45 protein-coding genes, 1 tRNA gene and 1 pseudogene (1 of these 47 running past the window's edge) are annotated in these 57,671 nt (G+C 38.2%); 9 read left to right on the top strand and 38 right to left on the bottom strand.

Annotated elements, in window-relative coordinates:
* The 3 genes and pseudogenes from H515_RS0103835 to H515_RS0103845 form a co-directional block, all read left to right on the top strand.
* On the top strand, nucleotides 1-304 hold a 304-nt coding region (locus H515_RS0103835; protein WP_028901607.1), incomplete at its 5' end, for a transposase.
* A 14-nt stretch (nucleotides 305-318) separates the two neighbouring features.
* Nucleotides 319-627 (top strand): annotated as a pseudogene (locus tag H515_RS12910) (outer membrane beta-barrel protein); the annotation flags it as partial.
* A 157-nt stretch (nucleotides 628-784) separates the two neighbouring features.
* Nucleotides 785-857 (top strand) — tRNA-Lys (locus H515_RS0103845).
* Between the two features lie 45 nt (nucleotides 858-902).
* On the opposite strand, the gene H515_RS0103850 is transcribed toward H515_RS0103845, so the two are convergent.
* The 36 genes from H515_RS0103850 to glf all read right to left on the bottom strand — a co-directional run bounded on the left by H515_RS0103850 (nucleotide 903) and on the right by glf (nucleotide 40,509).
* Entirely contained in the window at nucleotides 903-2,012 is a 1,110-nt protein-coding gene (locus tag H515_RS0103850) for a nucleotidyltransferase family protein (RefSeq protein ID WP_025875778.1), read from the bottom strand.
* A gap of 6 nt (nucleotides 2,013-2,018) precedes the next feature.
* On the bottom strand, nucleotides 2,019-3,389 hold the full coding sequence (locus H515_RS0103855) for a DegT/DnrJ/EryC1/StrS family aminotransferase (RefSeq protein ID WP_025875776.1): 1,371 nt from the start codon (nucleotides 3,387-3,389) through the stop codon (nucleotides 2,019-2,021).
* A gap of 884 nt (nucleotides 3,390-4,273) precedes the next feature.
* A complete protein-coding gene (locus H515_RS13710; RefSeq protein WP_025875774.1) occupies nucleotides 4,274-5,467 on the bottom strand; it encodes a CapA family protein in 1,194 nt (397 codons plus the stop codon).
* A 1-nt stretch (nucleotide 5,468) separates the two neighbouring features.
* Nucleotides 5,469-6,323 (bottom strand): aldo/keto reductase family protein, encoded by an 855-nt coding sequence (locus H515_RS0103865; RefSeq protein WP_025875772.1) that lies wholly within the window; start codon nucleotides 6,321-6,323, stop codon nucleotides 5,469-5,471.
* Between the two features lie 4 nt (nucleotides 6,324-6,327).
* Nucleotides 6,328-7,416 (bottom strand): sugar-transfer associated ATP-grasp domain-containing protein, encoded by a 1,089-nt coding sequence (locus H515_RS0103870; RefSeq protein ID WP_025875770.1) that lies wholly within the window; start codon nucleotides 7,414-7,416, stop codon nucleotides 6,328-6,330.
* A 593-nt stretch (nucleotides 7,417-8,009) separates the two neighbouring features.
* Nucleotides 8,010-8,885: a sugar-transfer associated ATP-grasp domain-containing protein gene (locus tag H515_RS12920; protein WP_244870058.1), complete on the bottom strand. Its 876-nt coding sequence runs from the start codon at nucleotides 8,883-8,885 to the stop codon at nucleotides 8,010-8,012.
* Nucleotides 8,886-8,972: 87 nt separating this feature from the next.
* A complete protein-coding gene (locus H515_RS0103880; RefSeq protein WP_025875768.1) occupies nucleotides 8,973-9,965 on the bottom strand; it encodes an ATP-grasp domain-containing protein in 993 nt (330 codons plus the stop codon).
* A 5-nt stretch (nucleotides 9,966-9,970) separates the two neighbouring features.
* Nucleotides 9,971-11,173: a type III PLP-dependent enzyme domain-containing protein gene (locus tag H515_RS0103885; protein ID WP_028901608.1), complete on the bottom strand. Its 1,203-nt coding sequence runs from the start codon at nucleotides 11,171-11,173 to the stop codon at nucleotides 9,971-9,973.
* The gene (locus H515_RS0103890; protein ID WP_025875766.1) at nucleotides 11,160-11,777 is read right to left on the bottom strand and encodes a sugar transferase; all 618 of its coding nucleotides are present in this window, start codon (nucleotides 11,775-11,777) and stop codon (nucleotides 11,160-11,162) included. Before H515_RS0103890 ends, H515_RS0103885 begins: the two co-directional genes overlap by 14 nt.
* Nucleotides 11,777-12,793 (bottom strand): NAD-dependent epimerase/dehydratase family protein, encoded by a 1,017-nt coding sequence (locus H515_RS0103895; protein ID WP_025875764.1) that lies wholly within the window; start codon nucleotides 12,791-12,793, stop codon nucleotides 11,777-11,779. Before H515_RS0103895 ends, H515_RS0103890 begins: the two co-directional genes overlap by 1 nt.
* 560 nt (nucleotides 12,794-13,353) lie before the next feature.
* A complete protein-coding gene (locus tag H515_RS0103900) occupies nucleotides 13,354-14,628 on the bottom strand; it encodes a glycosyltransferase family 4 protein (RefSeq protein ID WP_036891488.1) in 1,275 nt (424 codons plus the stop codon).
* Nucleotides 14,629-14,647: 19 nt separating this feature from the next.
* Nucleotides 14,648-15,619: an O-fucosyltransferase family protein gene (locus H515_RS0103905; RefSeq protein ID WP_025875762.1), complete on the bottom strand. Its 972-nt coding sequence runs from the start codon at nucleotides 15,617-15,619 to the stop codon at nucleotides 14,648-14,650.
* A complete protein-coding gene (locus H515_RS0103910) occupies nucleotides 15,616-16,659 on the bottom strand; it encodes a glycosyltransferase family 4 protein (RefSeq protein WP_238300102.1) in 1,044 nt (347 codons plus the stop codon). Before H515_RS0103910 ends, H515_RS0103905 begins: the two co-directional genes overlap by 4 nt.
* Before the next feature lie 26 nt (nucleotides 16,660-16,685).
* Entirely contained in the window at nucleotides 16,686-17,657 is a 972-nt protein-coding gene (locus tag H515_RS0103915; protein ID WP_025875758.1) for a glycosyltransferase family protein, read from the bottom strand.
* 3 nt (nucleotides 17,658-17,660) lie between these two features.
* On the bottom strand, nucleotides 17,661-18,542 hold the full coding sequence (locus tag H515_RS0103920; RefSeq protein ID WP_025875756.1) for a glycosyltransferase family 2 protein: 882 nt from the start codon (nucleotides 18,540-18,542) through the stop codon (nucleotides 17,661-17,663).
* On the bottom strand, nucleotides 18,527-19,561 hold the full coding sequence (locus H515_RS0103925) for a glycosyltransferase (RefSeq protein ID WP_028901610.1): 1,035 nt from the start codon (nucleotides 19,559-19,561) through the stop codon (nucleotides 18,527-18,529). Before H515_RS0103925 ends, H515_RS0103920 begins: the two co-directional genes overlap by 16 nt.
* A gap of 5 nt (nucleotides 19,562-19,566) precedes the next feature.
* Complete coding sequence (locus H515_RS0103930) at nucleotides 19,567-20,739, bottom strand: EpsG family protein (RefSeq protein WP_025875755.1); 1,173 nt, start codon at nucleotides 20,737-20,739, stop codon at nucleotides 19,567-19,569.
* Complete coding sequence (locus tag H515_RS0103935; RefSeq protein WP_025875753.1) at nucleotides 20,736-21,764, bottom strand: acyltransferase family protein; 1,029 nt, start codon at nucleotides 21,762-21,764, stop codon at nucleotides 20,736-20,738. The genes H515_RS0103930 and H515_RS0103935 overlap by 4 nt, the downstream gene beginning before the upstream one ends.
* Nucleotides 21,746-22,732: a glycosyltransferase family 2 protein gene (locus tag H515_RS13715; RefSeq protein WP_025875751.1), complete on the bottom strand. Its 987-nt coding sequence runs from the start codon at nucleotides 22,730-22,732 to the stop codon at nucleotides 21,746-21,748. The genes H515_RS0103935 and H515_RS13715 overlap by 19 nt, the downstream gene beginning before the upstream one ends.
* On the bottom strand, nucleotides 22,732-23,679 hold the full coding sequence (locus H515_RS0103945) for a glycosyltransferase family 2 protein (RefSeq protein WP_025875749.1): 948 nt from the start codon (nucleotides 23,677-23,679) through the stop codon (nucleotides 22,732-22,734). The genes H515_RS13715 and H515_RS0103945 overlap by 1 nt, the downstream gene beginning before the upstream one ends.
* The gene (locus H515_RS0103950; RefSeq protein ID WP_025875747.1) at nucleotides 23,663-24,325 is read right to left on the bottom strand and encodes a DUF1919 domain-containing protein; all 663 of its coding nucleotides are present in this window, start codon (nucleotides 24,323-24,325) and stop codon (nucleotides 23,663-23,665) included. Before H515_RS0103950 ends, H515_RS0103945 begins: the two co-directional genes overlap by 17 nt.
* A gap of 14 nt (nucleotides 24,326-24,339) precedes the next feature.
* Nucleotides 24,340-24,585 carry a hypothetical protein gene (locus H515_RS0103955; protein WP_154653635.1) on the bottom strand — a complete coding sequence of 82 codons (246 nt, stop codon included), beginning with the start codon at nucleotides 24,583-24,585 and terminating at the stop codon, nucleotides 24,340-24,342.
* 55 nt (nucleotides 24,586-24,640) lie between these two features.
* Nucleotides 24,641-25,765, bottom strand: coding sequence for an acyltransferase (locus tag H515_RS0103960; RefSeq protein ID WP_028901612.1), 1,125 nt, complete (start codon nucleotides 25,763-25,765; stop codon nucleotides 24,641-24,643).
* Nucleotides 25,766-25,799: 34 nt separating this feature from the next.
* Nucleotides 25,800-26,918: a polysaccharide pyruvyl transferase family protein gene (locus tag H515_RS12930; RefSeq protein WP_025875739.1), complete on the bottom strand. Its 1,119-nt coding sequence runs from the start codon at nucleotides 26,916-26,918 to the stop codon at nucleotides 25,800-25,802.
* Nucleotides 26,915-28,057: a Coenzyme F420 hydrogenase/dehydrogenase, beta subunit C-terminal domain gene (locus H515_RS12935; RefSeq protein ID WP_025875737.1), complete on the bottom strand. Its 1,143-nt coding sequence runs from the start codon at nucleotides 28,055-28,057 to the stop codon at nucleotides 26,915-26,917. The genes H515_RS12930 and H515_RS12935 overlap by 4 nt, the downstream gene beginning before the upstream one ends.
* The gene (locus tag H515_RS0103975; RefSeq protein ID WP_036890656.1) at nucleotides 28,054-29,586 is read right to left on the bottom strand and encodes an MATE family efflux transporter; all 1,533 of its coding nucleotides are present in this window, start codon (nucleotides 29,584-29,586) and stop codon (nucleotides 28,054-28,056) included. The genes H515_RS12935 and H515_RS0103975 overlap by 4 nt, the downstream gene beginning before the upstream one ends.
* A gap of 303 nt (nucleotides 29,587-29,889) precedes the next feature.
* Nucleotides 29,890-30,786 (bottom strand): hypothetical protein, encoded by an 897-nt coding sequence (locus tag H515_RS0103985; RefSeq protein WP_025875733.1) that lies wholly within the window; start codon nucleotides 30,784-30,786, stop codon nucleotides 29,890-29,892.
* 6 nt (nucleotides 30,787-30,792) lie between these two features.
* The gene (locus H515_RS12940; RefSeq protein WP_161625396.1) at nucleotides 30,793-32,085 is read right to left on the bottom strand and encodes an MBOAT family O-acyltransferase; all 1,293 of its coding nucleotides are present in this window, start codon (nucleotides 32,083-32,085) and stop codon (nucleotides 30,793-30,795) included.
* A 219-nt stretch (nucleotides 32,086-32,304) separates the two neighbouring features.
* Nucleotides 32,305-33,273, bottom strand: coding sequence for an acyltransferase family protein (locus H515_RS0103995; protein WP_028901614.1), 969 nt, complete (start codon nucleotides 33,271-33,273; stop codon nucleotides 32,305-32,307).
* 126 nt (nucleotides 33,274-33,399) lie between these two features.
* Nucleotides 33,400-34,071 carry a hypothetical protein gene (locus tag H515_RS0104000; protein ID WP_025875727.1) on the bottom strand — a complete coding sequence of 224 codons (672 nt, stop codon included), beginning with the start codon at nucleotides 34,069-34,071 and terminating at the stop codon, nucleotides 33,400-33,402.
* 8 nt (nucleotides 34,072-34,079) lie between these two features.
* A complete protein-coding gene (locus tag H515_RS0104005; RefSeq protein ID WP_028901615.1) occupies nucleotides 34,080-35,342 on the bottom strand; it encodes an AAA family ATPase in 1,263 nt (420 codons plus the stop codon).
* A 577-nt stretch (nucleotides 35,343-35,919) separates the two neighbouring features.
* A complete protein-coding gene (locus tag H515_RS13720) occupies nucleotides 35,920-36,627 on the bottom strand; it encodes a plasmid pRiA4b ORF-3 family protein (RefSeq protein ID WP_025875725.1) in 708 nt (235 codons plus the stop codon).
* Between the two features lie 6 nt (nucleotides 36,628-36,633).
* Nucleotides 36,634-36,906: a hypothetical protein gene (locus tag H515_RS0104015; protein WP_154653636.1), complete on the bottom strand. Its 273-nt coding sequence runs from the start codon at nucleotides 36,904-36,906 to the stop codon at nucleotides 36,634-36,636.
* Nucleotides 36,907-37,062: 156 nt separating this feature from the next.
* Entirely contained in the window at nucleotides 37,063-38,274 is a 1,212-nt protein-coding gene (locus H515_RS0104020; RefSeq protein WP_025875724.1) for a GDP-L-fucose synthase family protein, read from the bottom strand.
* 25 nt (nucleotides 38,275-38,299) lie between these two features.
* Nucleotides 38,300-39,382, bottom strand: a complete 1,083-nt coding sequence (gmd, locus tag H515_RS0104025) for a GDP-mannose 4,6-dehydratase (RefSeq protein ID WP_025875722.1) — start codon at nucleotides 39,380-39,382, stop codon at nucleotides 38,300-38,302.
* The gene (gene glf / locus H515_RS0104030; protein ID WP_025875720.1) at nucleotides 39,379-40,509 is read right to left on the bottom strand and encodes a UDP-galactopyranose mutase; all 1,131 of its coding nucleotides are present in this window, start codon (nucleotides 40,507-40,509) and stop codon (nucleotides 39,379-39,381) included. Before glf ends, gmd begins: the two co-directional genes overlap by 4 nt.
* 442 nt (nucleotides 40,510-40,951) lie before the next feature.
* Here glf and mtgA point away from each other — a divergent pair, with 442 nt between their 5' ends.
* Together mtgA and H515_RS0104040 are read left to right on the top strand one after the other, a co-directional pair.
* Nucleotides 40,952-41,641: a monofunctional biosynthetic peptidoglycan transglycosylase gene (mtgA, locus tag H515_RS0104035; protein ID WP_025875718.1), complete on the top strand. Its 690-nt coding sequence runs from the start codon at nucleotides 40,952-40,954 to the stop codon at nucleotides 41,639-41,641.
* Between the two features lie 51 nt (nucleotides 41,642-41,692).
* Nucleotides 41,693-44,212, top strand: a complete 2,520-nt coding sequence (locus H515_RS0104040; protein WP_154653637.1) for an ATP-dependent helicase — start codon at nucleotides 41,693-41,695, stop codon at nucleotides 44,210-44,212.
* Between the two features lie 408 nt (nucleotides 44,213-44,620).
* Here the strand turns inward: H515_RS0104040 and H515_RS0104045 are convergent, their stop codons facing one another.
* The gene (locus tag H515_RS0104045; RefSeq protein WP_025875714.1) at nucleotides 44,621-47,497 is read right to left on the bottom strand and encodes a PD-(D/E)XK nuclease family protein; all 2,877 of its coding nucleotides are present in this window, start codon (nucleotides 47,495-47,497) and stop codon (nucleotides 44,621-44,623) included.
* A 25-nt stretch (nucleotides 47,498-47,522) separates the two neighbouring features.
* Nucleotides 47,523-50,882 (bottom strand): UvrD-helicase domain-containing protein, encoded by a 3,360-nt coding sequence (locus H515_RS0104050; protein WP_025875712.1) that lies wholly within the window; start codon nucleotides 50,880-50,882, stop codon nucleotides 47,523-47,525.
* Between the two features lie 1,429 nt (nucleotides 50,883-52,311).
* Here H515_RS0104050 and ileS point away from each other — a divergent pair.
* From ileS to H515_RS12950, 4 genes are all read left to right on the top strand, one after another.
* Complete coding sequence (gene ileS, locus H515_RS0104055; RefSeq protein ID WP_028901618.1) at nucleotides 52,312-55,989, top strand: isoleucine--tRNA ligase; 3,678 nt, start codon at nucleotides 52,312-52,314, stop codon at nucleotides 55,987-55,989.
* A 109-nt stretch (nucleotides 55,990-56,098) separates the two neighbouring features.
* Nucleotides 56,099-56,482, top strand: coding sequence for a TraR/DksA family transcriptional regulator (locus tag H515_RS0104060; protein WP_025875710.1), 384 nt, complete (start codon nucleotides 56,099-56,101; stop codon nucleotides 56,480-56,482).
* A 51-nt stretch (nucleotides 56,483-56,533) separates the two neighbouring features.
* Nucleotides 56,534-57,202 (top strand): lipoprotein signal peptidase, encoded by a 669-nt coding sequence (locus H515_RS0104065; RefSeq protein ID WP_025875708.1) that lies wholly within the window; start codon nucleotides 56,534-56,536, stop codon nucleotides 57,200-57,202.
* A gap of 6 nt (nucleotides 57,203-57,208) precedes the next feature.
* Nucleotides 57,209-57,671: the beginning of a DUF4296 domain-containing protein gene (locus H515_RS12950; protein ID WP_036891490.1), read on the top strand. It continues 482 nt past the right edge of the window; only the first 463 of its 945 coding nucleotides appear in the window; its start codon is at nucleotides 57,209-57,211; the stop codon falls past the right edge of the window.

The following is a 57,671-nucleotide window of genomic DNA, read 5'->3' on the forward strand; positions in this document are numbered from 1 at the left end:
CGGACTGTGCCACTCACTGCGCATAATCTTCGCCAAGAACACCATCAAGGATGCAGCCAGGCTCTCCATGGCACGGTGGTACAATAAAGTTGAAGAGGCAGACTTCCATTCATTCAATGTGATTGCTGCCACATTCTACGAGCATTATGATGAGATATTGAACTTCTATAACAACAGATCTTCGAATGCCATGGCAGAATCGTTCAATGCCAAAATTAAACTTTTCCGAGCCAATCTAAGAGGAGTGGCAGACAAGAAGTTCTTTTTATTCAGAATTGCAAAACTATATGCCTATCCCCATTGATTTTCTACTGAGCCATTAATATTCCAATTATGGCAAACGTTTACGTAGTTAAAGGACTTGCTGTTAAGTTGGGTATTCAGCCTGGTTTCAAGGTGAATAGCGAAATAAAGGCAGATGTAAAAACACCCGTTGGTGATGGTGCAAAATCTCGTGAAATTGAAGCAAAGTCGTTCGATTTTTCTCTTCCTGTAGGTATTTCTTACGAGTATGCAAATTTCCAGCTTGACGCAAGATATAACTTTGGCTTGACAAAGGTTTTTGATAATGGCGATTCTAAGAACAGCGTATTCCAGATTACTTTGGGTTATAAATTTGACCTGTAATAACAAGCATTCAATAAATAATTTAATGGGAACTTCCTCTTTGGCAGTTCCCATTTTTATTTAGTAATGAGCACGTAAATTATTTTTCAAAAAAATGTGGAAAGCTTTGGCTTTTCCGTAAAAAAACCTTACCTTTGCATTCGCAAAATCGAAATGAGCACCCTTAGCTCAGTTGGTAGAGCAACTGACTCTTAATCAGTGGGTCTAGGGTTCGAATCCCTAAGGGTGTACAAAAGTAATGAGGATATATCGAATTGATATATCCTCTTATTTTTTTAATCTATACTTCTTCTAAGCTTTGCTTTGTATATCATATGCCACCACCTGGACAAAGGTCTCCCCCAAATGGTTTCTGCTGGAAATTCAAAAGCAAAATGTAAATTTCTATATATCTCAACAAAGTATTGCTCATACACAGACTTGCCACTAAACGAGAAGCGTTTGTCATGAAAACCGAAATTGCCACTGAGGATAATTTCTTTTTCAAGTAACTTTCCTATCTTCTTATTTGGTTCCATGAGTAGATATTTATCCTCGAGTCCCAAATCTTCTTTCATGATATACATGACAGCAGATGCGAACTTAAACATATTAAAGCGTTTCAGATTGGCTATTGTCTCAGCTTTCTCATCGGTAGTGGTTCCTTGTTTTAGAAGATAGTAATAGTCTATCATTTGTCTCAGACCGATTCCTTCAAAGAAAAAATGATGCATGAGATGTGACATCTGGAATATCCTGTCAAAGTCTGGTGTTAGCGTATTGATAATGCCAATTTTTTCAGGAAGTTGCTTTTTGTTTTGAAACTGTTCTTTTTTATGCAGGTTAAAATACTTCCTCATTCTGTACTCATAGAAAAGGTTTCCCATGAATGATGGAAAGAAATGTAGCTCCACAGGAGTTTTAGAGTATCTTACTTGGATATGATGGTATCCTATTTCAGACTTTGCGTCTAATCGTCTTGCTATTTTTATGATTTCATCGGCAGCCGCATCTACCCACAAGTCAATATCCCCAGGGGTTCTCATAAATGGATCTGGATACATCAAAGCATTTGCTTGACCTTTCATCACACAGGTGTCTAAATCAAATTTTTCCTTAAAATCCTTTGTAATCTTTACAGCATCTTTATAAACTTGTCTATTTACCCTTTCTATATTGATATAATAATGGTAAAACATCATTATATATTTTGCATCGGGTTTAAATTGACTTTTCTCAAGTTTCTTTATTCCTTGGAATAGTATGCCCATGATGGTTTGTTCTCTACCAAATTGATACAAACCATCCCAATCCATTTTCATTATTGACTCCGGTTCTTTATAATTGTCGTTTAGACAGAACCTTACAAATTCAAAATAGTCATTGACTTTCTCGTTATATTCCATCTATAATTATAAAATATTATCTTTAATGGAATTAATAATAAATTGTACATCATCATCAGAAACCATCGGACCAGAGGGTAAACATAATCCAATTTTAAAAAGTTCCTCACTTACTCCATTTACATAGGCGGGACTATTTTTATATACCGGCTGTAAATGCATCGGCTTCCATAATGGACGACTTTCGATATTTACTTTGTCTAATGCATTACGCATAGCCTCTACGTTAGCATTCGGTTCGCATGAAGTATGTGCTTCACCTGTCGCGTGCACGACACCAGCAGCGCCTCCGACGGCATCTTTCACTGCTGTTGCATAGGCTTTTTCCATTCCCTTGACTTTCAGTGACGGGTCTAAGGTGATTGTATTCAACCAGAAATTAGAATCAAACTCCTTGCCTGGATTCTTATGGAAAGTTATACCATCAAAATTTTTGAAAGCTTCTTCATATATCTTTGCAACATGTTTGTGATGGGCTATATGTTCGTCCAGAACAGTCATTTGTCCTCGTCCTATGCCCGCACAAATATTGCTGAGGCGATAGTTATAACCAATTTCCTCATGTTGATAATAAGGGAATGCCTCTCGGGCTTGTGTTGCAAAAAACATGATTCGATTCTTTGTTTCCTCATCAGGACAAATCAGGGCACCACCGCCACTGGTCGTAATCATCTTATTCCCGTTAAAACTTAGCACGCCGTATTTCCCAAAAGTTCCAACTACTTGACCATTATAGCGCGAGCCAAGTCCTTCTGCTGCATCTTCAATTACTGGTATATCATATTTCTCAGCAATCCCCATGATTTCCTTAATCTTTGCAGGCATTCCATAGAGATAAACCACAATGATAGCCTTGGGTTTCTTACCAGTCTTCTCTATTCTGTCTTTGATTGCCGACTCCAAGAGGATTGGGTCCATATTCCAGCTATCTCGCTCTGAATCTACAAATACTGGTGTTGCACCAAGATAAGTTACAGGGTGTGAACTGGCACAGAATGTGAAGCTCTGACAAATCACCTCGTCACCCGCCTTAACACCTAAGGCTATCAATGAGAGATGAATAGCTGAGGTTCCTGAAGCCAAAGCTACTACTTGTTTATCCTCCAAGCTTTTATATCCTTTCAGCCAAAGTTTGTCAGGGTTATTTTCATGTGGCTCAATCCTTTGATGATAGCACTCATCAAAGATTGTTCTCTGCTTATCCTGTTTTTTTTCTATAGGAGCGTTTGACGATGCGATGAATCTTTTTAATTCGTCTTCAAATGCATTTACATTCGGTCCCAATGGTACAACCCAATTGGTGTCAAAAGCTTCCTGTATATACTTCATCTCATTGCCACTCATGTGGGCAAGACACAAATAAATTCTCTTATTCATATATCTCTTTCAATTTTTATAATGTGACACAACAACAGCTATCATACAAGTCATTAGCTGTTACAAGTCTAAAATATCACAATATCCCGTAGTTACATCTAGTAGCGTTTTCTATTTTATCATTGCAAAAATACAATAATAAATTGAATAGGTCTGAAAATAATCATTTGATTTTTCAACAACAAGCTACCACACGTGGCACTATCGTCGAAGGGCGATGTTGTTCAACAACGAATGACGCGAATTGAAAGCGAATGACGTTAACAAGACAATGAACCCAACCGGTCTCAATCCGTTTATTCCGCTTTCAATCGTTGTTGAAACAACCGAACATATCGAATCCGTGTTATTCGCAGTATGCTGGCGTTAATTGACTTATTCTGTTTATTGTCTTTCTTTTACTTCATTCGTTGTTGAAACAATCGAATTTGTGTCATTCGAGCGATTCGTTGTCGAAACGAAATCAAATGGTTGATTTCGCCAACAGCACCCTTTGGTTAAAATCTTTTACAACAACTGCTTTATAATTCGCGTATGTACAAACAAACTAATCCTTGCTTGCAAATACGCAAATTATGAGCGATATTTTATATCGCTCTATTACACAATGCATTATAAAGAAAGCACCAATAAAGGATGCTATTTTTCCGCCTTTTCTAACATTAACCCATTGCTTTAATCAAGCAATCTGTATGCATTAATACCCTTAACCCATGTTTATTGCATCACTAATCACACCAAATAGCAGCATTATTTCCGAGGTTTTACATAAGAAAGTGATTTTTCATGCCAAATAACCCCAGTAATACCTACTCTTTGCCTATTAAATTTTCCTATTGCACCTCTTTGCGACACCCTGTTTTATTGTTATTTTTTAAGACATTTCATGATTTCCTCCATGATAATACTTCATATTTCTCTTCCACCGTTGTATACCGTTTATATTTGAAAACTCTATTTATAACTTCTATAACATCTTCTAAAAGAACATCCTGTTCTTGTTTTTCACTTTTTATATATTCATCATATACTGGAACTACTTTAGATATACCATCTGCTCCGATAATATTTTTAATGACAGAAAAAGAACTCTTGAAACAATCGTCAATTATATCTATATATAAAATAATGGAATAGTCAGCATACACTCCATCGATATAATAGCCCTCTTTAGGCGTAAAAGAAAAATTTCCCAATGACCATGCAACTAATTTTCCATTAACAAGTTCTATGGGTAGAACATCATGAGTATGATTACAAATTACTATATCAGCACCTTCCTTAGTAATAACGTCTACTAAATATTTGGTATATTTTCCAACTTCATTATTAAATTGTCCACCTGAATGAAGACAAAATATTACAACATCAGAATTATTTTTTGCATCCTTAATTGTTTGCTTCATTTTATCAATATAAAACCGATTATGTTCTAAAGATATTTCTCTCTCATCTACACAATCAACTAAAGAAGATAAATAAAATCGTTGGTAAAAGCGATCTTGAATATTCCGTGGCATTAATGTCTTAAATATTTTTAAAAGACTACTTTTAAAAAAAGATCTATTTGGAATATGGTCTTGTTGCCTTGTAAGATTAACCATATAAGTTTCATCTTTGTCTAATATAACTTCATTTGTGGATGAATTTGTTCCATATGTATATGAAATAAAGGAAATTTTCTTATTTTTTATTTCTTTAACAAGAAAATTATTTTCCTTATATGTCATTTGGATGCCAGTAAAATCTAAATTATTTTTTCTTAAATTTATTATTGTCTGCCTCAAACCCTCAAGTCCTCTGTCTAAACAATGATTGTTAGCAGTTGTAAGAAGAGAGAAACCTGAGTCTCTTAGTGCTTTTAAAAAACATTCTGGAGTATTAAATTCAACGTGGCTTTTTGTATACTTTAATTCTTTATTCGCTATTGGAGTTTCTAAGCTGCCGCATACATAATCAGAATGAGCAAATAATGATTTGATGCCTTTAAAAACTACATCATAACCTATTTTTTTCTTTCGTATAATCTTATTTTGTCTCTTGTAACTTAATATGTCACCTGTAAACGCTAATCTCATATTATTCAATTCTTAAAAAGCCTCCTCCGGTGTGAAGGTTTTTATTTAGACCATCTATACAATTCATCTGTTTTTTATTAAGTTCAAAATCAAATATATTAATATTTTGTTTTAACTTAAATAATTTATTAGATCTCGGGATTGAAATAACATGCATTTGATACAGCCATCTCAAAATAACTTGAGCCACACTTCGATCAACCTCCTTTGCAATATCAACAAGAACTGGATCTGAAAGAATTTGCTTAGTTAACATACCCCTTCCAAATGGAGAATAAGCCTCAACTGTTATGTTACGTTGATTGCAATACTCTATAATATCTTTTCTTGTATTATATGGGCTTATTTCTATTTGATTTACCGCTGGTAGTATATCTGAAACTTCCGATAACTTTTTTAAATGTTCAGGCTTAAAAGATGACACACCAATTGCTCGAACTTTTCTTTCATTGTACAATTGTATTAATTCTTCCCACATCCATTCAAAACCATCAAATGGAAAATGAATCAAGTAAAGGTCAAGATAATCAGTTCCAAGACGTTGGCAGGTCTTTTCAAATGCTTTTTTTACAGATTTTGAGCGAAGTCTAATATTAAACCGAGGATGAAATGAGTAATAAAGATCATTAATATGTAACTTAGAAGTTAAAAACAATTCATCTCTATTAATATTATTTTGATTGATACCTATAGATATATCTCTCTCATTTTTATATAACCAAGCAGTATCGTACAGAGTATAACCCAAATCAAAAGTTTGCATTATTAATTCCTGAAGTGGTTTCCCTTTTAATGGAAATGTACCCAATCCTACCATCGGCATTTTAACTCCATTATTTAATAATGTATATTCCATAAAATTATTTATAATGTTTCATTATATAATCTAACACCTCGGGGGTCATGTTTCCAAACACTGGTCCGCCAGCAATTTGTACCGAACCTCCCCAATATAAATTGGTTTCTATTAAAAGAGGGTCTCCTTTATCATTGATCGTCAAATCCCAACTTATTAGTTTAGACACATGTATAAATCTTGGAGCTAATTTTTTAACCAAGTCTACGCATTTATTATAATTGGGAATAAAACATTCTGAAAAAACAACTCCATTAGGATGTTTTCTGTATTCATTAAGTTTGCTGTCAAAAGCAGTATCCATAAGTTGGCCGCTGGATTTAATACCACAAACCAAACCTCCACTATGTAAGTGATTAGTAATTGCATCTTTACCACCCATGATTATAACAGACGTGCACAAATAAAATTTTCCATCAAGCAACAAAGTAACCATTCTTAATGTATTTACACAAGTACTATTAAACTTGTTCAAAACATCATGCTGTTTTACAACGTCTTGTATTATCAGAAACTCTCCTTTATTAAGTATCTGACGTAATGTTTCATTTGAAGAACTTGAATCCCATTTCACGATACCACTCCCTGCGCATGCGTCAACAGAAGGCTTAATGATAATTTGCCCATTTGCTTTACATAAACTTATTGCATGATTTTCTGAAATAACATTATAATTTTTATCTAAGTAAACCCCATTCTCTTTCCTGCAAATTGTAGTCGGCTGAAGCACATCATAGAAATATAAATCATATAAATTTTTATCATCTAAAATTTTAGCCTTTTCCCCGTTAGAAAAGAAATTATCTACAATACAATAATAATAACTATCAGGTATATAATATTTTAAAGGGTAATTATAAATATTTGTTTTTTTATAAATATTAAACCACCGAATATCAAAAGACTTCTTTGTTCGGTAATCTATTAAATACGATTTCCAAAAATTTAATATGTCATCTTTTTCTGTTTTTAAAATTGGTTTACCATTTAATACTCCTTTTTTTAAATCATTATAACCATCTTTATACCTTGAATAAAAATTAGCTTGTTCATGGAATAGCTCTTTTATTTTTGACTTTAATTTAGCAATCATAATATTACTTATTTTACTATTTATAGATAATAAATGTCCGCCTCACTATATTAACGAAATTGTAAGCATTAGTTTTAGCTGACCATACATCAATAAATTTGGTTCTTTATCGTTTCGTGTGGGTATCCAGTTTTATATCTCTCGCCATAAGTATCTCATAGGCAAGAGGGCTTCTGCAGCCGTTTATATCCTTATCTCTGTTCTGTCTGTGAAGGCCATAGAATTTTGTCTCTTCGTAATACCATTACCAATGCCATGAATAATGGATTTAAATTTTCTCATCTTACCTACAAGAAATGTCATAGAGCCATAAATTTTATTCTATAATTTGCACTTCTAATTAGAATTAGCGAAACAATTAAAAGTCACAAGAAAATAAAAATGTTCAATTTATGTTTATTGGCAAGATTAAAAGCAATTTATATATTATCTCAAAATATAAAACACTCAAAACTTTTATACAACGTATTCTTTATCAATTTTATATTAGTACATATATGGCCTCACTTTTTCCCAGTAGCGATATGTGCCCTTGAATTCTAAGAACTCATAATCAGGATTATGATTCCCTTCAATCAGTTCACACTCCCCGTTCACTGAGATAGCCACGTCCCAACCAACAAAACGCACATGCGCAGCTTTTCCTGTGCCGAGTTACATACCTTTACAACCTTGTCCCAACATGGTATCTGAAAGCCAAGCATGAAAGTATTTGTGCCAGGATGGAAGAGTACATTTGGGTTAACCTTTGAAAGTGCCGATGAAATAATGCGACCTGTCGCCAAGTCCACTTCGTAGACACAGCCTCCCTGCGCATAGTTGTCTATGTCTGTATGCCCAACCCCAGCCCTGAACAAAGCCTTCACGATATGCGACTTGTTATTTTTTCTATCCAAAAGAGTTTCCACTCGCAACGTATTCACACTCGTGCTACCGAGACAAAGTGACGGGTCTTGAGTAATACATTCCTCTATCATATATTTACCCGTATTGAGTTTGCGGTAAAGAGGCGATATTCCTGCATCACTAATTTTGTCGAAATAGATCTTATGCACGCCCTCACCCTCACATGTATTATAAGGTTTTACGATAAGTACTTTTTTATCTTTCAATAATTTCTCAAAATCTGTCAATGACATTTCTGGCGAATAGAGCCAACTACGATGCACATATTCCGAAAAGAAACGATTAAACTCATGTTTGTTCTCTAGCACATGTATATCCTTTTTATAATTAAAATAATTTTGCGCTTTAAGATAACGTCGATAGGTCATGATTCGCTTTCTCTCAAACTCTCTACGCTTGTAAAAATTGCCTAGGACGTAATGCCTTATCAAGCATCCATGCCTTAATAGACACCAAGTGTAATCAACAAGAAGAAAGGGCATCGGGATGCGCTCTTCCCGGTGCAATTGCCAGAGCATTTTCCAGCACTTCTTGAAATAATCTGTGTAAAATGAAACTTTCATTTTTTTGAATTTGAACTGTACTTTCTTGTTCGATGATATTAACATATATAATGGTATGAACGATAGCATTTCGCTATTCATCATTAGCTAAATCTTTTCTTTCACCAAGTCTTTTTTGTCCACTATTACAACCCCGTCATACATCAGCATCAACACGTCTTCATTGTATTGTCTTATCATACTTTTGTTTTGAATGCCATTGATATTATTCATAATTAGTTTGAAGAAGTCCACCCCAGCGCCATAGGCATGTAGATAAGCTCCGCCAAAGCGAGGGTTAACCTCCGAGAGATAATACTCGCCATCCTTGTACCAAAAGTCCATGTCAACAGGACCATTAAACTCCAACACCTTGCAAATCTCCCGAACAAAGTCGAACAACCGCTCATCCTTAAAAGATATCGTCTTGCTTGCCCCTCCAATCTTCGTCTCAAGTTTATGTTTGGAAAAAACGGCCACGGGCTCATGAGAAATCGTGTCGATATATACATCCGCGTCACAGTCGTCGCAATCCATAAATTCTTGAATGATATAGGTGTACGCTCCCTCGTCAAAATATTCCCGAAGCTCCTCCAATGACTGCACCTTGTGGATTCCCACGCTGCCACTACCCGATATGGGTTTGATGAATACAGGGAAACTAATGTCTCCTTTCTTCAGTCCTTCTTCAAAAGAGGTTACGCTATCATAGGATAGAACCGTGCGTATACCTTTACCGGTAAGATATTTATAAAATTCAAATTTGTCAAAACAACGTGCTGCTGTTTTGCGCTCAGGACAAAGTGGCAAGATGCCATGTTGCAAAAACAGATCTCGGTTTTTGGACAGCAATTCTATCTCTGGATCTATCAATGTTGTAATGGCCTGAACACTATTTTCCTTGCATATCTGCAAGATTGTATCTATATAATGTTCATCTGTGATACGGGGTACCACATAATGTTTGTCAGCCACGTACAACGCGGGTGCTATGGGTGAGTTGTCCGCACAAATAATCCTGCAATCGTCGCCCAATGATTGTTTCAAGAATTTGAGCAATTGAACCCTGCGGCCGCAACTGCAAAAAAGAATCGTATTCATGTTTCTTAAGAAATTGATTTTCTAATAAATTCGTCTACTCCCCACTCTTTCCTGATGATAGTATAATCTCCATCGTTTCCTTTTAGATAGACCGTGGGCAGATAATGTATGAAGAGCGGCGTCAAAGCCATGGTGTACGCTCCCACTCTGTCAAAAATAATGCGGTCGCCCACGCTCAACGTGCCTTCTCCCTTAGGCAAAGTGAAAAGCCGGTCATATTCCAGGCACGTCAAACCGCCAACCACTTGCGGCTGACGGCAAAGCTGCGGAGTGTCTGCATGAACAAACCGCTTGAAATAATCTTCCTTGTGAAAAAACGGGTCCACGTCGTTTCGCGTACCATCTGTCGTTACGAATCGTTTGCCATCATGCTGCTTCACGTCAATGACGCTGCATACATAGCTGAAAGCCGATGAAAGCAATGCGTTGCCAGGTTCAACTACAAGGCGGACATTCGCGTATGGCGAGCCATCGAGAGCTGTGCGAAAACATCGCACATAATCATCAAACGTGGGTTTACTGGGCATCGGACCGAAGAAGCCTCCGCCAACGTCCCAATATTCAAGTTGCATGCGAAGGCCGGTCAGTATAGGCAACACGTACGCTATCACCCGTTGATAAAACCGCACACTACGTGTCTTGGGTTCTTTGTGCGTGTGTATGCCCACCAACCGCACATGCCGCTTCGCTCTTATCAGCTCCACGGCTTTTTGAAAATCACCCGACTCATAGGAAAAACCAAAGCGACTGTCGTCATTCTCACCAAAAGCATCCTCCTTAGAAATGGCCGTGGTGTTGATGTTCAACCTGATGCCTATCTCATATTTCTGATTCTTAGGAAAGTCGTCCAACCATTCTATCTCCCGCCACGTCTCAATGTTTACAATAGCACCATACTGTATAGCATCAAGGAATGTTTGTTTTGATTTTAAAGGCCCATTATAAATAATATGTCTTTTGTCAAAACCTATCTCCAAAGCCAATTCATACTCCTGAAAAGACACTACCTCGGCAAAACAGCCACTGTCTTTAGCCACCTTTAAACAATATGACAATGCGTTCGTTTTGACGGAATATCCTATTATACTATCATCAAACCGAGTGTCTAAAGCCTTTTGGAAGTCATTAATACATTTTGTCAACTCGTCTTTATCCAGGACAAAACATGGAGTTTTGAGATGCTGAACATCATTTTTAGTTATTACCATTAAACTCCTCCATTGTAGCTTTTACATTAGTATTATTGGTTGTTATCCCCTGTCTCGTCAGTACCGACTTGATTGAAATTAGAATTACTCGTATATCTGTCCATATAGACAGATGATCGACATACCAAACATCATATTTGAATCTTTCCGTCCATGACAAGTTATTACGTCCGTGACATTGCGCCCACCCCGTAATTCCGGGTCTGACCTCATGTCTGCGCATTTGTTCTTCAGAATAAAGTGGAAGATATTTCACCAACAATGGGCGAGGTCCTATAAATGACATATCTCCCTTTAAAACATTAAACAACTGTGGCAACTCGTCCAATGACGTGTTGCGCACAAATCGTCCCACTTTAGTTATGCGAAGTGTATCTAATAATAATTTTCCATCAGGGCCTCGCTTATCATTCATCGTTTTAAATTTGATGACCTTAAATATTTTGCCATATCTACCCGGGCGCTCTTGCAAAAAGATAGCACCCGCTCCCTCATTAGCAATGAGTAGCAAAAGATATACTAACAAGAGTATCGGACAGAGACAAATGATGGCTAATAAAGCGAGAATAAAATCAAATGTCCTTTTAAAAAAGTTCCTGTACATTATTCGTGATAATCGTCTTTCGTTCCCCACAATTTTGCAAAAGGCTCCGTTTCCATCTCGTGCTTGAAATCTCGAAGTTGGTCAATGTAAGAATATTTAGGCTTCCAGTTCAACTCGTTAAAAGTCTTGCTCGCATCAAACGCATTTTCAAGCGGATCTGGCTTTTCTGGTACATAAGTTATCTCTGATGGATGATCTTTTGGAGAAAAAACTTCTACGATTCCTCTAATTTGTTCCTCCAATGATACTTGCCAACCATTGCCTACATTGTAGATTCCACCCTCGATTTCAGATTTTACACAGTTTGAAACGAGTTCAACAAAATCTTTGATATAAACCATCTCTTTCTCCTTAGAAGCATCTCCCCATATCTCTATAGGCAGACTGTGAGCTGCTCTGTCCATAAGCATCCTGTATGGCATCATCCTACGTTTATAATTTGCATAGTGATAAGCATTGGGATGATATTGGTAGATGGTAAAGAATCGAAGAACAAAACGTGAAAAACCATACGTGCTATGAAAATATTCTATCAAGTCTACAGCAGCATTTTTTGCTATGACATACACTGCATGATCTCCTGTCTTTGGGAAGCCACGCTGTAAATCAGCTGCTAACTTACCACCGTTCTTCATCATTTCAAAATGTTCTGCGAGATCGTAAGGTGTTTGTGGAAATATCATCTTCTTACAATTATGTTCCCTCATAAACATGAGAACATGAAGCGTACCGATTGTTATTGAATCCAATAAATCTCTCGGATCATACTCATAGCGAGATGGCAGGCTACCTGCAAAATGACATACAGCATGCACGTCTCCAATCTCCTTAAGCACGTCAAAAGAAGCTTTTTCCTTGATATTAACAGAATAATAGCTCATTCCATGCTCAGCGAAAAAGCCATTATCGCTTTTCCTTCCTCCTACCGCAACGACATTATATCCATCGTCTTTTAATTTCATGCTTACGTATGCTCCCAAATTGCCTGTTGCACCAAAAACAACTACTGTCTTCATTACTATTTTGATTTAAACGTTTCGATTGCTTACTAAATATTATACATTCTCTGTTGGAAAGAGCATGTTATAGGCAGATTTTTCCGTCACTAACATTTCAATTAAGGGCGGTTCTATAAATTAGCTTTGACAGATTGTGAGGCTATTTTTGAGGTCAATTTGTTTGTGAGTGAAGGAGTATAGCGGGCTATACGACTGAACGAACAAGCAAATTGAACCAAAAAGGGTCCACAAGACGACAAGACGTAAAAAGACTGACATAAAAAAATTACGGTGGTAATTTATAGAACCGCCCTTAATAGTTCATGCCAAAATACCACAGCGGTATCTCGATGCCATGTCCAGTCTCGATATCGTCTTTTACGATAAATGCTTCTCTGTGCTATATCAAAGCATCTCATCCATGTATTGATATAGTATGGTGTCTATCATCGTTTGATGTCTTGATTGCCCACAAAGTTAGCAAAAATCCCTCACACAGTGACCATTTGTGCAAAAACAATCCCTGTATGAGGGATGGTTTTGTACAACTTCGTCCCTCATACAGGGATTTTTCTTAATCACAGCTCAGCATACCTTTGCCTCATCGCCTCCCACACATCACGCTGCTCATAGCGTTCTTGGATTAACCTCCTGCTGTTGGCAGCCATCATGTTGGTGTTGTCGGCGTTCTTGATCAAATCGCACATCGAATGGTAGAGCGCTTTGGGCATGGGCGAGGAGAAACCGTCTGCTTGAGGGTCGTCCGATGCAAACTGTATGAGATGGCCGTGACTATCAACCGGCGCTGGGATGATGACCCCATTCTCACCATCGATAATGATCTCGTTGCAACCATTGATGTTGGTGACGATGCAAGGCAACTCCATCGCCCCCGCCTCCATGGGCACATTGGGAAAACCCTCTCTGTAACTCGGAAACACCAACGCGTCGGCCGCAATCAGGTAGGGGCGTACGTCTTTTTGGAGTCCTGCATAGAACACGGCAGCGGAGTCACTCAAAAAACGTTGTGCCTCCGGAGTGATATTGCCACCGCTCTGCACCTCCTTTTCTCCCACAATCAGGAGTTTGGGTTGCTGCGACAGGTCAGCGGAATGCCCCACCAATCGACTCATCACCTCCGCCAACTCATTAATGCCCTTGTCTCTCACCATACGAGCTATAAGGATAAAAACGAAATCATTGTCTGTATATCCCAACTTTTGGCGCATATACCGGCGCCCGTCAAAGGGCGTGGCATCCGCCATCAACCGCGTTTCCTTGTTCTCCGCTCGCAGCAACTCGCTCGTGGCCTCGCGTGACAGATATGAGGTGTCCTTCCCATTGATGTTGCCATGATGTACCACTTGCAGTTGCTTCCCTGTGATTCTGTCCTCCCTCAACGCTCGTTTCACACCCTCGCCTTCGGGTATGACATGGTTGGCGCAGCAGCATGTCACGCGTTCCATCGTCTTCAATATAGTGCGCAGCATGCCGGTCGTGGCTTGATAGCGCAGACCCGTCACAGTGTATATACGATTCGGCACGCGCGCGGCCCATGCAGCCACCATAGCCAACAACGACCCTTTGGGCGTGTTGGCATGTACGCACCACGGCTTTTCTCGCCTAAAAAGTCGCCACAAAAACCACAAGGCCTTAATATCCTTGCCTATGCTGATAGGTCGTTCCAGAGGAGCATCAATAACACGTATGCCCTCGCGCGCGGCCACCTCGTCAAGCACGCCGGTGTCCTTGGCTACTCCCACCACCTCATAATATTGATTGAGATATTTGAGTTGCCCCCTTAGCAGCGAGTTCAAGCTGATGTCGGCCGTTGTTACACGAATTAGTTTCATATTATATATCGTTCTACTATCAAAATTCTATACGTTCAAAATGAACATCACCTATCCGTGCCGCATATTCGGGAAAGGCACTCTTCCACATGCCCTCATGCCACAAACTGTAAACCTTCTGTGCCTGTGCCATGAGATAGTAGTCCGTAAACATTTTGATATTCTCACCATCATTTGTCTGACCCGCTGTATCGATGTGCTTCGCCGTACCGGGTACGATATAAACATCCGGAATTTCCTTTTGAACGTAATGAATAAAGTGCATACTATCAGATGCTATCATCACTCTGAAATGTCGTCCATACGTCGATTCTTCCCTCATTATAATTTTCCTGATAGCACTAATTGCATTCTCTTTTAAACTTTCCTGGGCCTTCAAAGGCAACTCAGGATTTACATCTGTTTCCGTCTTGTCTCCAAGAAGATTCATAAACCGCGTATGAATTGCTATATAATCATTTCCTATTTCTGACTGATACAAATCCAAATACTGTTGTAAATATGATGTTGGTTTAAACAACTCACGATATAATTTGCCCCATTCGAAATTACAGTTATAGTTTTTGTTCACCTCTTTCAGAGAGTCGTAGCCATAATAGAAATGCGTCTCCTGTTTCCTATTTTTGAAAAGACGTACAGGACTTTTGTATTCTCCATAAGCAATAACCGTCTGATGTGTAAATAAGTTAAAGTTCATTGACTTTTCATCTATAGTCCAATCCACGTCTACAGGTTCAAGATATTTACGTAAATCAAACGGATATGTCCAATTTATCTTGAAATCTTTTTTCTGTGCTTTAGCAACAGCATAGACGGTTATAGCCCCTTTCAGACGATCAAACATCCCCCCATGATGAATTCGCCCATCCACCATGAATATATAGTTACCCGATTTTCTTGTCCGACCCCATAATCCAGAGCGACTGCGGAATTTCAGTTTAGGTTCTCGCCAACAAACATCCAATAGTTTAATTAAGATACCCCTAATCATTTTTGTTCGTATACATTTTTGTAACCTTCTATCATCTTGCTAATATCATAATTGAAGGCGCGTTTTCTACATTGCATTGCCGTCTGCTCATAAAAGGAAGCATCTTTGCTCAGGTGCATTATTAAAGACGCCAGCTCACCGACATCCCCGGGGTGGAACAAAAGTCCGGCATCTTTTACGACCTCTCTCAGTCCATCAACATCTGAAGCTATTACCGGTTTCCCAGCTGCCATTCCTTCAACGGCAGCCAATCCAAATCCTTCCCAATGAGAAGAAAGCACCACAATATTCGAGGCTTTCAACATTTGAGGGATATCGGCTCTATTTCCCCAAAATATTATATCTTTCTTCTGTAAAGTCCGATTTGCATAGTCCTGCATTTTGTCTCTTAAGTCACCATCACCAATCAACCATAATTGGAACTTATCCCGAGGCAAGCGATTCATGGCATCTATTAGCGTTTTATGGTCCTTCTGTGCTCTGAAAGCTCCCACCATAGTGATGACTATTTTATCTGCAGGACATATGTCGTATGCCACCTGGGCTTTTTGGAAAGAAGCGACGTCTATACCATTGCTAATCGTAATCAATCTAAATGAGGATTTGTTATTATTCAGATAAATTCTAAGACGCTCCTCTGTTTTTGGACTTATACATATAATTTTCTCATATCTTTCGTACATCCATCTATCTATCACTCTCAACAACGGATTCTTTCGTTTTCTGTTATCCGTATTGTGTTCCGTTGTGACCAATCGTTTTCTCAAACCAATATTAGCAATAGCAGCAAACAATTGAGGAGATGAATTGTGTGTGTGGATTACATCATATCCTTTCATAATACGTCTAAGCTTTAGAATATATCCTGGATTATAAAAACATCGTTTTCTTGATAACGAATAGATTACACATCCAGATGATCCAAGCTCTCTATAAAGGGCTGTTTCTTCTCCATCTAAAAGACAAACATCTACTTCATAACCTTGATTGCGCAACATCTGTGTTATTTGCACAACAAGATGTTCTGCACCCCCGATCATTAGTGATGTTATGATTTGGAGTACTCTCATGACAAAATAAAATTGGGAATAGTCCTAAATATTTTCTTAGCTTCTTTATATCCGTCCATATTACCTTTTATAAAATCTGTAACAACCCGAAAGTTTGCAGATAAGATAGCAAAAACAAGATGAACAAGTAATTGCTCTATTTGCTTAACCGAAAAACTGACGAGAATCCTTTTCTTTTGCCATCCATTTAAATTATTTAAATCATAACAACTTCTATACCATAGAAGAAACATGGCTTTTGCTCGCCGGTAATACTTGTCATTGGACTCCTGAAACAGACTGCTTGAACTTTTTGCATCCATGTGAACAGCTCCGCTATCATAAGAAACCAATAACCGAAAGCCGTTTTTATATAGTTTTTGAAACATAAGTTGGTCATCACCAAAAGCAAAGCCCATCCGGTCTAACCACAACTCATCAGGATAATGAATCCTCAATAAAGCGCCTTTTCTCCATAATGATATTGGCCCCGCAGCACTTTGAGAATGGTAAGCGCTCTTAGAGGGGTTACCATTATACGAAAAGCTTGCATTATCCAATACTTTAAACGCCCATTCGTCATCTTTACGTGGATAACTAAAATTAGTGATATAATTATATATTTTTGTTTTCAAATTATCCTCATGAGGCCTGAAAACATCCGCTGCTATACAATCACCCTGTTGTTCGTTTAATTCTTTATACAATGTTTCAACACAGTTCTCCGCCATAAAGACATCATCATCAAGAAGCAAAATCCATTCTGTTTGTATTTCCTTATAATCTATTGCTCTTTGAGCAACCATACCCTTCTTGACATAAACATATTCTTCGTCTTCAATCCTAAAATCAGGCAATTTGTATCCTTCTGCGATATAAAGTAAGACTTTTTTAGGCCTTATCGTCTGTTTATAGATGGAACACAATTCTTTTTTTAATCTATCTCCTGATTTTCCAAGCGTTCGTATGGCAACACTGTACTCTACCATGTCTTACTTATTATACTTATAATTCCAATACAAATACACCAAATAGCCTATAGGGTAACAAATGAGCAGCAAGGACTTATATGGAATATCAAACGTTTCCTTGAAATTCTTATGCGAGAAAAAGGAATATACAGAATATAATATTCCACTTTTAATCCTATCCCTCATAGGATATGTTTTATCCATTAATATCAAATTAAATGCCATTCCGCCTTTCGGACATTTTATTCGAAGCCTTCGCCCGGATTTAGTTAACCCACCTTCCAAATATTCTGTTAGATATATTATTTTATTTATAAACAACATATCAGCTATTTTAGAAATTTGGAGCCAAAGATAACTTTCAACGAGAAATTTTTCACCTTTATAAACTGGGAATCTGTAACGCTTCAAGTATTTTGTTGCCCACACCTCGGCCTTATCCCCATACACTTTTTTATTCACTCTGACATCAGCAAAACTATCTATGAGCTTGTCTTTCGGGAATATATCGCCGATTGGAACTTCTTGGGAATATCCTCTGAGATAAGATATACCACATAAATCCTTACCCTTGACTTTTCTCCAATCCTCTTCTATTGTTTCAATAGCATTATTAGTCAAGGTGTCGTCACTATCTACAATAAAAAAAAGCTCCGTTTCAACGATGTCAATAGCAAGATTCAGTGCAGTATGCTTCCCTCCGTTCTCTTTTCTTTGATATTCTATATTAAAAATATCAGATTTCATTCCGTTTACAACATCTGTTGTATTATCGGTCGAACCATCGTCTATAATCAGCCAAGTGAATCCCCCCACAGTTTGACTACACAAGCTCCTGTAAAGGGTTTGCAAATGAGTGGCTCTATTATAAGTTGGTGTTACCACTGTCACTCCGTTTTCCATACTTTTTTCTTTATTCTATTGATATAATAAGGGACTATGATATAATCAAAGATACCACTACAAAATCTGTATATAAAAAAATTATATAGTGATAAATTCATCAGGAAACATTGTATCTTTACCCTTGGAGATTGATTCCATACCATAAAAGGATAGAATTTATTTTTGACGATACGCTTCTTTAATAGCTTGAACTCAGACCTCTTATAGTCAGACGTGAACATACGTGTCCAAGTGGACTGCTTTTTAAAGTTAATAGATGAGAGACAGGCAGACAAAGCTTCTTCATCTTCACGAATAATAGAAGTCATAAGTTCTCTCATCACATCCTCATACGAGAGCAAATTATGATCTGTGCAAATTCTGGAATGTTCTCTATCTCTTTTATTAATCGCGCTCCCCTCTCTTAATACATATCGATAAATGTTAGCTTGGTTTGAAACCACGTAAGGATTATGTAAGAAAACAGTGGATACGAACAGCACATCTTCCGAGAATCTATAGTTCTTAAACCGAATTTTATTCTCGTTTAAAAAGGTTCTACGATAAAGAAACGTCCAAATAAAAGCAGGGAGTCCTCCTCTTCTAATCATTTCCAACGCCGGAGCGTCGTAGACTATCTGATTAACAATAGGCTTAACATTTCGCCCATCATAATCTGAAAAATAGCGTACAACGTCTATATCTTTTCTATCCCATATAGGTTTTAAGACTTCGTGCATGCCGTTCTCTAAAAGATAGTCGTCTGAGTCAACAAATGCAATATATTCACCCAATGCATTATCTATCCCTTTATTCCTTGCAATGCCTACACCAGAGTTCGGTTGTGAAAAAACACGTATGTTAGCATACCTGTCAGCATAGTCTGTGCATAAACCTAAAGAACGGTCAGTGCTCCCATCATTGATAAGCAATATTTCATAATCTTCATCCTTTAAGCCTTGATTCAGCAAAGACGATAGGCATTTGGGAAGATATTTTTCTACATTATATACTGGAACTATTATACTTAATTTCATATATATTATTTAATATCTATTACTTTACGATACAATTTGTCATTAGTGTAGTTCACATCATACTCATTTTCTTCATAGATTTCATAAACTCCTGATGGGTAACCATTTGTCAAAAAGGTTTTATATGGCGTCAAATTAAACGCCCATGATCTTAAAACACGAGTAAATAAAACAAAACATAAAAATATAACAAAAGTTTTCATCCACTTATAACTATGTATCCTTGTTGAAAGGGCGCTTAAAGTATATATTAGACCTATAAAATAAAACCAGCCAAAACGTCCGCCCTGTCCAAAACGGGCAAAAGCTACCAAAATACCACAAAAGACAATGAACATATTAAGAAACGTCAAATCTTTAGGTGTCTTGGGTATTTTATGATAGTTCTTAAAAAGTATTCCAATAAACACGATTGCTTCTATCACATACCAAATTTGAAAACCGGACATCTTGTCATTGGTATATAATGCTGTTCTGGATTCTGTTCCTGTTGCATCACCTGCAAGAGATATTGCCCAAGAAGCAAATGGAGATATTCCTAATAATAAACAGAATACGAGGAAATAAATTACTATACTTGGTGAATATTTTATAATAGGTACAAAGTACATCGGAGCAAGTACAAGAGCCGAATTGTGAAACCCTGCGGCCAATATCACCAAAGCAAAAAACGGTATAGGTTTCCGTTCCCATATATACTTTACGGCTTGCCAAGCTATACCACAAGCTATGGTCTGTCTCATGTAAGTTATGGAAAAAAATACAAATAAGCCAAGGAAAACAATGCACGCCATCGGATAATTATCCATATACTTTCGGAACGCCCTATAATACAATCCATACATCAGGCAAGTTCCCAGCAGAATAAACACATATCGGTTAGACGTAACATGAGCAACTAACACTTCCCAGGCAAAGTAGGCATACTCCTTTCCACGGATGAAATAAAGTAACTTATTGACATCTTGTTTATAACTTACTGAGTCGGATATACTGTCAAACAACGCACCGTAAATATACCGATCATACCCTCCTATCATATCTCCCATACCTATAAAAACAGCCAAATAGGCGAAATAGGCAGCCAATAAGAGAGGACTTTTAGCCAGTTCTGGTCTTGATAATGAAGAATAATACCATAAAAAGGCTATAGCGAACATTAAGAAATAGATGATCATTTTTGTTGATAGATGTTATGTTGCAAAAGATTCCACATCCCAATCCTGATTTGGTCTATAAATACACAAAACAGATATACGGCAGACAGGAACAGAAAGATACCAAGTACAAGTAAGCCTCCATCCAATGTAGATGTGAAATAGAGAACACCTCTTTTAAAGAATTTAAAAACGTATGGATTGAAATGAACTATATAAACCGCAAAGCTACTTGCCGCCAGCCAATTAACAACCGGACTTTGAAACCTGAATTTACAGAAAAACAATAATAATGCCATGCTTGATAAAATAATCAATGGATTATCATAACGTAGCATTTTCATGGCATTCCCGAATTTCCATACTGATAGCACCACTATTATACTTATAAAACAGGTAATTGCAATATAGACATAAAGGCTCAATCGGTTTAACCGACCCGACGGATAAAGTCTGAAATATCGTGCTGTGAGATATAGGCCACAAAAGAATATAATGCTATAGCCGCCAAAGTAATTGACAACTCCGGTAATCCAGCAATAATAACATTGATAAATATAAAATGTTATTAAGAACATTTGGAACAGTCGTTTATTTACTTTTTCCACAAAAGCATTTAGAACCGGTGATAAAATGTAAAGTCCCAAATATCCCATCACAAACCAATACTCTTGTGTAAGCCCCATGCTTATTCGTATTCCTTGAGAATCAAAAGTCGTTTCTCCACAAAGAACGGCAACTATGTATATACCCCATAACAAGAAGAAAAATTGAAAAAGGAGCTTAGCCAGTCCTCTATAATTCGCCCGGACTCCAAACCAACCGGAGATAAGCACAAATATATTTACTCCCCCTATAGCAATACTCATAAAGAGAATCCTGATAAAAGAAGACAGCGTAGCAGTTTCTATCTCAACCGGCGACACCATTCCCATAACGACACCATTTGCATGCCCTATAAGAACGAAGAACATGGCTATGATACGCAGTAGTTCGATATTGCTCTGTCTGACTTTTGTCTTTACAGCTATCTCTTTTTCAACCATAATACAAACACATCAATATAAATTGACATAATCCTGAAAAATTTAATGTTGACAATTCGGGAAAAAATACGATGCCTTTTATTCACAGGCAATGGATGAATGGGGAAAGCCCCCATAGCTTCCAATTTCGTCATCACATCCAACTTATATCTCAGCGTAAAAGGAACTACATATATTGAAAACAAATAGCCCATAAGGAAAAATATAAGAGGTTTCTTCAAAACTCTTTGGACATCAGGGTTGAACTGTCTGAGCCACGTAAAGTTATCTTCTAAACAAAGCAATGAGTCGTCGGAGGATCTATATATATGCTTTCTAGAAGATTCAGATACAGCCGAATGAGGGTTGGCGATATAATTGTAAAGAGGCTGATTGATGCATTTGCACTTTCCAATGTATGGAATTAATTTGAAAATCACATCAAAGTCCTCGCCCATTTGATAACTATTAAACCTTATATCATGCTCTCGTATAATACTTGTTCTGTACACACGTGTCCATAAAGAGTTGTTATACACGTCGTGGGCTGTCATGTCCAACCCAGAGTTGAAATCTCCTATGCATGGAATGATTCTGCCACTGGTTTCCGTTCCCCAGTAATAGCCCATCATCAGCATGTCATATTCATCTTTTTTCAATAGCTGGAGCAAGAGCTCTAAGGAATTATCGGCTACAAAATCATCTGCATCCACAAACCAAAAATAAGTGCCATGAGCATTAGCTATCAGTTCGTTCCGAGTAAGGCCAATTCCTTTATTTTCCCGCGAATAGTATCTTATGTTGTGAAATCTTTCATTATACGATTGAATAATACGTAAAGAGTTATCTTTCGACCCATCATTGATGACGACTATCTCAACATCTTCTCTAAAAAAAGATTGACCAACAATACTATCCAAGCATCGTCTCAGGAACTTTTCGGCATTGTAGACAGGAATAAGAATAGACAAAAGAACTTCTTGATTCATTATAAGAATTTATAAAGATTATATATAACCCTTCTGTAAAAAGGTACATCACTTTTTATTGTTGGTATACCAGACATATTCATCAACACATTGATACGCTTCATATATTGTTTGATATCACGGTACGAATAATGATTTCTGAAAAGAGAATATACCATATTATAACATTCATCCTTTATATGTCTCATTAGCAAATACTTATTGGATACTTTATCCAGATAAGCAGCCTTCTTTTCAAGTATCGTTATACTGTCGCTCACTCGTTTTGTCCCCCATGTCGATCGACTGATAGAATTTGTATCACCTATATAATATAGATAAGTAATATGTGGACATAAAACCAAAGAACTAACGTATGTAGAAATCTCAAAACTCCACATCACGTCTTCATGATAAATCCCGGGAGTAAAATAAGTGTGGTGCACATCAAATATAGTTTTTTTAATTAATTTGTTGCATCCAATAACATACCACTCATTATTGATATAACCTTGAAACACATCAGTGTTGGTCATAAAACTTTTTGTCTGAGCAGCACTCACGGAAACTTGATTCCCCAAATTATCCACTTCCTTGGTGACTCCCATAACAATCTCCGGCAAATTGTTCTCCTTTGCCGTTTTTACAAGTTTTGCTATACAGTTCTCCGTTATCCTGTCGTCACTATCCAAAAAATATATATAATCGCCTGTACTGTTGTTTATTCCAGTATTTCTTGCCTGGGAGAGTCCCTCATTTTGACGATGCTCAAGAAGTTTAAAATCTACATTTCCCTCATAAGTCTCTATCAACTTTTTTGCTTTGACAAAACTCCCGTCAGGTGTACAATCATTAACGATAATACATTCTATATTCACATAAGTTTGATTGAATACCGACCGCAAACAACGCTCTATGTATTTTTCTACCTTATATACTGGTATGACGATGCTAACTTTTATTTCCATTCAAAAAACTGATATAATCAAAATCATCCAAATAACGTTTCAAACTAAAGATGTGCTTATAATCCAAAGATTTGCCGGAATGCCAGTTGTTGTACCACTTAAATCCATGGTAAAAAGGATAGGTGGCTTCTATTTCTGGGTTTTCAGGGCCCATCACAGAAAGTGGATATTCTACCTCTGCACACATATCCAGTAGTTCAGGAGTAAAAGATGGTCCTTCTAACAAAACAAAAATATTGTCCCAGTCGATTCTATTTTTACGCTCTTCCCATTTCTCCTTAGCACATTTAAAAGAACTGTAGTGTACGAATTTAATATAAACGTCACCTCCATCCTTTGGCAAGGAAAGACGCCCCACAGGAAAATCTACTGATGCATCATGAATTTCCTCCAACTCGCAACGCATATAATCTTTCAGATTTCTGACAAATTTTATAAAGTCCTTTGGTTGAATATTGAGATTAATCGTAGGCGAATTGAATCGCAGACTTAAATCATGCAATATTACTCCACCCGTACAGTTATTACAAAAAAGAGAAACATTTTGATTGACAAGTCTTCTCGATTTATGTTTATGATACCATAGTCGAGGATACTTCACCAACCGATGGCACAACCCATGAATATGTCCGTTTATATTTGCCATTCTTCTATATGAACTTAGTTTACCATTGTCCTTAGCTGCGCCAAAGATTTCCGTTTATATTCTTTATACTTTTCGCTATCTGCCCTAAGCTGGTATAATTCGCTTTCTCGATAGGTATTAGAACTGTTATATGACGTTATGGCTTTTTCATTCCCAACATTCTTCAGTAGGGCTGTGATCTGGCCATCCTTATCATTAGCTTTCTTGACAACGGCTAACAATGGCTTCTCGTAATGGTAAACGATGCGTGGCAAACTCATACATCACCTTACAGAACCATTCAGAAGTGCACGTATATTTAAATTCTTAATATTATTATGAATCAAATGTAATAGCGGCACGTTTTAACACGCGCTCTATCTTTTCAGATATTAAACGTATGGTGTAATTTATTCCTGAAATCTCAAATATTTTTTTTCTTAACCAATCGATACATATACATATTGTGAAAATTATAAAGCAGCTCGTTAACATTTTGAATATAAACATACTGTCATTAAGCATTCCTTGCCATACGAATATCTTCTCCCATAATATTTTCCTCACCATCACATTATCACTTATCAGATAGACTGCAAGTGTATATGGAGCTATCTTAACGAGGCATCTTGTCAAAACATTTTCTTTTATGGTTAAACCTCTGACCCAAAGAAAGACATAGAGCGAGAAAAAAAACAAAAAACCATTATAGCTAAAACCAAAAGGTGTAATACTCGTACCATGAAATACAGAGATAAGTATAGCCATCAAGGCATGATATGTAAAAGTAATAACCGCAGCGACAATGGCTTTTCTGCCATATTGATTCAAACTTTTTGCATATAGTCTAACATAACCAGCAACCAAATATAAAAAAATAAACCACAATAATCCATAACTTCCACCAAAAGTGTCACCTAAAGGGAACTTCACTAATAAAGTTAAGCTTATTCCTCCCAATCCTATTAATGTCAACAAATACTTGCTTTTACTAACATGATGAACAAAGACATTCAAGACTGGAACAAAAATGAGCAAACCCATATAATTGGTCATAAACCAATATTCCTTAAAAGTGATAGGAAATACTGCGTTTATCAGCTCTTTTATTTGGAAAGCTTGTAAGCCCATACAACATAAGACCACATACAAACCCACAGCATAAAACAACACCTCAACCCATAATACAGTTAACCTGTTCAGCTTAAAAGGTTTTGTTATCATAAAATAGCCTGTTATCATAACATAACAATTCACTGCAATATGGCATATCTCATATACAATTTCTGACATAATGAAATTATACGTAGACAAAGACCACCACATTGCCCCCCCCGAGTAAATCTCAAAATGTTTATACAAACCATGAGTAAAGCAATGTAATACCACAATTCCAAACATTGCAGCTACTCTAAGCAAATCGAAATTGATTAAACGCTTCTGTAAATTGTACGTGTCCATGTAACTTGTTGCATTTAAATTTCAATCCAATTTTTTAATTAGAAACCTGCTCTACCATAACATCCAATTGCCGCAACGACATCATTTTATGTTTTTTATACTTCAATGTGTTAGCTTTAAACTGGTATAATTTTCTTCTATCATAGTTTACATGACTTGTGAAAGATGTTATGGCTTTTTCATTACCAACTTTCTTCATTAGGGTTGTGAGCCGTCCATCCTTATCATTATCCGTCTTGACAACGGCTAACAACGGCTTCTCAAATACAGTTGCAAATGCCGTTCCATGAAAAGACGTTGTTATCACGAACTTGGCATGCTGAAACAGCCAAATAAACTCGCATGGTCCAATATGTTCTATGGACAGACAATGGGAATCATAGACTGTATATTTACCACCAATATAAACAACCGGTAATCCTAAGGTTTCAGCAACATTCCTTACAATATTGTTCACTTCAGGAAACGGATTGAACATGTAATCCAAGATGTAAACTAAAAGATATGGATCATGAATATCAAGTCGAGGTTTCTTTGCTATTTTGATATAGTCTTCCTGATCCAGCAAAAGCGTTGGATCACAGACAACAGGAGCCTTTCGTCCGTCAAGCAATTCCTTGACTATCTTTTCTCCGGAGTTTTCCCGTACTGTTATATGTTTATATTGTTGTAAGTATTTTTTATAGATAGGTTTGCTCTCCTCCGGAATTGCATCTACCGCAAAACTTGACGCATAGGATATTTTCTTCTCGTTTCTCACAAAGGAAAGTAAAAAATTAGTATCGTCTTTCATCCATAGAGGATTCCAAACTTGGTCGCTTCCTGTCATATAGAGATCGTATACAGGAGAATCCGACAGAATAGATTCTCTGGTGTATGTCTTGTCAGATAACGCCAAGAACTGTTTGCGAAATGCTTTGAAATAGCTTTCTTTCTTTTTTGCGAAAAAAGCTCTGGTCCTCATTTCATATATTTTCTTTCTAAGAAAGAGGTTTGCCCTCATCAAAAGAGGGACATCTGTTTCATGAGGAAAGACATAGTCTATAATCTCATTGTCATAACCCAATTTCAATAAGGCCTGCTGAAGTGCATACGCTTGTAAGGCAGAACCGAAATTGAGTACTCGATGCATGGTAATGATTCCTATTTTCACTTTCCCTGTTTTTGTTTTATTTTATACTTCAATATTGATGGAATGCTCAAATAAAACTGAACTTTTGTAAGCATATCCCACGTTTTCTGGGAATGTTTCTGGCTTCGATTCAATAATACTCTTATGACAGGATATAATAATGCGTTTCCTACATTCTGCTTCATTTGCCCCTCTGCAACAACTTCAAAAGGATGTGACCTCAAAGTGCAACGCTCCAATTCCCTTAAAATTTGTTTACCTTTTTCCGTAAAGGCTATGGCTGCACTGACGCCTTTTTCATCATCTTTATAGGTATTTCCCCACAAATCTCCTATCCGAATATCTGCTGACGAAGCCCTATACTTGAACTTGCAATCTTTCACACAGGCCGGATTCATACACCAATCGCCTAAAAAGAGAAGGTAGAATAAATCGCCCTTCGACATTAAACTATAAACTTCCTTGGTCTTTCCTTGCAAGTTCATTGCCCATGAATCATGCCAACCGGTCCGTTTGTTTCGCCAGGTAACCGAGCGTAAACCATCCACTTTAGGTTGGTTAATGTGTAGATAGTTATACCACATCCACATGGACGGGACACCATGACAGAAGAAGTCCACCAATACAAAATTGTCTTCTTTTCTGAACTTTCTAACGTAACGTCGAAAAGAATCTATCTGGCAGGGTGTTCCGGTAATCACATGCTTCTCTTTCAGATTTATAGTCTTGAAGGCTTCAAAAGTATAACTTTGAATATATTTAGAGCCTATCGATGCCTTGTAATCTTCGATATTGTCAGCTATATAATGCTCTGCACGTCGATTTTCTACGTTATATCTAACGCCACATGCTTTATATCCCTTACCTATTAAATATCTCCCGATTTCGAAACCTACCCCGCCGGAGGAGGCCTGCTGTCTTATATTGTCATCATTGCTCCACGAAGCATAACTTGCGGTTTCCGTATTCTCCAGACTTAATCCAGGATTGATAAAACTGCATACATTTCGACATATTGCACAATCAATACATCGGCTTTCATCAACCTGAGGCTCGTAAAATCCGTTTTTATTTAATTTGATGGATATTGTGGTCTTGGGACAAGCTGTTGCACATACCCCACAGCCAAAACAATCTTTTACATCAGATACGTTCTTCATTTGTGTATAATAACCTCAATTAAATGTTTGATAGTATTTCTCTCTCCCTCGTTTAGGATAAAAGTGTAAGCAGCTAAAAAAACAAAACATGCGGGAAAAATAAAGACACTGATAAAGCGAAATGTAGGACTAACAATTTGATTCATAATCATTAATCCTATCATTAAAGAAAAAAAACCTATAAGAGTAATTGGGAGATAGGTTTTACAGATAAAACGCCTAATTGAAAGCGTCGGCATACATTGATTCAGATTGATTAAATTGATTATACCAGAAGCTATTGGTATGTACAAACAAACTATCAAAACTAATGTATAAGAATGAAAGTATAACAGCAAAAAATAGGCAATTGGTAAGCGAAGTAAAAATAATATACCATTGGCTACATTTACATAGCGAACATATCCGCTCGCAGTTATTGCAGTATATACCAAAGGAGTAAAACTATTAAAAAAATTTGATATCAATGCTATCTGACAAATAGCAACAGCTCCTTCTGGTATCTCAACGAGCCACCAGCCCATTAATGTTTCCATTTCGCAAATCACTGGTACAGAAACCAACAATATCATCAATGATGAAAATTTTGCGCCCAAATTAATGAGAAAATCTACACGCTCATAATTTTGTTGTGCGTATTCCTTTATAATCTGTGGATTAAATGCTGCTGATATGTTTCCTATAAATGAATAGAGAATGGATTGAACCTGATTAGCCACTCCAACCGCAGCATTTATAATTGTACCGTAGAAATTATTAAATATTATATTTGTTCCTTGCTGTGACAATGTCAAAGAAGTACTGCCAAATAGAGTCCATCCAGAAAATCTTATCATCTCACGGAATATGGACCAATCTATTTGGAATATAAGTTTACTCTCTTGAAAATAATGGGTTGAATAAAAACGATAGAATATAATAACAGCAACCGTTATGAATGCGTAAAGAAGACTATAGAGGATCAAATGGTCGTATGAAGAATATAACACAATAATGGCTATGAGCAATTTCAAACATGATGTTAAAATGTCGATGGCTGCAAAAACACCAAATCGCTCATGTGAAATAATCAGCGAATTATAAGGAACCTGAAGTATACCTAAAATTGTCGAGATTACGGCAGCTTGATAAACCCAATTGGCTGCAGTTAATCTCTCAAGAGGGATCACCAACTGATAATTCACGAACCACAGACCTATTGTCTCTGCTAATACTAAAAATAATAATGATAAAACTATGTGAATAAAAACAGCAGTAGAAAAAGTTTTTTGTAATTCTTTGAAAACGCCCTGTCCTAAACTATAGGTAAGAAATCTGGATGTAGCACCATTAAGAGCCGTGCTTACCATATTCACTAAAACCACAAACCCACCGACTATATTGTATACTCCATAATCAGAAACACCAAGAGCTTTCAGCACTACTCGTGAAGTGTAAAAGCCAATTACCATACTTACAAACATCCGTAAGTATAGCATCATTGCATTTTTTGCAATAGCCCTATTCCCTGTCGGTCGGTGATGATACATTTTATACTTATTAATTACTTAATTTTCTGATTTATATATTGATCTGTCATAGCGTAGGCTCTCTAAGAGTTGCTAAGCTTTTGTCGTTCTCAATAATCTGCTTTATCAAATTTTCAGATTCTGCACCAGTGATTTTTGCCACAACCACCACAACTTCTATGATGATTTTTTATCAAATCTAATTTACTCATATTCATAATATATTGAAATAATCATTTTTTTGAAAATAATCAAATATCAAATCTAAATCTTTAGTAAAAATAACTTTTTTACTTACAATATTTAGTATAACACAAAGTTCTGTCATAAAAAACGTTCCCAGTCCTGTCTACAAGCTTTGATATCACGTATGATATCTTGGGTGAACCTTTCTGCGCCAATTCTATTTAAATGGTCCCTATCTTTATAATACTTTGTTGTCAAATAATTCTCATCTTCGGACATATCTCGAAAATGCACATCATTCTCTTTACAATATTTTTTTAGATAAGCATTAAACAATTTGTTGTTATGATAATGACATGGAGAGATATACATGTATAATTCTATGTGTTTTGTCTTACACGTCCTTACAAGCTCGTCTAAACTTTGCTGTTCTATTGTATTTACATCCAACTTGTCTGATGGAACCAACACGGCCCTTGTGTATTCACCATCTAAAGGAGTATATCCGTCTTTTCCACTATTTTGGCCTCTTAGGGTGCTTATTAATAATGGGAAAAAGTTATTGTATCTATATAAATTAGATTTTAATTTTAGATTCTCTAGCCATGTATTTATTTGTTTTGCATATTTGTCTACCGTTAGTGACAATCCATATAAATATTTGGGAACACTTGGGGTGTTGTTTAAAGAAAGTGGAGCCATATCTACAATAACCATCTTCGGCGTAGAACGAGAGAGCATTCCTTGTAAGATTAAGTTATAAAAAAACATATCCATCCCGTCTTCCCCCGCGTTATAACAGTCCATTTGAAAATGTTTATTGAGCATTTTTGGATCTATGCCATGTTTTGCCTTACTTGCTCCTAAGATTAGAATGTCGGTCTTCTCTTTCATAAGCGAATTTACAGTATGAGGAACATTAGCATTGCTTGGGGGCAGTTGTGCTAAAGTGTATCTACTTACATAGCCTACTACAACATCAATTATAACAATAGATACCAGAATTATAAAAGCCTTGTATAAAAAAGTTTTCATTTTTATTTAAAACTGAAAATAAATAAAAGATTTTCCTTCTAATGCTCCAAATAAAATAATATACGAAATGAGGAAAATAACAGTCATAAGTCTGACTACTGTGCAATTAGAACTCATAAAATATCTATGATGACAAAATTCATTCAACGAATCTTTCAATATCATTATTGCCGTTGAAACTAAGCCCACCGTAAAAACTCGAGGATCAATAAGCGCAATATTTCCAAACCCTTTTTCCATTTGCGAAAAAATAATACTGTAATCCAACAAAGAGTTTATACGAAAGAGTTGCCAAGCAAGGCTTACTATAATAAACGTTAGAATGATAGACACTGCTCTCCTTAATCCTTCAGGATGGTATTTGCGACTGTGCTTTAGAATCGATTGCGACCAAAGCTTATGAGCACACAAGGCTATCCCATGCAGAAATCCCCATACCATAAAGTTGAGTGCGGCGCCATGCCACATACCACACAGAGTCATAGCTACCATTTGGTTAATATACATTCTGATTTTTCCCTTCCGGTTTCCACCCAATGGAATATAAATATAATCTCGTATCCACGAAGATAAGGTTATATGCCATTTTCGCCAAAAATCGGTTACAGAATCCGCAAAATATGGTCGATTAAAGTTTTCGGAAACCTTGATTCCCATTATTTGAGCAACTCCTATTGCCATGTTCGAATAACCATTAAAATCTGCATAGATCTGAAACGAATATAGAACTGTCGCGAACAGGATAGAAGATATGTTATGTTCTGATAAATTGTTAAATACTGCATCTGTGTAAGAAACAAGAACGTCAGCAATACATAATTTGGTAAACATACCCCAAAGTACCCGCTTTAATCCTTCTGACACATGGCCGAAATTGATCAAACGTCGATGATACAATTGTGGAATGAAGGTATTGGGACGATCAATGGGCCCAGACATAATCGTGGGGAAAAATGCGATATAGGTCGCGAAAGTTATAAAATCGGTTGCAGTGCTTATATTTCCCCTGCGTATCTCAACGAGATAGCTAATTAACTTAAAAGTAAAGAAACTTATACCAAAGGGCAAAACAATCTTGAAAGTACTATAATTCGTTTGTAACCCAATCAACGAAAATAGATTGGCAAAGCCTTCTATGAAGAAATTAAGATATTTAAAGTAAAGCAGCAAAACTACTCCTAAAATAACTCCAAAGGCTGTTAATTTTGATGCATACTTTGATCTTTCGTGTATAGAGTGGGCTATCGCATTTCCAAGATAATAGAATATTGCAGTAACGATGAATAACAGTATAGCCATTCTCCAATCAGCCCATCCATAAAAAATATAGGAAGCCAACAGAAGTAATACATTTTGTTTTCTTCCGCTATTAAGTAAGGTGAAATATGGCAACAATACTATAATGAAAAAGAGCCAAAAAATGATAGAATTGATAAGCATTTCTTGTTATTATTAACTTAGTCCCTTATATTAATATTAATGCTGATTGGTATATTTTCCCTTATAACCATTTATCTTTTATGCATATTGCCCACCATAAAACATATTATTTACCCATTGGCTTCTTGATGTAAATCTTACTATATAGTAGGAGATAAAGGTGAAAACTATGCCAATAATAGGCAGTATGACCAAATCTTCAAGAACTCCTATTTCAGAAACCTGAAAAAACGGAATAGCAACAGCTAAACGTTCAAGCACGAAAATCTGAACGACATAGATGCCCAACGTGTATTTTCCTATATTCGACAACTCATCTATCATTTTTGATGGTGAAGCAATAGAACATACAGTTTTGCATATACCTAAACATAGCATTGAACCAGCAAGCCCTACGATATATTCCGTAATGATATAGGTCGGCATTGATGTAATGGCTTGCAATGTTACTTTATCCACAGCGCGCCCTTTTCCAAGTAAGATTAAAAGAGTAAACACAATGAGTGACAAGAACGTTATTAGCTTTGTGTGTTTATCGTAACATTGATAATGTTTTCGCAAGAAATATCCGGTCCAAAAGAACAGAAGATAATAGTTTATCATCAGGCTTCCACCGTATGGGATTGCTAGCATTGCTACAGAAGATATTGCACAAGCCGTGACATCATTGCGAATCACTTTTTTACTTATATACACCACTATATAGCAGGCAAACAGGCATTTTAGAAACCATACGCCTCCATAAAGTTCGCACATATACCCCCCCCCATTAGCATACGCTATCGCTGCCAAAAGCAAAGAGTCTACTACAGACGGTACAAGTAGTTGTTTACACTTTTTTATCAGAAAGTGTTTGAATGGCAACAAAAATGAGCTATGAGAAAAGAAACCACACATCGTCATGAACAATGACATGTGGAAAGAATAAATGATAGGACGAACCTTGCTCTGCATTTCATCGCCAAAATAATACGCATGCCCAACGCACACTAAAGTAATCGCCAAAAATTTAGCAAGATCAAAATAGATGATTCGCTGCTTGCTCATTATCTATATGTTTCTGTATTAAAAGTTTTCTGCGATAAAACACGGAGCGATGTGTAATTCAAAATTCATAATTATTCGCAGCACTTTCTCCACGATCGGTGCCACATATTAATTACTGTTCTTTTACTAAAGCACGGAATCTAAATCTATGGAACAAGAACTCCTGCCTTTCGGAACTTCAATATGCCTGACAACAAGGTTAATGGGCTTTATCCGTTGTGCCACATTCCATGGCTTCCACTGAAATGTACAGTCATTCAACATCACTTGTTTGTCTTTTATCAATTTTTCGTTTAGTGCATAGAGTGAGCGTTTATAAAGCTCCATCACCATTTCTTTTTTTGCCAATTTATAACTGCTATTATCTGTCACACTTGAAGTGGGAGGATAGCTAATTATAAGACCTATTTCCTGATAATCATTTATATCAAAACCGTCTATTCCGCAGCAAAGCAGTTTGTATCTTATATCTGATATGGCTATTTGCATGATCGCTCTTTTGTTAAAGTTAGATTTAAGTTCAACAAATAATATATAATTTGTCCCATCTTTTTCCAACAAAAAGATACCATCACATTCACAAGAGAAACTAAGATCCTTCGAAACCTTGCAAAAAATGTCCTTACAGTTTTTGAGAAGTTCCTTACTGACTTCTGTTATTGTTCCGTGAAAACAAAACTCACATTCTTTCAATTTTCCAGTCTCTACTTGTGTCTCCGATTTTACTATTCGACCGGAATGCTGCGTAAAATAAGACTTTTGGTAGATTGAGTTTTGTAAAGTATCAATAGATATCATTTCCCCCGTTAACAGTTAAAAAGCAATGCGTTAATCTCCTCGTCCTGTTCTCTCATTTTTGTAACCGTCTCAAAAAAAGTCAGCATCGGGATACCTCCCTCGTTAATTGACAAATCGTCTATAATGACTTGAGATGATGTGTTCTCTTGATGGAAATAATACGCCTTGACCATTGACGAATCTATAAAGACTAACGGACTTATACAATTCTTTACACTATAAGCATTAAATTTTTCCTTGTCTTTTGCTCGAATATTTCCTAATTTAATTAACTGATTAATTCTGTCCAAGAAATAGTCACTATGAGTGGTAATAGTAAATATATAATTTCTATTGATACATTGTGCTATCAAATCAGCAACAGCTATTTGCATTGCTGGATGCAAATGTGCTTCCGGCTCCTCCAAACACACAGAAGCTCTTGCTTCTGGATTGTTCTTAAGAAGATAAAGTAACGGGCTTATTTCCTTAATGGATGAAGCTGCCGCAGACATATTAATATGTTTTCCATCGGACAAAACCAAATATTCCTTGTTATTTTTTGTGATAATGTCTCCGCCCACAATCTCTTGTATAGAAGAGAAATAGTCCGATTTGCTCTCTGTTTCATCACAAGTTGTGCAATAGTTATTATCCAATAAGAACCGATTATACATTCCCCTCTTATTGTCTTGCACAACAGAATTTATGATGGAATAATCCGCGTTAACCAATGCTCCATTAGCCGGTGGAAAGAGAAGTGCTCGCATATAGGAATATCCCGACAATATACGAAAAATATAAAACTTTAATGAAAGCGCAACCGTTGTATCAACTGATAGGAATACGCGTTGTGAAAAAGAATCCCCATTAATGGTTAGTCTCACCAAGTCTTTTGCTCCTTTTTCTCTGTCTTCTTCTGTAACTTTTATTTTTTGATATGAAACAGATATGGGGTTACCAAAATCCAAGAATTGATACTCTACATGACATTCCAAATCCGGATCACCCAAAAACGAACGCATAAAATTTTCTACATGCTCATTCAGATAAGATGACAGCATCTCCTCGGTAATTATAAATTCTCCCGAGTCTTGATCTTTGGCAAACTCTTTATAGAAGCCTGTCATCTCTTCAAAATCTAAAAGACTGTTAAAAAAATAATATGTAAGGTAATTGGCATAACTCTTTCCTAATTTAGATTTTCCTGTAAAAATCATAAATGGTGCCAATTGAAACTGTACATTTTTTAAAGGACCGAATTTATGTACTTTTATAATTATTTTCTTCATTGGGATTCTGTATAATTGTTGCTATATTTCAAATCAGTGCTTTTATGATAGGTTAAATTTCTATGATTCAAACGACTTGAAAAAGTAGCTGTTGCTATATACTGCTACAATCCTTTTTTTCAGAACATCCGTAGCACTTTCTCCATGTCGATGCCGGAAGGGTTATCGCACTTACATTTCCATTTCTTTATCACTTCGTATGTCACCATTATCTTTTATATATCAAGTGCCGATTTGTCGACGGGAAAGGTATTGTGGTCGAAACTGGTGGTTTTCTTCCGTTTAAACTTACGGCATCCTCTAACAAACTCAAGAACATTATACTCCCACCCATTTCCCCACTCTTCTTCAATATCAAAATCGAAGGATTTGGCGTGGATCTGCTTGCATCATTTTCGATGAGTTTCCATTGGTGTCGATATTATTATTTGACGAATCTACTATAAAACGTCGGGGGTTATAAAGCTATCTCAGCTGTTTTATGGAAAAACACAAGCCGTCAGTTTGTGTGTAGGAGGTATTTGGTTTCCATGCTAATAGACTTATCCCACATTTTTTTGATTAACATACTATTGTATCACCATGGTTCATATCCTTCGGGTTCAACCGCTTCTACAGATGCTTTAGCCGCTTCCAAGTCAAAGTATTTGGAATCCTCAACCTCTCCGTATTCTTTCATATCTTCATATCCCCACGATCCGCCACAATCTTCTTCGGGGCAAGCTCCTTTGCCAGCCGTACACGAGGCATGGGGATGCAATTCTTCTATAATGTCCTCAAGCGTGATGTCGTGAATCCAGTCATCACCGAAATCGTAAACGTAACAGAGTTTATGCTTAGGAGCGAGCTTTTCTCCATAAAACTCTCCCACCGTGAACTCGCGGGCATTATAGTCGGGAGCATCGCCCCAATCATCCTCATGTATCTCGGCTATCGTCAGCACATGACTGTAAGGTGTGTCTCCAAAGCTATACAGATGTTCGTTCCACCAGCCGAACGCCTCTTGAATTACGGCATGGAATCCTGAGAAGGTGAAGTTGGCAGGTACCAACACACGCCGCCATACGGGTGGCTTGGTGATACCTCGCAACTTAATCTTGAACTGATAGGTGAGTTTCAGTCCCTTCTTTCCTCTTGGACTTGTCGTCGTCATACGTGCTATGAACTTGTTACCTCCAGCGAATGATTGCAAAGCATCCGCCAACGCATCGATATCATGCAGTTGCAAATCGAATATTGGCTCTGGCTGTGTCTGCTTTATGATTTTTGTCTTTTTATTTGTCATCTGAAATCAATTAATCTTATCACTATCTATGTTACCCTTAGTAATATATAAATTACTTAGGTCATCATTGAGATCTTCTTTTTTTGTGTATTTACGTGTACTACTGAACTTGTCATTATCCAAACCGAGGGTCATGCTTACTTCGTAACCTCTCCCTTTTCGTCCTTTTGCCATATCTGTGGACACTCTTACTAAATCCACATCCTTAAACGGTGTTGTGGTTTCTAAACGAATAAGCTGAGACTCATAGCTTCCTGTACCCACCTGCAGGCAATCCACACTCTAATATGAGCTAACAAGTTTGCCGTCTACTGTCAATTCCCATTTATGACCGTATTTATCAGCTGCGTAAAATGTTTGCGGAGTATGTTTTTTGTTCACATCCTTGTACATATTATTAAATTAAAATGTATTCTTTAGCAGTCTATTACTTCTTTATCCTTGCAGCGACTGCCTGTACCAGTCGTACAACTTCTGCACGCCCTGCTCTATTTCCACCTTGTGCGTCCAACCTAAAGAGTGAAGTTTTGACACATTGATGAGCTTGCGTGGAGTACCGTCGGGTTTGCTTTCATCCCACACAACGGTTCCCGTGAAGCCAACGGTTCGTACAATGAGTTCGGAGAGTTGCTTGATGGTCAGCTCCTTTCCCGTACCTATGTTGATATGACAGTTGCGTATCTCGCCAAGGGAGGGAATGGCACCGCCACGCCCCTCGCTATTGTTGCGATCTACTTCTCCATCAGTAGCAGTGCCGTAAAACACGCTCGAATACTTGTCTATGCCGATAATATCCTTAAAATCTACATTTAGAAGGATGTGTACCGAAGCATCTGCCATATCCTCACTCCAAAGAAACTCACGCAGTGGCGAGCCCGTTCCCCAAAGAGTTACTCGATTATCTTCGATGCCATAAAACCTCAATGCCTGCAAGATACGTTCTTTACAGCACTCGCCGTCAACATTGTCTTTTCCTATTTTTTCTGCCAAGGCTTTAACGGGATTAATCGGTCGCTTGTTCATGTCCACCCGAATGGCATCCCAGTTGTTCTCATTGATGAGCTTTGCTAAATAGATTTTGCGCATCATAGCCGGCATCACATGGCTGTTCTCCAAATGAAAGTTGTCATTTGGACCATAGAGATTGGTGGGCATCACGGCAATATAATTCGTTCCGTATTGAAAATTATAGCTCTCGCACATTTTCAATCCAGCAATCTTTGCTATCGCATATTCCTCGTTACTATATTCTAATGGTGAGGTGAGCAACGCATCTTCTTTCATGGGCTGTGGAGCATTCTTTGGATAGATGCAAGTTGAACCCAGAAAAAGAAGTTTCTGTACTTTGTATTTATAAGTACTTGAGATGACGTTGCACTGTATCATCATATTTTGCATGATGAAGTCTGCTCTGTAAAGGCTATTTGCCATAATTCCACCCACAAATGCAGCTGCTAACACAACCGCATCGGGTCGTTCATTGCAGAAAAAATCGTCAACATCTTGCTGATTCGTCAGGTCTAATTCAGAATGAGTTCTACCGACGAGATTGGTGTAGCCTCGTTGTAAGAGATTGTTCCAAATGGCAGAGCCGACAAGTCCACGATGTCCGGCAATATATATTTTAGATTCAGGCGTTAAAGTCATATCCAATATAAAGAATTATCTACTATTAAATTTGTGATTTCAAATGTATTTTCTTCACAAACTTTATATCATGTTCAACCATGATTCTTACGAGTTCTTCAAAGCTTGTCTTGCGTGGGTTCCAACCAAGTTTTTCTTTTGCTTTTGTAGGATCTCCTAACAATTGCTCAACTTCAGATGGGCGGAAATATTGTGGATCCACCTCAACCAGTGATTTTCCTGTCGCTTTGTCGATTCCCTTTTCATTGATGCCTTCACCTTGCCATTCCAAGTCAATTCCAACATGATGGAAGGCCAGGGTGGCAAAATCCCTTACATTGTGATATTCGCCTGTGGCAATTACAAAGTCCTCTGGCTTGTCCTGTTGGAGAATCAGCCACATACATTCCACATAGTCTTTTGCATAGCCCCAGTCGCGCAGAGCATTCAGGTTGCCAAGATATAGTTTGTCTTGAAAACCTTGTGCAATTCGCGCTGCTGCCAACGTAATTTTTCTTGTTACGAAATTTTCGCCTCGTCGTTCACTTTCATGATTGAACAATATTCCGTTGCAGCAATACATATTGTAGCTCTCGCGATAATTTTTTATGATCCAAAAGCCATACAATTTTGCAACAGCATAAGGTGAGCGCGGATAAAATGGTGTCGTTTCCTTCTGAGGAATTTCCTGAACTTGTCCAAATAATTCTGATGTGCTGGCCTGATATATCCGGCAAGATTTTTCAAGTCCACATATTCTCACAGCTTCAAGCAACCTCAATACCCCCACGGCATCGGTTTCCGCTGTATATTCCGGCACTTCGAAGCTGACTTTTACGTGGCTCTGTGCTGCAAGATTGTATATTTCTGTCGGCTTAATCTCACCAATAATTCTAATGAGCGACGACGAGTCGGTCATGTCGGCCCAATGAAGGTTGACAAGTCGCTGCTTCTTCATGTCGCGAACCCACTCATCAAGGTAGAGATGCTCTATTCGTTGTGTGTTGAATGATGAACTTCTTCGTAGAAGTCCGTGCACTTCATATCCCTTGTCGATTAAAAACTCTGCGAGATAGCTCCCGTCTTGTCCTGTGATTCCTGTGATTAATGCTACTTTGTTTGTTGTCATTTAATTTCCATGTTAAGCACTCTATCTACGATAGGTGCCATGTCGTAATATTTGTATTCTGCCAGACGACCGCCAAAAATTACATTTGCCTCTTTGTCTGCCAATTTTTTATATCGTTGATAAAGGGAATTGTTCCTTTCGTCATTGACTGGATAATATGGTTCCATCCCCGGTTGCCATTCTGTTGAGAACTCTTTCGATATGATTGTCTTTGGGCATTTGTTAATGTCTTGTCCGAACAATTCGAAATGTTTGTGCTCAATTATTCGTGTATATGGAACTTTTGCGTCAGTGTAGTTGATGACGGCATTGCCTTGATAGTTTGCAGAATTGATTATTTCTTCCTCAAAACGTACAGTGCGGTATTCAAGTTTTCCCAATTGATAGTTGAAAAATTCATCAATTTTTCCTGTAAAAACCAATTTGTCTGCAATCTTTTTCCAATCATCAGAATAATCAAAGAAGTTCATGTCCACTTTGGTCTCTACACCTTCGAGCAAGGCTTCTATGAGCTTGTTATACCCTTCTTTGGGTATTCCCTGATAGCCATCATTGAAATAGTTGTTGTCGAAAATCAAACGAATGGGGAGGCGTTTGATAATGAATGCAGGGAGATCTGTGCATTTTCGCCCCCATTGTTTTTCGGTATATCCCTTTATCAGTCTTTCGTAGATGTCCTTGCCGATAAGAGACAGGGCCTGCTCTTCAAGGTTTCGGGGTTCTTGAATCCCCTCGGTCCGCATCTTTTCGATGGCCTCGAACCGTTGTGCCTCCAACTTCTTTTCTGCTTCTTCGGGTGTGGTGACTCCCCACATCTGATAGAAGGTGTTCATGTTAAACGGAAGATTGTATAATTTCCCTTGATAATTTGCAACAGGAGAATTGGTATAGCGATTGAACTCAACCAACGAATTTACAAAGTTCCATACACGCTTGCTGTTGGTATGGAAAATATGTGCTCCATACTTGTGTATGTTAATACCCTCCTTATTTTCACAATAGAGATTTCCGCCAAGTTGAGGACGCTTGTCAATCACGAGACATTTTTTGCCTTTTCTCTTAGCTTGATACGCGAACATCGAGCCGAACAAGCCTGCGCCAACTATGAGGTAATCGTATTCTGCCACGGACAATCAGATGGTTGTATAATAATCAGAGAATGGAAATTCTGAAAAGTAATCTAAGAAAAGATCAATTTGTAAAATTACTCTTTTGAGGTGCAAATTAGAAATAAGAATCTTATCCTCTTTATGTGACAAAAGGACTATAAATTTTAATTCTAACAACAACCTCCACATATAGGCTGTTGAAGCCCGCAGAGTAACTTGAGTCAGATTTTTTGATTATTTGACTGCAAAGATAGAAATAATAATCGGTAATACCAATGATCAACCCGCTAAATTGTCGAGAAAAATTACAGATTGTATAATTTATTGCCACGGATGTTCTAAATTGCGATCATCTTTCTTCTAATTCTTATTTCCGTTCTTTCACTTTTCTATTTGGCTGCATATAAAATTTCTTAATCAGATCAGCATATTTCGAGTTTTTTGTAACTTTGCAATCATTATGGTTAAGAAAGTTCTAAAAGTAATTCGATGGTCAGTTGGGATGATATTTGTTTCAACCATTTTGGCAGTTGTGGTTTATAGGTTTATCCCTATTTATTTTACCCCCTTAATGTTCTCTCGTTGCTTCGAACAAATGTCAAATGGTGAAGATGTTAAACTTTATCATGAATGGATTCCTTTAAGTGAAATGCCAAAGTCTATGCCTGTTGCAGTAATGGCAAGTGAAGACCAACGATTCTTAACTCACCATGGCTTCGATTATCAGGCTATTGAGCAGGCCGCCAAGGAGCATTTGATGGACGGTAAGAAACTGCGAGGCGGCTCTACTATCTCGCAGCAAACGGCCAAGAATGTTTTTCTATGGCAAGGTCGTTCATGGGTTCGTAAAGGACTCGAGACCTATTTTACTTTCTTTATAGAAATGATGTGGAGTAAGCAACGAATCATGGAGGTATATTTAAATTCCATTGAAATGGGAGATGGAATCTACGGTGTGCAAGCATGTGCGAAGCAAAACTTTGGTATCGACGCTAAAAACTTGAGTAGGGGAGATTGTGCGCTCATAGCCGCCACATTGCCCAACCCCCGTCGCTTTTCATCCAAAAGCCCTGGCCCTTACATGAGAAAACGCCTGCGTCAGATAGAAAATCAGATGAAAAATATTTCTCCATTCCCTAAAGAACATTGAGATTCTAACCAGTTCTTACTTAGAGGAGATTAGAATACGATTGATATGAAGATGAATGATAATACTCGTGACTTGTTGGCAAATTTGAATGAAAACCAACGCGAGGCTGTTGAATACTGTGAAGGTCCGTCGCTGGTCATAGCCGGTGCTGGCTCCGGCAAAACGAGAGTGCTGACTTACAAAGTTGCCTATCTGATAAAGCTGGGATTAGAGCCTTACAATATTCTTGCGCTCACTTTTACCAATAAGGCAGCTAAGGAGATGAAAGAGCGGATTGCGGCCTTGGTCGGCCGTGAGAAAGCAAACCATTTGTATATGGGAACTTTCCACTCTGTCTTTTCCCGTATTCTGCGTGCTGAGGCCGAGCACGTCCAATATAATCCCAATTTTACTATATATGATGAAACTGATTCCCGATCTTTATTGAAAAGTATTATCAAAGGGTTAGAGCTTGATGAAAAGGTTTATAAACCAGCTGTTGTGCACGGAATTATTTCCATGGCAAAGAATCATTTGATTACAGCCGAGGATTATGCCAATGACAGAGCTGCATTGGAGAGAGACCGTGAGACGGGAAAACCAGCATTGGGGCAGATATATGCTGCCTATGAGGCAAGGTGCAGGCAGGCCAATGCGATGGATTTCGATGATTTACTTTTGAATACCTATCAGCTCTTAAAGAATAACGAAGATATCAGGGCCAAATATGCAGAAAGATTCCAATATCTATTGGTTGACGAGTATCAAGACACAAACTATGTGCAAGTTTCTATTGTTCAACTGCTTGCTGACAAGCATAGGCATGTTTGTGTCGTAGGCGATGATTATCAAAGCATTTACTCATTCCGAGGCGCAAATATTGACAACATCCTTGATTTCAAGAACAAGTTTCAGGAGGCAAAACTTTTTAAATTGGAGCGGAATTATCGTTCAACCCAATTTATTGTACAAGCTGCTAATTCTTTAATGAAACATAATGAACGTCAGATACCTAAGGATGTTTATTCAAGAGAAGATGAAGGGCACAAGATTGCTTATAAACCTTGTTATAGCGATAGGGAAGAAGCAATGGTTGTGGTAAAGGAGATTCAGCGATTGAGACGGAGTGATGGCCTGTCATTCGATGATTTTGCCATACTTTACAGAACCAATGCGCAGAGTCGCTCGTTCGAAGATGAGCTGAGGAAGAATGACGTCCGTTACAAAATCTATGGCGGAATGTCGTTTTACCAGCGAAAGGAAATCAAGGACATCATTGCCTATTTCAGAATGGTTGCCAATACTGATGACGAAGAGGCCTTTCGCCGAATCATCAATTATCCAACACGTGGAATTGGCAGCACTACACTACTGAAAATTGTCAATTGTGCACAGCAGAACAAGGTGAGTCTATGGAAAGTTGTCAAATCTCCTGATGTCTATGGGTTGGACATCAGTAAGAGTGTGTCGTCCAAATTGTCGGATTTCGTGATGCTTATCACGGATTTTATTAAGCAATTAGCGAAAGTCGATGCTTATGAGTTGGGTAAGGAGATCATCAAAATGAGCGGAATTTCCGCAGATTTATATAAGAGCAAAGAGCCGGAGGATTTAGCCCGACAAGAAAATTTGGAAGAATTTTTGTCGGCCATGCAAACGTTTGTGATAGAAAATCGCGAGCAGGGCAGGGGGGAGGAAACCTATCTTACCGACTTTCTTCAAGAGGTAGCGCTCTATTCAGACCAAGATAGTGACGATGATGACGCTCCGAAGGTCACCTTGATGACAATTCATGCTGCAAAAGGGTTAGAGTTTCCAATCGTTTTTATCGTTGGAATGGAGGAAAATATATTCCCTATCCCCATGTCCTTAGGTTCAAAACGAGAGCTTGAGGAAGAACGCCGTTTGTTCTATGTTGCAATTACACGAGCAGAAAAGCGATGTATTATAACTAATGCCAAAAATAGATTTCGTTATGGATCGTTACAGTTCGATAACCCAAGTCGCTTCTTACAGGATATTGACAAACGCTATATTGATACCGATGATACTAATTTTTCTTCCTTTGCTTCAAAAACCGTAGGTACTGGATGGGATAGACGAGAAATAGCCGATGATTTCAGGGATTTTAATCCATATAGCCGTAATCGTGATGCCAGTTCATGGAAGCAAAATTATAATCAAAGGAAAGACAAATGGCAGAACTCCAAGCCAGTGGCAAGTCAATTTAGGGCTGATTTAAAATCTAAAGTCACAAGACCAAGAGGTTATGAGCAAGCTGTTGATCCACTTTCAAGTAGAACCAAAAGCCGTTTGCTGAGTGAGGGAGGAAATTTCAGAAAACTTTCGACTGCCTTAGCAAATGGTGGGCGGTCAAATTCATCATCTACGTCCGCTTCGGATGGGGAGAATGCCATGCAGTCAAATCATGGTGGGATCTATGAAGGGGCGACAATTGAACACCAGCGATTTGGTATTGGAATAGTTTTGAAAATAGAGGGCGTAGGAGAAAACGTTAAAGCTACTGTTGAATTTCGCAATACGGGCACCAAACAGCTATTATTGAAGTTCGCAAAGTATAAAGTTCTTTGATTTCTACTGTGGTTTGGGAGTTATCGAATCCGTTTGAGGAATCTTTCTTCCCACTGGCTAATCCATCAATAATTCCCAATTTTCGACTAAATTTAGAGGATTGATAATCAGGTAGATATCGTCATCGATTTAAGAGCATGGCTTTTATCCCTCCAAAGGTTATCTTTTGAAGGGTAATAGTTGACCTTTCGTACAACGATACATCATGTATTGATAGCCGGTAATGTTATATTAACTCAAGTTAGTTGTTAATTTTGTTGTTTTACTCAAATCCAGTCATTGGCGATGGTGGTGATTTTGTTAGCCTACCGAATGCCGACAAGCAGATAGGAAATGACGGAAAGCGGTGCTGTCAATATTGTATAGTGAACTTTCAGATTCAAGTCCGACTTTAGTTTTATAGGATTATTATCTGCCACACAGCATTTTGTATGGACAATATTCACATGTTTTTATCTTAGTTGTAGGCCTGAAAGGGACCTCTATATTGAATATCTCTTCTAACTTTTCGATTAATAATGGATAGAATTCATCTGCATATTCGGTTGCATTCACGATTTCATTTCCTCCAAGTGATAATACTGGGGTGTAGTCTTCGCCACCTGAATGTTGAATGAACAGAAGAGCTGGGCTGACTGGTTGATGATGCTGATTATATTTCTTGTCGTCGGTTGTTTCTATAATACTGTAGAGCATTGCCTGAAGGGTATAGTCGCTTTTCTTTTCCAGTATGTTGTCAGGATTGAAAATCTCATCGACGCTTTTTAATTCTTTTGCGACCTTGTTTCCTGTCTTGTAATCAACAACGCGAAGCCTTGATGAGGGCGAGTTCAGGTCTATCTCATCCAATCTGTCAATTCTGCCACCAATTGACAGTTGTTTCTCCTTGTCTTTTACTTTGATGGTAATTTCCTTGTAAACATCAAACTCGTGTCTGATAACTCTCATAGGGGCAGTTTTCATATCCAATTTTAGGAGTCGTCTTAGATATTTCTCGATGACTTCGCGGTTTATGATTTGTAATCCGTTTAGTTTTGGATGTTTCTTCGTTCCTGGTTTGAATTGGAAAAGTTCCCGTGCGAATGCCTCTGTGATGACACTGTCTAACGTTGCGTTGCCATTGGTCTCTGTCATCGATTGAGCTGATTTACCAGTTTTCAGAACATACTCTATGTTTTCCTTTGTTATCCTTTCCTTGGGTAATAACTGTTCGTACATCAGCTGTGCGGCACAGTGGAAGATGTTACCAAAGATTCTATTGTCGATATCGTCTTCATCGTTGTCGATAGGTTCTGACAGACCAGTAATATATTTGTAGTAGAATATCAGCGGACATCTGAGGTAAGAATTGATAGCAGTGGGAGAAAAGTACGATATTTGATTTAGTTTTTCCTCGACAATGCTGTCTTTCTCAATGTCAACCGTGTTCCATTTCATCGGCTCTTGTCCTGCTTGTAGCGCAAGCCGTTGTATGGGCTGATTCAATTCTACCAACAGCTGTAGCATGAAACGGCTCATTTCCCCTGTTTTGCTGCCTTGTGTTGAATTATTATAAAGAATCGTTACGTCCTTGGCTCGCTGCAATATGCTATGAAAGTAATAGCTGTAGATAGATACTTTGTTGTCGATTGTGGTCAAACCGTAAGCTTTTCGAATGAGGTGCGGTATGAACGAAACATCATCGACTCCCTTTGGCATATTCCCTTCGTTGCATGAGAGTAGCAGCACGTGGTCGAAATCGAGGTTTCGGGTCTCCAGTACTCCCATGACTTGAACGCCCTTGGCTGGTTCTCCATGAAAAGGTATGCTCGTCGAGCTGATTAACTGTGAAAGTAGGCGCCTGAAGACAACGAAATCGGCTATTAAGTCGCCTTGTTCCATTAACTCTGAAAGGCGATTGAGCAGAGTGTACATCCTAAAAGTAGATTCTTGGAAAAGTGGATTGCCATAATCGGCGCCATTGGTGGCTATTGTCCGCGTAAGTTGAGCTAACCAACTTACAAGTTCGTTCATGTGGGATTTATCGTGTGGGATATGTCTGAAAATGGAGTTGTCGCTTGTCTTGATATAGAATTGTTTTGTTTCATTGAATTTTTGGAGCAATTCCTCAGCTTCATCAGTGATGTACTTACCATAGGGATGTCGCAAAATCCTGTTGACATAATGCAGTTTAAAGGCGTTTTCCCTGACAGAATATCCGTCAGTTTGCAATGTTATGAGTTGAGAAATCATCGATGAAATGGGAGCTTGTTGGAGTGGAAATCCAGTTGTTACGTTGATTGAGTCCACCTCTGGCGGTACACAGTGTATCACTGTCTTGAGCAAATTCTCATCGCACATCACAATGGCTGTTCTTTTACCATCCTTGTATCTGTTGTTTTCACGGAGCCATTCTGTTATGTATCTTGCCTGAAGATTCTCCGTAGGAGCGGAGATAAATTGGATATCCTTCTCTTTTTCAAAGCAGTCGTACAGTGGGTTGGCGCGATTCTCCAATGAATTTGGGAAGATTTCGAGCCAGCGCTTTATATAGACACCCGCTTCATTGAACCCTTTAAAGTAATAGTTGTCGTAATCCCAATAAAATTGAGCCTTGCCCTCTTTCTGAAGTGAAGCGAACAATTTCTGTTCAACTTTCTGTAGGACATTGAATCCAATGAAGAGGTATTGGTCGTATTGGGATGGAATGTTGTCACTCTCAATAACTTCGCGGTAAAGCATGCCTTCGTATGCCAACCCCTGTCTGCTAAGCCTAGCCTTGAAGTCGTTATAAACGTCGTATAGCTTACTCCACAGTGTGATGAATCTCTCTCTTAAAATACTGGTATCACCAGTAAAATTGGCAAAAAAGCGCTGCAGTTCCTCTTTCTGGTGGTCCGAAAGATAATCTATTGTGTCAAGTTCATGAATGTTCTGAACGTTGCTAAATAGCTGTTTGGCATCAGCCATGTTCTTGTCAATGTCGTCAAAATCAGCCAGTAATAGTTGTCCCCAACCATAAAATTCGTCAAGATCTTCGTTTCGTCCTGTGATAGAGGTGTAACTCTTGTATAAGTCACAAAGGCTTTTTATAGGATCAGCAACGGTCAAATTCGATTGCTGTCTGAACAGTTCGGAAATGGTGATGTAGGCTGGACTCCATATTGGTCCATCGGCGATTTTTGCCAATTCCTGATTCAAGAAAAGTGCAGCTCTCTTGTTTGGAAACACAACGGCTATGTGTGCAAGGTTTGTTCCGAACCTTTCTATTAAATCATTTGCTATGTTTGATATAAAAGTGTTCATTGTCTAATTTGAATGTGTAGCTTGGTTAAAGTTTTACTTCAGCGATGTTTCCGTTCATGACGTACCACAAGAAACCTTTAATATTGGCATGTCCCATGTCTGCCAATAATTGCATATATCTCTTGACTTGTCGCTTATATTCTTCTCTTTCTTTTCCAAATTTAAAATCGACGACAATCATTTCGTTGCCGTCCGTCATGACACGGTCTGGACGATGCTCCAAAGTTTCATCTGCGGATGGATCATACTGAAGTATTGTACATTCATTGAATAGTGTCCATCTGTCTGAAAACCAGTCTCTGACTTGTGCTTTCTGTAGAGCAAAGTCTATTTTCTTTTTCAACTTTTCAATCGTTATTTCATCATTATAGATAATACCCTCTTGTTCAAGCTCGTTCAATTTGCCAGGAATATCGTCTAATGAATAGATGGTCGAAAACAGTTCGTGAAGGATGTTTCCGGTTTTAATGTACTTGTTCTTGTCTGAAAATTCTGTGTCTTCTCCGCAAACAAATTCATGGCTTTTATTGCTTTGTCTGAACTCAACAGTGTGGGGGAATGTTTCTATTTTTATATGTTTGGTTTGGATTGAAGCAAGGAAAGGATTGAGTTCCAACTTCTTTGTCTTTTTATCAGAATTCTCCAGTTCATCGTCAATGATCTCTAACGTGCCGTATTCAAAATGTATTGGCTCTTTCTCAGAATCTGGGATTTTTAAAATCGCGTCTTTCAAATCTTTGGTAATATTTTCCAGGCAAAGCTCAATGCCTTGAGAGCGGTTGTTCGTGGTAAGATTGTTCTCTTTTTCTTTCAATGTCTTGGCACTCATGCGTTTTCCTGATACGAATAAGTTCTTGCCAGCACGGGTAAATGCTACATAAAGCAGATTTAGGTTATCGATTGTGTTCTGAAAATGCTCGTGCTGGTAGTCGCTCTCATAAACTGTTCCTTTCATTGCATTCTTTGAAAAGTCAATGGGGACGATTGGTATCTCGTTGAATGGAGCTTCTTTACCAAACGTGTCACACCAAATTGTGTCGTTTTGTTCCAATGTCCAGTCACAAAAGGGAATTAGCACATTATCGAATTCCAATCCCTTGCTTTTGTGGATTGTAATAAGACGTATTCCTTCAATTTCATCACTCTGAATAGTCTTTGACGAAAATGTGTTTTCCCATTCTTTGATAAAATCATCAATATCTGCGGAATTATCCCGTAAATATTCATTGAGCGTGTCGTAGAAAGTACAAATATAAGCGCTTTGACCCTTTAATGTGTCAAGATTAAAAAGGGAAAACAGATGGTCAACCAAGTCAAGTAGGGGCATTTCCAAAAGTTTCTCACGTTGTTCAATAAATTCTTTTGGAAGGGACTCGTTAAATTTTGATATTTGTTTCTGGGTGTTTTCTATTTTAAGTTTTGCTTTATCTACCTCTGACATTTGTCTGCCAGAAAGGAAATTAAGAGTAATTAATGTTTCGCTGTCGGTCGTGCCTCGCTCCAATACCTTTTGTGTGTACATTTTGACAAGTTTTCCTCTTGTCAGCAAGTCATTGGGGTGGGTCAGAAGGTGAAGAGCATCAATCAAAATATTTACCGCCAGTGAGGCATCGAGGCGGAAAGCCTCGTCGGAAACGATGTTAATTTTGTTGTCAAACTCTCCGATAAGAGTATCGGCAATATCCTTGATAACCCCCTTCGATCGTACAAGAATTGCGATGTCTTTTTGTTGATGGCCTGTTTCCAATAATTCCTTAACGTTATTGCTCAAATGTTGCAGGATATTTTGTTGATATGTTTTTTTATCCTCTGGTAAAAGGTCAATCCTTATACACCCTTTATTTCCCTTTTTATGTGCGATTTGTTCAACATCAGCGTAGGCTTCTTTCAGAATTTCCGCCTCTTCAAGTCCAGAATTCTTCAATTCGTCGGTCGTTATATTAACTAAATTTTTGAAGATTGCGTTGTTAAAATTGATAATTCTATCCTCAGACCTATAGTTATGTCTTAGAGTTTTCAATTCTAATATGTTTTCAGGGATCACATTTTCAATGTTATTAAGCAGTTGCCAGTCGCCTTGTCTCCAACGATAAATACTTTGTTTTATATCGCCAACAATTAGACTGTGTGAGTTTGCTTGGGCGATACAGTTATCTAATAAGATTTTGAAGTTATCCCATTGTATAGTACTGGTGTCCTGGAACTCATCAATCATAATGTGTTTGAGTTGTGCTCCAATCTTCTCGAAGATAAAAGGTGTGTCAGAACCGACCATTAGCTCCTTCAGTAGCGACTGGGTGTTGCTTAACATGAATCTATTTGACTCTTTGTTTATCTCGTTTACAGTATTGGAAATAGCATTTAAAAGTCGTAGCTGTGATAAGTGTGCTAATGTTAGGCTGATAGACTGGTATTCCTTCCAGTTGTCAAGTCTCGATGCTTCAAGTTCTTTTAGTTTTTCGCAGAGACATGAAGATGCTAAGTTTATGATGACTTCCTTTTCAATTGTAGGACATTTGGAACTTACCCACTTATCAGAACTTTCCATACAGGATTGTATGTAAGATGGAGAAGTCTCGTTTGTTAGTTTCCCTTTGGCCCTTTTTTGAAAATAACCATATAACCAGCGAGTGAAAAAAGACGGATGATCAACATTTGCATTGCTAACAATACTTAATATTTCTTGCGAGATGCTGTTCATGTTTTTTTGAAGCAAATTCTTTCTTTTTCTAAGTTGAGATGTGTAAATATTAAAGAATTTCTCATCCCTGAATAACTTTTCAAGTGCTTTCTCGTGTGTTTTATAAAAATCTTTAAAAATGTTATTCCCAAACTTTTTAATCTTATAGATAACATTCCATCCATTGTCTTCTTCTATGTTCTCATCTATATAATCACGAATCCATGTCAATACTTGTTGACCTTTTTCCAAATTTTCGATGAGTTCGTCAACAGCCTTACTTTCTATCTGCTCATCGTTCAAATCGATTCTTAGGTTGGCTGTGAGATTCAGTTCGTGGGCGAGATTACGAAGAACATGTTGAAAGAATGCATCTATAGTCTGAATCCGAAGGTCATTATATTTATGGATTAGCAATGATAATACAATCTGTGCATTAGACCTAATGGTTATATTTGACAATCCTGTTCGTTGCTTGACTTGCTCCAAATAATCTTTTGATGATGACAGATTATTGGCAATGCCGTATAATTGCGACAAGATTCGCATTTTCATCTCCTGTGTTGCTTTATTTGTAAAAGTAACAGCCAATATCTTTCTATAGTCTTCAGGTTCCTTGATGAGAAGGGAGATGTATTCAACAGCCAAAGTAAAAGTTTTGCCTGAACCAGCTGAGGCCTTATATACGGTAAGAGGATTGTTCATGAGATAGTTATTTCTAATTTTGATTGTAAAGGTAGCCAATAAATTTGAATTATTGAAAAAATGTAGGATTATAAATCGTTTGTCAGTTTGAGTTGCTGTATTTTGAAAGTATGGAGTGAAAGCCCCTTTTTCCTTATCTTTTTATATAATAAGGAATAAAAAAGAAAAAACAATGGAACTTACACATTTGCAAATTTCGGAAATTATTTCGAATTACGCAAGCAGCAGCTAGGGTATTGAAACCCTTCATTCTTTAATCATGAACTCCCTAATGTAGAGATATTCTGTAAATCCTAACTAATTGTTTGTCAGTGTAATATGTTATTATAAAACCCCCGAAAGACCCATCACGGGCAAAAACGGGGGAAAATCTCAAAAAAAAATCGCTGTAAAGATACAAAAAAATCTGATATAACACCAGCTTTGCCCTTTACAGAGTTTTATATTTTATAAACTTATCGTGAAAGCTTTGTAAAAAGTGAACTTGGACGTATCCATTGCCAAATCCCTCTAATGGAGTTGGCAATTGAGTATACTAATTGCACTCAAAAGTGTAAGCGAGGGACGAAGTCTTTTTTTTTCACTAGAGTGGGAATCGCTCTCATGTTCCTCAAAACCCAACAGAGGTCTATCTTACGACGGTCAGATAGAGATGCTCAATGGATGCATTATTCATAAGTTGATGTTCTGTGGTGTGTTCATAAACTCTTCCTCTACATCTTTGATAGGAAGTTTATAAAGGTCATACGCAAATCGTCTTGCAAAAATTCTTGACATTGATAGCCTTCAACACATATTGTACGACAAATGGAAAAACAGCCTTAAGAACAAAGCTCTGTGTCTGACGGATGCGACTTGCTATGAGGGTGACTTGCACTCTCCGACAGATAGCAAACTGCTTTTAGAGTTCCAGGCAATAGCTTTACGACCGGCTCGTTTTTCGAGAGCATACTTATTAGAGCGTGTTCCAAGAAGCAAGTACGATGATGTTTTCAAGTCAGAATTGTTTATTCCAAATATCGTCATGTGCTTAGCGAAAGGGTGCTACTCTTTTTCGGCATCTATACGGCAAATGCTGTCATCCTTGGTACAAAGCAAATGTCACAAAACACGAAGAAAATGTTTAACGAAAGTCAAGGTAATTTTAAGATTCCATAGTCAGTTATGGAAGGGGTAAGTGTGTCCATACATCTTTTTATTTCAGATTATGAGTGAAAAGTACATCATGTTCTTTTCTAAGAACCTTTTCAAGGCAGAGTACATGACATTTGACTACCTATGAGGATTTACAAAAGAGAATTAGCTGAAATTTCTTATATAGGTATAATACCTATTTGTGCACTCTGGCAACTTATTTTTTTTGGTGGTTTCGAGGAATTATTATATCTTTGCATACTCATAGAAACAAGGAAATTACAAAGTTAGATATATGGCAAAGAAATTCACCGAACACAATGGCTTGAATTTGGTAACGACCAACAATAACGTGTTGGCAGAGTGGATGAAGAACGACATCTTCCACAAGAGTATCGAAGAGCGTGAGGGACAACCGCAGTTCATCTTTTTTGAAGGACCACCTTCGGCAAACGGGCATCCCGGTATTCACCATGTATTGGCACGTTCCATCAAAGATACTTTCAACCGCTACAAGACTATGCAGGGCTTTCAAGTTCACCGAAAGGCTGGATGGGACACACATGGACTACCCGTAGAATTGGGGGTGGAGAAAGAATTGGGCATCACCAAGAAAGATATTGACAACCAACAGTCGGAGAAATACATCTCTACAGAGGAATACAACCATCGCTGTCGGGAGAACGTCATGAAGTTTACTGCGGAATGGCGACAGCTTACAGAAAGGATGGGATACTTCGTTGATTTGGATCATCCCTACATTACTTATGACAACAAGTATATAGAAACCTTGTGGTGGCTGCTCAAACAGCTCTACAACAAGGGGCTGCTCTATAAGGGCTACACCATACAACCTTATTCACCGGCTGCCGGGACGGGGCTTTCAAGTCACGAACTCAATCAGCCGGGTTGCTATCGTGATGTGAAAGATACGACCGTTACGGCACAGTTTGCTATCCGTGAAGTTGATTGGCAGACGCTTATTACAAAGAAAGGCATCGCCACCAACGCATGGGGAAAACCATCGCTCGTGGCATGGACTACCACGCCTTGGACTCTTCCGTCGAATGTGGCACTTTGCGTAGGACCAAAAATCGACTATGTGGTTATCGAAACCTATAACCCTTACACCGCAACGAAAGCCACCATCGTTATGGCAGAAAGCCGGGTGGCAGCCTATCTCAAGTTGGAAGGTGAGATTTCCGACGGTGGCGACTTGCCGGAATATCAGCACGGAGACAAGTATGTGCCTTATCGGGTGATTGGAAAGCTCAAAGGTACAGACCTTGAAGGCATTCACTACCAACAGTTGATGCAGTGGATCAAACCTGTTGAGAAGGTGGGCGAGTCCGCACCTAAGTTTGTTAATGACTATGCTGCGACTCATTCCGACAAGGTTTTCAGCAGCGAAGATGGCAGAGACCGCTTTGTAGAAATGGAAAGTGAGGCTTTCCGTGTCATACTCGGCGACTATGTAACGACGGAAGACGGTACGGGTATCGTACACATTGCGCCTACTTTCGGTGCCGACGATGCCAAAGTGGCAAAAGATGCCAATATTCCGTGTCTCTATCTGATTTCCAAGAAAGGTGAAACACGCCCAATGGTTGATCTTCAGGGCAAGTATTATAACATCGAGGAGTTGGATGCCAACTTCGTAAAGACTTGTGTGAATAAAGTTGCCTACGGTCGCCATGCAGGCGATTATGTGAAGAACGCTTACGACCCGAAGTTTAATGTGGATGGGGTATGGGACAAGAAAGCAACTGATAAATCGGAAGACCTCAACATCATTCTCTGTCTTGAAATGAAACAGGAGGGTACGGCCTTCATTATTCAGAAACACGTTCACAATTATCCACACTGCTGGCGTACTGACAAGCCCGTCCTTTATTATCCTTTGGATAGTTGGTTCATCAAGGACACGGCAGCAAAGGCACGAATGGTGGAACTGAACAAGACTATCAATTGGCAACCAGAATCTACCGGTACTGGACGTTTCGGCAACTGGTTAGAAAATCTTAACGACTGGAACCTGAGCCGTTCGCGCTTCTGGGGAACGCCGCTGCCGATATGGCGCGACGACCAGCGCAATGAAAAATGTATCGGATCGGTAGAAGAACTCTATGAAGAGATAGAAAAATCGGTGGCTGCGGGCGTGATGAAGTCAAATCCTCTCAAAGAGCGTGGCTTTATTGTGGGCGACTACAGTCAGGAAAATTACGATCGCATCGACCTGCATCGTCCGTATGTGGACGAAATTATGCTGGTTAATGACAACGGAGAAGCAATGCACCGTGAGGATGATCTTATCGACGTTTGGTTCGACAGTGGTTCCATGCCCTATGCACAACTCCACTATCCGTTTGAAGGCGAAATTGCTGAGGAGGGGTTAAGGCAGACGGGAATGAGCGAAGCCGAATATCGCAACCAACTTGTTCATTCCACTTACAAGGGAAGGGCAGTACCACCAGCATTCTACCCGGCAGACTTTATCAATGAGGGAGTAGATCAGACGCGCGGATGGTTCTTCACGCTCCATGCTATCGCAACTATAATTTTCGACTCTGTGGCATTCAAGAATGTCATTTCCACAGGACTTGTGCTGGACGCCAAAGGCAACAAGATGAGTAAGCATGTGGGCAATGTAACCAATCCGTTCGAGATGATGGAGAAGTACGGTGCAGATCCTGTGCGCTTCTACATGATGACTAACAGCGAGCCTTGGGACAATCTCAAGTTCGATCCGGAAGGAGTGGACGAGTGTAGGCGCAAGTTCTTCGGCACCTTATATAATACTTACAGCTTCTTTGCCCTCTATGCCAATGTGGACAATTACGAAGCACCAGCATTGGAAGACGGGAAATCAGTGTTAGGCGAAGCAGCAACTGAGATCGACCGATGGATAATCTCTAAACTCAATTCGCTTGTGAAAGGTGTAACCGCCGAATTGGAAGGCTACGATCCCACCAGGGCAGGCAGACTTATCGATGCCTTTGTGAACGATGACCTTAGCAACTGGTATGTCCGTTTGAACCGCAAACGTTTCTGGGGAAAGGAAATGAGTGCCGACAAGAAGAGTGCCTACGATTCGCTCTACCAATGTCTAATGACTGTTGCTAAGTTGATAGCACCGTTTGCACCGTTCTATGCCGATGAACTCTATCATGATTTGGGCGGGAAAATGGAGAGCGTACATTTAGACAAGTGGTGTGTTGCCGACGAAACAGCCATCGACCTCGATTTGGAGGCACGCATGGGAATGGCACAGAAAATCACGTCGATGGTGCTTGCATTGCGCCGAAAGGTGAACATCAAGGTGCGTCAGCCACTTGCACAGATTATGATACCTGCTGTTGACGACAAACAAAAGCAGCACATACATGCCGTTGCTGACCTTATCCGGAACGAAGTGAACGTGAAAGAACTCAATTTTGTGGAAGGACAAGGCGTGCTGGTAAAGAAAGTGAAGTGCAACTTCCGTGTAATGGGTAAGAAATATGGCAAGCTGATGAAAGATGTTGCCGCTCGCATGAACGCACTTACGCAAGAGGAAATCGCACAGTTTGAGGATACCGGCAAGTTTTCTTTTGATCTATCAGGCGAGGCAATAACCGTGGATGTGACCGATGTGGAAATCATCTCTGAGGACATTCCCGGGTGGTTGGTCAGCAACGAGGGCAATCTCACAGTTGCACTGGAGGTAGAACTCACTGACGAACTGCGCAAGGAGGGCATGGCGCGTGAACTGATCAACCGCATTCAGAACATCCGCAAGGAGACTGGTTTTGAGATAACCGACCGCATCATCGTCACGCTTGCACCGAATGAAGAAATCAACGGAGCAGTAGAGGCATTCGGCGAGTTGATAAAAACACAGGTCTTGGCAAATGAAATCGTTATTGCCGACAACAATGGATCCGAGATTGAATTCGATACATTCAAACTTAACATACAAGTCAAAAAAGCATAAAAGCCAAAAAGTGAGCTGAACGTCAAGTCATGACGGCTTGTTGTTCAGCAATCACTTTTGAAATAAGCGACTGTATTTAAATTATTAATAACCTAACACTTTAATTTCTATGGAAACAAAAAAGCGTTATAGCGATGAAGAACTTGAAGAGTTCCGCATCATAGTCAATGAAAGATTAGAAGTGGCAAAGTCGGATTATGAAGAGACCATGAAGGTACTCATGAATAAGAACACAAATGACATTGACGACACTTCGCCAACCTACAAGGCATTGGAGGAAGGTAGTTCTAACCAAACAAAGGAGGAATTGGTGCAGATGGCACAGCGGCAGCAGAAATTCATCCAAGGATTGCAGGCTGCGTTGATGCGCATTGATAATAAAACCTACGGAATAGACCGCATTACCGGCGACCTTATACCGAAGGAAAGATTGCGGGTTGTGCCACATGCTACATTAAGTGTTGCGTCAAAGCAAGCCAATAAAGATCATTAGGATGGTTATAATTATAAGGACTATGTTACAATAGTTTCTGTACTTTAGATAATGAGTAGAAGAAATAAAACAATTATTACTTGCTTAGTAATCATTCTGCTTTTAGTTATCGATCAGATAATAAAGATAACTGTTAAACTCAATATGAACCTAGGAGAATCAATTGAAGTATTCGATTGGTTTCGCATAGAATTTATTGAGAACGCAGGGATGGCTTTTGGCATGGAACTTGGGAGTAAGCTGTTTCTAACTCTTTTTCGGATACTGGCAATTTTCGGTCTGACATGGTATATCTGGAAAAAGATAAAGACAGGGGCACGCTTTGGTTTTATAATTATACTTTGTATGATTTTTGCGGGCGCAGCTGGCAATGTTGTTGATTCTTTGTTTTATGGAGAGATATTCTCAACATCACATCCATATTACATGAATCTTCCTCCTGCACATTTAGTTCCTTGGGGTGAAGGTTATTCGTCCATGTTAATGGGAAAAGTAGTAGATATGTTTTATTTCCCAATATTTCGTGGCTCATTCCCAGAATGGCTTCCTATTTGGGGAGGAGAAGATTTTTTATTTTTCTCCGCTATCTTCAATTTCGCAGATGCTTGTATAAGTGTAGGTTTTTTCATACTTCTCCTTTTCTATCGTAAAGATTTCAATGGGTACATACCTAATGTTAATGAAATTCAAGAAACGAAGAGTTCAATAGCTGAAAATTAAACTAATATGGCAAATTTGAAGAATGTCTTGTCAGCTTCTGTTTTGATACTGATATTTCTATTAGTGTCATGTAAGCCGACTATCCCTTCGGAATATATTCAGCCAGCAGATTTGGAGGACATTCTATATGACTATCATATTGCAATGTCTATAGCCATGCAGAAAGGAAATACCCCTTCAGAACAGAAGACATATAAAATGGCTGTTTTGAAAAAACATGGGGTTACAGAACAAGACTTTGAGCATTCATTGCAGTATTATTTGCGACATACCGAAAAACTTCATAAAATTTATGAGAACTTATCCTTGAGATTAGAAGCAGAAGCACGTACTCAAGGTATTTCTGAGAATGATCTCAATCAATTTGGTAGCTCGATGGCTCAGGGGGATACCGCTGATGTTTGGAACAAATCGAAATCAATGGTATTATCTCCTTTTGCCCCTCGCAATTATGAACCATTCGTTATTG

It is taken from the genome of Prevotella corporis DSM 18810 = JCM 8529 (assembly GCF_000430525.1).
Classification (GTDB): Bacteria; Bacteroidota; Bacteroidia; order Bacteroidales; family Bacteroidaceae; genus Prevotella; species Prevotella corporis.

Excerpts from the sequence above, each read along its gene's own strand:
- H515_RS0103850 (WP_025875778.1), bottom strand. The coding sequence starts at position 2,012 with ATGGAATATAACGAGAAAGTCAATGACTATTTTGAATTTGTAAGGTTC.
- H515_RS0103855 (WP_025875776.1), bottom strand. The coding sequence starts at position 3,389 with ATGAATAAGAGAATTTATTTGTGTCTTGCCCACATGAGTGGCAATGAG.
- H515_RS13710 (WP_025875774.1), bottom strand. The coding sequence starts at position 5,467 with ATGAGATTAGCGTTTACAGGTGACATATTAAGTTACAAGAGACAAAAT.
- H515_RS0103865 (WP_025875772.1), bottom strand. The coding sequence starts at position 6,323 with ATGGAATATACATTATTAAATAATGGAGTTAAAATGCCGATGGTAGGA.
- H515_RS0103870 (WP_025875770.1), bottom strand. The coding sequence starts at position 7,416 with ATGATTGCTAAATTAAAGTCAAAAATAAAAGAGCTATTCCATGAACAA.
- H515_RS12920 (WP_244870058.1), bottom strand. The coding sequence starts at position 8,885 with ATGAAAGTTTCATTTTACACAGATTATTTCAAGAAGTGCTGGAAAATG.
- H515_RS0103880 (WP_025875768.1), bottom strand. The coding sequence starts at position 9,965 with ATGAATACGATTCTTTTTTGCAGTTGCGGCCGCAGGGTTCAATTGCTC.
- H515_RS0103885 (WP_028901608.1), bottom strand. The coding sequence starts at position 11,173 with ATGGTAATAACTAAAAATGATGTTCAGCATCTCAAAACTCCATGTTTT.
- H515_RS0103890 (WP_025875766.1), bottom strand. The coding sequence starts at position 11,777 with ATGTACAGGAACTTTTTTAAAAGGACATTTGATTTTATTCTCGCTTTA.
- H515_RS0103895 (WP_025875764.1), bottom strand. The coding sequence starts at position 12,793 with ATGAAGACAGTAGTTGTTTTTGGTGCAACAGGCAATTTGGGAGCATAC.
- H515_RS0103900 (WP_036891488.1), bottom strand. The coding sequence starts at position 14,628 with ATGAAACTAATTCGTGTAACAACGGCCGACATCAGCTTGAACTCGCTG.
- H515_RS0103905 (WP_025875762.1), bottom strand. The coding sequence starts at position 15,619 with ATGATTAGGGGTATCTTAATTAAACTATTGGATGTTTGTTGGCGAGAA.
- H515_RS0103910 (WP_238300102.1), bottom strand. The coding sequence starts at position 16,659 with ATGATCGGGGGTGCAGAACATCTTGTTGTGCAAATAACACAGATGTTG.
- H515_RS0103915 (WP_025875758.1), bottom strand. The coding sequence starts at position 17,657 with ATGGTAGAGTACAGTGTTGCCATACGAACGCTTGGAAAATCAGGAGAT.
- H515_RS0103920 (WP_025875756.1), bottom strand. The coding sequence starts at position 18,542 with ATGGAAAACGGAGTGACAGTGGTAACACCAACTTATAATAGAGCCACT.
- H515_RS0103925 (WP_028901610.1), bottom strand. The coding sequence starts at position 19,561 with ATGAAATTAAGTATAATAGTTCCAGTATATAATGTAGAAAAATATCTT.
- H515_RS0103930 (WP_025875755.1), bottom strand. The coding sequence starts at position 20,739 with ATGATCATCTATTTCTTAATGTTCGCTATAGCCTTTTTATGGTATTAT.
- H515_RS0103935 (WP_025875753.1), bottom strand. The coding sequence starts at position 21,764 with ATGGTTGAAAAAGAGATAGCTGTAAAGACAAAAGTCAGACAGAGCAAT.
- H515_RS13715 (WP_025875751.1), bottom strand. The coding sequence starts at position 22,732 with ATGAATCAAGAAGTTCTTTTGTCTATTCTTATTCCTGTCTACAATGCC.
- H515_RS0103945 (WP_025875749.1), bottom strand. The coding sequence starts at position 23,679 with ATGGAAATAAAAGTTAGCATCGTCATACCAGTATATAAGGTAGAAAAA.
- H515_RS0103950 (WP_025875747.1), bottom strand. The coding sequence starts at position 24,325 with ATGGCAAATATAAACGGACATATTCATGGGTTGTGCCATCGGTTGGTG.
- H515_RS0103955 (WP_154653635.1), bottom strand. The coding sequence starts at position 24,585 with ATGAGTTTGCCACGCATCGTTTACCATTACGAGAAGCCATTGTTAGCC.
- H515_RS0103960 (WP_028901612.1), bottom strand. The coding sequence starts at position 25,765 with ATGGACACGTACAATTTACAGAAGCGTTTAATCAATTTCGATTTGCTT.
- H515_RS12935 (WP_025875737.1), bottom strand. The coding sequence starts at position 28,057 with ATGAAGAACGTATCTGATGTAAAAGATTGTTTTGGCTGTGGGGTATGT.
- H515_RS0103975 (WP_036890656.1), bottom strand. The coding sequence starts at position 29,586 with ATGTATCATCACCGACCGACAGGGAATAGGGCTATTGCAAAAAATGCA.
- H515_RS0103985 (WP_025875733.1), bottom strand. The coding sequence starts at position 30,786 with ATGAAAACTTTTTTATACAAGGCTTTTATAATTCTGGTATCTATTGTT.
- H515_RS12940 (WP_161625396.1), bottom strand. The coding sequence starts at position 32,085 with ATGGCTATACTGTTATTCATCGTTACTGCAATATTCTATTATCTTGGA.
- H515_RS0103995 (WP_028901614.1), bottom strand. The coding sequence starts at position 33,273 with ATGAGCAAGCAGCGAATCATCTATTTTGATCTTGCTAAATTTTTGGCG.
- H515_RS0104000 (WP_025875727.1), bottom strand. The coding sequence starts at position 34,071 with ATGATATCTATTGATACTTTACAAAACTCAATCTACCAAAAGTCTTAT.
- H515_RS0104005 (WP_028901615.1), bottom strand. The coding sequence starts at position 35,342 with ATGAAGAAAATAATTATAAAAGTACATAAATTCGGTCCTTTAAAAAAT.
- H515_RS13720 (WP_025875725.1), bottom strand. The coding sequence starts at position 36,627 with ATGACAAATAAAAAGACAAAAATCATAAAGCAGACACAGCCAGAGCCA.
- H515_RS0104020 (WP_025875724.1), bottom strand. The coding sequence starts at position 38,274 with ATGACTTTAACGCCTGAATCTAAAATATATATTGCCGGACATCGTGGA.
- gmd (WP_025875722.1), bottom strand. The coding sequence starts at position 39,382 with ATGACAACAAACAAAGTAGCATTAATCACAGGAATCACAGGACAAGAC.
- mtgA (WP_025875718.1), top strand. The coding sequence starts at position 40,952 with ATGGTTAAGAAAGTTCTAAAAGTAATTCGATGGTCAGTTGGGATGATA.
- H515_RS0104040 (WP_154653637.1), top strand. The coding sequence starts at position 41,693 with ATGAATGATAATACTCGTGACTTGTTGGCAAATTTGAATGAAAACCAA.
- H515_RS0104045 (WP_025875714.1), bottom strand. The coding sequence starts at position 47,497 with ATGAACACTTTTATATCAAACATAGCAAATGATTTAATAGAAAGGTTC.
- H515_RS0104050 (WP_025875712.1), bottom strand. The coding sequence starts at position 50,882 with ATGAACAATCCTCTTACCGTATATAAGGCCTCAGCTGGTTCAGGCAAA.
- ileS (WP_028901618.1), top strand. The coding sequence starts at position 52,312 with ATGGCAAAGAAATTCACCGAACACAATGGCTTGAATTTGGTAACGACC.
- H515_RS0104060 (WP_025875710.1), top strand. The coding sequence starts at position 56,099 with ATGGAAACAAAAAAGCGTTATAGCGATGAAGAACTTGAAGAGTTCCGC.
- H515_RS0104065 (WP_025875708.1), top strand. The coding sequence starts at position 56,534 with ATGAGTAGAAGAAATAAAACAATTATTACTTGCTTAGTAATCATTCTG.